Origin of the sequence: Rubinisphaera italica (assembly GCF_007859715.1) — a bacterium.
In the GTDB taxonomy this organism is placed as follows: domain Bacteria; phylum Planctomycetota; class Planctomycetia; order Planctomycetales; family Planctomycetaceae; genus Rubinisphaera; species Rubinisphaera italica.
Genome location: NZ_SJPG01000001.1, coordinates 4902728 through 4956802, shown reverse-complemented (window position 1 = coordinate 4956802; position 54075 = coordinate 4902728). Strand labels below are relative to the sequence as shown.

66 protein-coding genes, 1 tRNA gene and 2 pseudogenes (1 of these 69 running past the window's edge) are annotated in these 54075 nt (G+C 50.3%); 17 read left to right on the top strand and 52 right to left on the bottom strand.

The features are described from left to right. The 12 genes from Pan54_RS18910 to Pan54_RS18855 form a co-directional block, all read right to left on the bottom strand. Positions 1-232, bottom strand: the 5' end (the start) of a protein-coding gene (locus tag Pan54_RS18910; protein ID WP_146504967.1) for a major capsid protein. It extends 710 nt beyond the left edge of the window; the window shows 232 of its 942 coding nt (coding positions 1-232); its start codon is at positions 230-232; its stop codon lies off the left edge, out of view. A gap of 87 nt (positions 233-319) precedes the next feature. Then, positions 320-1354: a hypothetical protein gene (locus Pan54_RS18905; protein ID WP_146504966.1), complete on the bottom strand. Its 1035-nt coding sequence runs from the start codon at positions 1352-1354 to the stop codon at positions 320-322. After that, complete coding sequence (locus Pan54_RS18900; RefSeq protein WP_146504965.1) at positions 1332-2801, bottom strand: phage portal protein; 1470 nt, start codon at positions 2799-2801, stop codon at positions 1332-1334. Before Pan54_RS18900 ends, Pan54_RS18905 begins: the two co-directional genes overlap by 23 nt. A gap of 11 nt (positions 2802-2812) precedes the next feature. Beyond that, positions 2813-3001 (bottom strand): hypothetical protein, encoded by a 189-nt coding sequence (locus Pan54_RS18895; protein ID WP_146504964.1) that lies wholly within the window; start codon positions 2999-3001, stop codon positions 2813-2815. Between the two features lie 68 nt (positions 3002-3069). Then, positions 3070-3378 (bottom strand): hypothetical protein, encoded by a 309-nt coding sequence (locus Pan54_RS18890; protein WP_146504963.1) that lies wholly within the window; start codon positions 3376-3378, stop codon positions 3070-3072. Then, on the bottom strand, positions 3378-5435 hold the full coding sequence (locus tag Pan54_RS18885; RefSeq protein WP_146504962.1) for a terminase gpA endonuclease subunit: 2058 nt from the start codon (positions 5433-5435) through the stop codon (positions 3378-3380). Before Pan54_RS18885 ends, Pan54_RS18890 begins: the two co-directional genes overlap by 1 nt. A gap of 123 nt (positions 5436-5558) precedes the next feature. Further along, the gene (locus Pan54_RS18880; protein ID WP_146504961.1) at positions 5559-5840 is read right to left on the bottom strand and encodes a hypothetical protein; all 282 of its coding nucleotides are present in this window, start codon (positions 5838-5840) and stop codon (positions 5559-5561) included. Then, complete coding sequence (locus tag Pan54_RS18875; protein WP_146504960.1) at positions 5833-6429, bottom strand: thermonuclease family protein; 597 nt, start codon at positions 6427-6429, stop codon at positions 5833-5835. Before Pan54_RS18875 ends, Pan54_RS18880 begins: the two co-directional genes overlap by 8 nt. An 83-nt stretch (positions 6430-6512) precedes the next feature. Then, positions 6513-7187 (bottom strand): hypothetical protein, encoded by a 675-nt coding sequence (locus tag Pan54_RS18870; RefSeq protein ID WP_146504959.1) that lies wholly within the window; start codon positions 7185-7187, stop codon positions 6513-6515. Positions 7188-7345: 158 nt separating this feature from the next. Next, positions 7346-8080 (bottom strand): hypothetical protein, encoded by a 735-nt coding sequence (locus tag Pan54_RS18865; RefSeq protein WP_146504958.1) that lies wholly within the window; start codon positions 8078-8080, stop codon positions 7346-7348. Next, positions 8077-8739, bottom strand: a complete 663-nt coding sequence (locus tag Pan54_RS18860; RefSeq protein WP_146504957.1) for a hypothetical protein — start codon at positions 8737-8739, stop codon at positions 8077-8079. The genes Pan54_RS18865 and Pan54_RS18860 overlap by 4 nt, the downstream gene beginning before the upstream one ends. 39 nt (positions 8740-8778) lie before the next feature. Continuing rightward, positions 8779-9408 carry a host-nuclease inhibitor Gam family protein gene (locus Pan54_RS18855; protein ID WP_146504956.1) on the bottom strand — a complete coding sequence of 210 codons (630 nt, stop codon included), beginning with the start codon at positions 9406-9408 and terminating at the stop codon, positions 8779-8781. A gap of 230 nt (positions 9409-9638) precedes the next feature. Between Pan54_RS18855 and Pan54_RS18850 the strand changes: the two genes are divergently transcribed. Continuing rightward, entirely contained in the window at positions 9639-9920 is a 282-nt protein-coding gene (locus Pan54_RS18850; protein WP_146504955.1) for a hypothetical protein, read from the top strand. A gap of 6 nt (positions 9921-9926) precedes the next feature. On the opposite strand, the gene Pan54_RS18845 is transcribed toward Pan54_RS18850, so the two are convergent. From Pan54_RS18845 to Pan54_RS18755, 20 genes are all read right to left on the bottom strand, one after another. Beyond that, on the bottom strand, positions 9927-10295 hold the full coding sequence (locus Pan54_RS18845; protein ID WP_146504954.1) for a helix-turn-helix domain-containing protein: 369 nt from the start codon (positions 10293-10295) through the stop codon (positions 9927-9929). A gap of 11 nt (positions 10296-10306) precedes the next feature. After that, positions 10307-10540 carry a BrnT family toxin gene (locus Pan54_RS18840; RefSeq protein WP_146504953.1) on the bottom strand — a complete coding sequence of 78 codons (234 nt, stop codon included), beginning with the start codon at positions 10538-10540 and terminating at the stop codon, positions 10307-10309. Positions 10541-10725: 185 nt separating this feature from the next. Further along, positions 10726-11586, bottom strand: a complete 861-nt coding sequence (locus Pan54_RS18835) for a hypothetical protein (protein WP_146504952.1) — start codon at positions 11584-11586, stop codon at positions 10726-10728. 1 nt (position 11587) lies between these two features. Continuing rightward, complete coding sequence (locus tag Pan54_RS18830; RefSeq protein ID WP_146504951.1) at positions 11588-12901, bottom strand: sulfotransferase; 1314 nt, start codon at positions 12899-12901, stop codon at positions 11588-11590. 64 nt (positions 12902-12965) lie between these two features. Next, a complete protein-coding gene (locus Pan54_RS18825) occupies positions 12966-13292 on the bottom strand; it encodes a hypothetical protein (RefSeq protein ID WP_146504950.1) in 327 nt (108 codons plus the stop codon). Positions 13293-13472: 180 nt separating this feature from the next. Then, positions 13473-13673: a hypothetical protein gene (locus Pan54_RS18820; protein WP_146504949.1), complete on the bottom strand. Its 201-nt coding sequence runs from the start codon at positions 13671-13673 to the stop codon at positions 13473-13475. A gap of 22 nt (positions 13674-13695) precedes the next feature. Continuing rightward, a complete protein-coding gene (locus Pan54_RS18815; protein WP_146504948.1) occupies positions 13696-14043 on the bottom strand; it encodes a hypothetical protein in 348 nt (115 codons plus the stop codon). Beyond that, on the bottom strand, positions 14040-14288 hold the full coding sequence (locus Pan54_RS18810; RefSeq protein ID WP_165441858.1) for a hypothetical protein: 249 nt from the start codon (positions 14286-14288) through the stop codon (positions 14040-14042). The genes Pan54_RS18815 and Pan54_RS18810 overlap by 4 nt, the downstream gene beginning before the upstream one ends. Positions 14289-14380: 92 nt before the next feature. Beyond that, positions 14381-14923 carry a class I SAM-dependent methyltransferase gene (locus tag Pan54_RS18805; protein ID WP_165441857.1) on the bottom strand — a complete coding sequence of 181 codons (543 nt, stop codon included), beginning with the start codon at positions 14921-14923 and terminating at the stop codon, positions 14381-14383. A gap of 12 nt (positions 14924-14935) precedes the next feature. After that, entirely contained in the window at positions 14936-15070 is a 135-nt protein-coding gene (locus Pan54_RS26605; protein ID WP_261343184.1) for a hypothetical protein, read from the bottom strand. A 14-nt stretch (positions 15071-15084) separates the two neighbouring features. Then, entirely contained in the window at positions 15085-16008 is a 924-nt protein-coding gene (locus Pan54_RS18800; RefSeq protein ID WP_165441856.1) for a DNA adenine methylase, read from the bottom strand. Further along, positions 15998-16243, bottom strand: a complete 246-nt coding sequence (locus Pan54_RS18795; RefSeq protein ID WP_146504944.1) for a hypothetical protein — start codon at positions 16241-16243, stop codon at positions 15998-16000. The genes Pan54_RS18800 and Pan54_RS18795 overlap by 11 nt, the downstream gene beginning before the upstream one ends. Continuing rightward, a complete protein-coding gene (locus Pan54_RS18790) occupies positions 16240-16443 on the bottom strand; it encodes a hypothetical protein (RefSeq protein ID WP_146504943.1) in 204 nt (67 codons plus the stop codon). Before Pan54_RS18790 ends, Pan54_RS18795 begins: the two co-directional genes overlap by 4 nt. Further along, on the bottom strand, positions 16440-16664 hold the full coding sequence (locus Pan54_RS18785) for a hypothetical protein (protein WP_146504942.1): 225 nt from the start codon (positions 16662-16664) through the stop codon (positions 16440-16442). Before Pan54_RS18785 ends, Pan54_RS18790 begins: the two co-directional genes overlap by 4 nt. 27 nt (positions 16665-16691) lie before the next feature. Further along, positions 16692-17738 (bottom strand): hypothetical protein, encoded by a 1047-nt coding sequence (locus Pan54_RS18780; protein ID WP_146504941.1) that lies wholly within the window; start codon positions 17736-17738, stop codon positions 16692-16694. A 44-nt stretch (positions 17739-17782) separates the two neighbouring features. After that, positions 17783-18142: a hypothetical protein gene (locus Pan54_RS18775; RefSeq protein ID WP_146504940.1), complete on the bottom strand. Its 360-nt coding sequence runs from the start codon at positions 18140-18142 to the stop codon at positions 17783-17785. Continuing rightward, the gene (locus Pan54_RS18770) at positions 18139-18549 is read right to left on the bottom strand and encodes a hypothetical protein (RefSeq protein WP_146504939.1); all 411 of its coding nucleotides are present in this window, start codon (positions 18547-18549) and stop codon (positions 18139-18141) included. Before Pan54_RS18770 ends, Pan54_RS18775 begins: the two co-directional genes overlap by 4 nt. Before the next feature lie 42 nt (positions 18550-18591). After that, entirely contained in the window at positions 18592-18855 is a 264-nt protein-coding gene (locus Pan54_RS18765; RefSeq protein ID WP_146504938.1) for a hypothetical protein, read from the bottom strand. A 45-nt stretch (positions 18856-18900) separates the two neighbouring features. Continuing rightward, positions 18901-19224 (bottom strand): hypothetical protein, encoded by a 324-nt coding sequence (locus Pan54_RS18760; RefSeq protein ID WP_146504937.1) that lies wholly within the window; start codon positions 19222-19224, stop codon positions 18901-18903. A gap of 121 nt (positions 19225-19345) precedes the next feature. Then, on the bottom strand, positions 19346-20314 hold the full coding sequence (locus Pan54_RS18755) for a tyrosine-type recombinase/integrase (protein ID WP_165441855.1): 969 nt from the start codon (positions 20312-20314) through the stop codon (positions 19346-19348). Between the two features lie 702 nt (positions 20315-21016). On the opposite strand from Pan54_RS18755, the gene Pan54_RS18750 reads away from it, so the two are divergent. The 3 genes from Pan54_RS18750 to Pan54_RS18740 are packed head-to-tail and all read left to right on the top strand — an operon-like array spanning position 21017 to position 22190. Continuing rightward, positions 21017-21541, top strand: a complete 525-nt coding sequence (locus Pan54_RS18750) for an MJ0042-type zinc finger domain-containing protein (RefSeq protein ID WP_165441854.1) — start codon at positions 21017-21019, stop codon at positions 21539-21541. A 9-nt stretch (positions 21542-21550) separates the two neighbouring features. Beyond that, positions 21551-21817 (top strand): hypothetical protein, encoded by a 267-nt coding sequence (locus tag Pan54_RS18745; RefSeq protein ID WP_146504934.1) that lies wholly within the window; start codon positions 21551-21553, stop codon positions 21815-21817. A gap of 34 nt (positions 21818-21851) precedes the next feature. Next, positions 21852-22190: a hypothetical protein gene (locus Pan54_RS18740; protein WP_146504933.1), complete on the top strand. Its 339-nt coding sequence runs from the start codon at positions 21852-21854 to the stop codon at positions 22188-22190. A gap of 14 nt (positions 22191-22204) precedes the next feature. On the opposite strand, the gene Pan54_RS18735 is transcribed toward Pan54_RS18740, so the two are convergent. Further along, entirely contained in the window at positions 22205-22567 is a 363-nt protein-coding gene (locus tag Pan54_RS18735) for a hypothetical protein (protein WP_146504932.1), read from the bottom strand. Positions 22568-22597: 30 nt separating this feature from the next. On the opposite strand from Pan54_RS18735, the gene Pan54_RS18730 reads away from it, so the two are divergent. Next, complete coding sequence (locus Pan54_RS18730) at positions 22598-22879, top strand: hypothetical protein (RefSeq protein WP_146504931.1); 282 nt, start codon at positions 22598-22600, stop codon at positions 22877-22879. Here Pan54_RS18730 and Pan54_RS18725 read toward each other — a convergent pair. The 5 genes from Pan54_RS18725 to Pan54_RS18705 form a co-directional block, all read right to left on the bottom strand. Further along, positions 22850-23773 carry a hypothetical protein gene (locus Pan54_RS18725; RefSeq protein ID WP_146504930.1) on the bottom strand — a complete coding sequence of 308 codons (924 nt, stop codon included), beginning with the start codon at positions 23771-23773 and terminating at the stop codon, positions 22850-22852. The two genes, Pan54_RS18730 and Pan54_RS18725, sit on opposite strands and share 30 nt — an antisense overlap. Positions 23774-24057: 284 nt before the next feature. Beyond that, positions 24058-24132, bottom strand: a tRNA-Glu gene (locus Pan54_RS18720). 71 nt (positions 24133-24203) lie between these two features. After that, positions 24204-24401 carry a carbon storage regulator CsrA gene (csrA, locus tag Pan54_RS18715; RefSeq protein ID WP_146504929.1) on the bottom strand — a complete coding sequence of 66 codons (198 nt, stop codon included), beginning with the start codon at positions 24399-24401 and terminating at the stop codon, positions 24204-24206. A 310-nt stretch (positions 24402-24711) separates the two neighbouring features. After that, entirely contained in the window at positions 24712-25032 is a 321-nt protein-coding gene (locus Pan54_RS18710; protein WP_146504928.1) for an HU family DNA-binding protein, read from the bottom strand. A 288-nt stretch (positions 25033-25320) separates the two neighbouring features. Further along, the gene (locus Pan54_RS18705; RefSeq protein ID WP_146504927.1) at positions 25321-25677 is read right to left on the bottom strand and encodes a PilZ domain-containing protein; all 357 of its coding nucleotides are present in this window, start codon (positions 25675-25677) and stop codon (positions 25321-25323) included. 248 nt (positions 25678-25925) lie between these two features. Between Pan54_RS18705 and Pan54_RS18700 the strand changes: the two genes are divergently transcribed. Together Pan54_RS18700 and hemC are read left to right on the top strand one after the other, a co-directional pair. Continuing rightward, entirely contained in the window at positions 25926-27191 is a 1266-nt protein-coding gene (locus tag Pan54_RS18700) for an outer membrane protein assembly factor BamB family protein (RefSeq protein ID WP_146504926.1), read from the top strand. Positions 27192-27464: 273 nt separating this feature from the next. Then, positions 27465-28436, top strand: coding sequence for a hydroxymethylbilane synthase (gene hemC, locus Pan54_RS18695; RefSeq protein ID WP_146504925.1), 972 nt, complete (start codon positions 27465-27467; stop codon positions 28434-28436). A gap of 61 nt (positions 28437-28497) precedes the next feature. Here hemC and Pan54_RS18690 read toward each other — a convergent pair whose 3' ends face one another. Both Pan54_RS18690 and Pan54_RS18685 read right to left on the bottom strand, forming a co-directional pair. Beyond that, the gene (locus Pan54_RS18690) at positions 28498-28995 is read right to left on the bottom strand and encodes a DUF1877 family protein (protein ID WP_146504924.1); all 498 of its coding nucleotides are present in this window, start codon (positions 28993-28995) and stop codon (positions 28498-28500) included. A gap of 237 nt (positions 28996-29232) precedes the next feature. Further along, a complete protein-coding gene (locus Pan54_RS18685) occupies positions 29233-29916 on the bottom strand; it encodes a helix-turn-helix domain-containing protein (protein WP_146504923.1) in 684 nt (227 codons plus the stop codon). A 161-nt stretch (positions 29917-30077) separates the two neighbouring features. On the opposite strand from Pan54_RS18685, the gene Pan54_RS18680 reads away from it, so the two are divergent. The 3 genes from Pan54_RS18680 to Pan54_RS18670 all read left to right on the top strand — a co-directional run bounded on the left by Pan54_RS18680 (position 30078) and on the right by Pan54_RS18670 (position 31312). Further along, a complete protein-coding gene (locus Pan54_RS18680; RefSeq protein ID WP_146504922.1) occupies positions 30078-30290 on the top strand; it encodes a hypothetical protein in 213 nt (70 codons plus the stop codon). A gap of 235 nt (positions 30291-30525) precedes the next feature. Further along, positions 30526-30720, top strand: a complete 195-nt coding sequence (locus tag Pan54_RS18675) for a hypothetical protein (RefSeq protein ID WP_146504921.1) — start codon at positions 30526-30528, stop codon at positions 30718-30720. Positions 30721-30844: 124 nt separating this feature from the next. Then, positions 30845-31312, top strand: a complete 468-nt coding sequence (locus Pan54_RS18670; protein ID WP_165441853.1) for a transposase — start codon at positions 30845-30847, stop codon at positions 31310-31312. A gap of 101 nt (positions 31313-31413) precedes the next feature. Here the strand turns inward: Pan54_RS18670 and Pan54_RS18665 are convergent, their stop codons facing one another. The 7 genes from Pan54_RS18665 to Pan54_RS18640 all read right to left on the bottom strand — a co-directional run bounded on the left by Pan54_RS18665 (position 31414) and on the right by Pan54_RS18640 (position 38566). Next, on the bottom strand, positions 31414-32232 hold the full coding sequence (locus Pan54_RS18665) for a LysM peptidoglycan-binding domain-containing protein (RefSeq protein ID WP_146504919.1): 819 nt from the start codon (positions 32230-32232) through the stop codon (positions 31414-31416). Between the two features lie 330 nt (positions 32233-32562). Then, complete coding sequence (locus Pan54_RS18660) at positions 32563-33681, bottom strand: bifunctional lysylphosphatidylglycerol flippase/synthetase MprF (RefSeq protein WP_165441852.1); 1119 nt, start codon at positions 33679-33681, stop codon at positions 32563-32565. 447 nt (positions 33682-34128) lie between these two features. Then, positions 34129-34593, bottom strand: coding sequence for a ribosome biogenesis domain-containing protein (locus tag Pan54_RS18655; protein ID WP_146504917.1), 465 nt, complete (start codon positions 34591-34593; stop codon positions 34129-34131). Between the two features lie 18 nt (positions 34594-34611). Then, positions 34612-34788, bottom strand: a complete 177-nt coding sequence (locus Pan54_RS25930; RefSeq protein ID WP_165441851.1) for a hypothetical protein — start codon at positions 34786-34788, stop codon at positions 34612-34614. A 492-nt stretch (positions 34789-35280) separates the two neighbouring features. After that, the gene (locus Pan54_RS18650) at positions 35281-36126 is read right to left on the bottom strand and encodes a hypothetical protein (RefSeq protein ID WP_146504916.1); all 846 of its coding nucleotides are present in this window, start codon (positions 36124-36126) and stop codon (positions 35281-35283) included. Further along, on the bottom strand, positions 36123-36950 hold the full coding sequence (locus tag Pan54_RS18645) for a 7-carboxy-7-deazaguanine synthase QueE (RefSeq protein WP_146504915.1): 828 nt from the start codon (positions 36948-36950) through the stop codon (positions 36123-36125). Before Pan54_RS18645 ends, Pan54_RS18650 begins: the two co-directional genes overlap by 4 nt. A gap of 107 nt (positions 36951-37057) precedes the next feature. Then, the gene (locus tag Pan54_RS18640) at positions 37058-38566 is read right to left on the bottom strand and encodes a Gfo/Idh/MocA family protein (protein WP_146504914.1); all 1509 of its coding nucleotides are present in this window, start codon (positions 38564-38566) and stop codon (positions 37058-37060) included. A 239-nt stretch (positions 38567-38805) separates the two neighbouring features. Here Pan54_RS18640 and tadA point away from each other — a divergent pair, with 239 nt between their 5' ends. Further along, positions 38806-39294: a tRNA adenosine(34) deaminase TadA gene (tadA, locus tag Pan54_RS18635; RefSeq protein ID WP_146504913.1), complete on the top strand. Its 489-nt coding sequence runs from the start codon at positions 38806-38808 to the stop codon at positions 39292-39294. Continuing rightward, positions 39295-39711, top strand: a complete 417-nt coding sequence (locus Pan54_RS18630; protein ID WP_146504912.1) for a hypothetical protein — start codon at positions 39295-39297, stop codon at positions 39709-39711. Positions 39712-39760: 49 nt separating this feature from the next. On the opposite strand, the gene Pan54_RS18625 is transcribed toward Pan54_RS18630, so the two are convergent. Next, positions 39761-41701, bottom strand: coding sequence for a tetratricopeptide repeat protein (locus Pan54_RS18625; RefSeq protein WP_146504911.1), 1941 nt, complete (start codon positions 41699-41701; stop codon positions 39761-39763). A 1276-nt stretch (positions 41702-42977) separates the two neighbouring features. Between Pan54_RS18625 and rlmB the strand changes: the two genes are divergently transcribed. Beyond that, entirely contained in the window at positions 42978-43775 is a 798-nt protein-coding gene (gene rlmB, locus Pan54_RS18620; protein ID WP_146504910.1) for a 23S rRNA (guanosine(2251)-2'-O)-methyltransferase RlmB, read from the top strand. Between the two features lie 37 nt (positions 43776-43812). Here rlmB and Pan54_RS18615 read toward each other — a convergent pair whose 3' ends face one another. Next, positions 43813-45324, bottom strand: coding sequence for a hypothetical protein (locus Pan54_RS18615; RefSeq protein ID WP_146504909.1), 1512 nt, complete (start codon positions 45322-45324; stop codon positions 43813-43815). Between the two features lie 476 nt (positions 45325-45800). On the opposite strand from Pan54_RS18615, the pseudogene Pan54_RS18610 reads away from it, so the two are divergent. Next, positions 45801-46040: pseudogene (locus tag Pan54_RS18610) on the top strand (hypothetical protein); the annotation flags it as partial. An 18-nt stretch (positions 46041-46058) separates the two neighbouring features. Next, the gene (locus Pan54_RS18605; protein WP_146504907.1) at positions 46059-48200 is read left to right on the top strand and encodes an acetylxylan esterase; all 2142 of its coding nucleotides are present in this window, start codon (positions 46059-46061) and stop codon (positions 48198-48200) included. Positions 48201-48322: 122 nt separating this feature from the next. Here the strand turns inward: Pan54_RS18605 and Pan54_RS18600 are convergent. From Pan54_RS18600 to Pan54_RS18590, 3 genes and pseudogenes are all read right to left on the bottom strand, one after another. Beyond that, positions 48323-49878 (bottom strand): annotated as a pseudogene (locus tag Pan54_RS18600) (mercuric reductase). Between the two features lie 24 nt (positions 49879-49902). Continuing rightward, complete coding sequence (locus tag Pan54_RS18595; protein WP_146504906.1) at positions 49903-50670, bottom strand: TVP38/TMEM64 family protein; 768 nt, start codon at positions 50668-50670, stop codon at positions 49903-49905. Between the two features lie 184 nt (positions 50671-50854). After that, the gene (locus Pan54_RS18590; protein ID WP_146504905.1) at positions 50855-51274 is read right to left on the bottom strand and encodes an RrF2 family transcriptional regulator; all 420 of its coding nucleotides are present in this window, start codon (positions 51272-51274) and stop codon (positions 50855-50857) included. A 156-nt stretch (positions 51275-51430) separates the two neighbouring features. On the opposite strand from Pan54_RS18590, the gene hmpA reads away from it, so the two are divergent. Further along, complete coding sequence (gene hmpA / locus Pan54_RS18585; RefSeq protein WP_315852395.1) at positions 51431-52639, top strand: NO-inducible flavohemoprotein; 1209 nt, start codon at positions 51431-51433, stop codon at positions 52637-52639. A 590-nt stretch (positions 52640-53229) separates the two neighbouring features. After that, positions 53230-53823, top strand: coding sequence for a hypothetical protein (locus Pan54_RS18580; RefSeq protein ID WP_146504904.1), 594 nt, complete (start codon positions 53230-53232; stop codon positions 53821-53823). Positions 53824-54075 lie beyond the last annotated feature (252 nt).

Here is a 54075-nt window from a genome sequence, read left to right as displayed (position 1 = left end):
CCAGTTCATCAGTCGATTTGGAGATGTCGCGACCGGTGTTAGGTGCACGGAATCCGACTACTGGAGCACCGTTTTCTTTGGTGTATTTGTGAAGAGTTCCATCACTCGCCTCAGTTGCGGCCAGACGATTAAGGATCGCCGCGTCGTTGAGTAAATCGGAGACTTCGATGTCAGCCGCACCGGCTGTATTCACAACCAGAAGATCGGCCAAAGTTTTCAGATTGTCCGCCATGATATTCATCCTTGAAAATGATTAGAAATTTTGTGTGCCGGTGGGAACGCGCTCACAAGTTTTCACATTCGCGTTTGACAGCCGTAATCAACTGTCGTATTTACGACCTTGAATGCGGATGCCGGCCGACAATTGATCGGAAACACCCCGGCCTTTTTTCTTTTCTCCGCTCAGTTCTTCTTTGCCACTGGAAACCGGTTCGGCTTCGCCGGTGTCGATCGCTTTGAGCTTGCCTTGCAGCTCGGCAATCGTTTCATCCTTTTTGCTGAGCTCTGCTTCCAGCTGGCGGGCATGTTTGTCGAGGGCATCGGCATAGCTGAGGCCTTCAACGTACATTTCCGCCCCGGATCCACCGAACCGTTCCGTGAACTTTTTGAGTTCGGTTTTCACCTGGTCAACCGCAGACGTTTTGTCAGCTGGCTTTTCCAGTTCGGTTTTGGTTTCCGGAGTTTTCACTTTTGGAGTCGGCTCATTATTTTCGAGCTCGGTTTCCTTGGTTTTGACTTCCGGTGTGGTTTTGGCTTTTGTGCCTGGCATCGCGTGGTCTCCTTTCAGCGATTCAAAATACTGGTCGCGGCTCAGCTCCACGTTTGTGTTGCTGTCGTACCCATGCGGGCAGATCGCGACGCCAATGAGGTTCCATTTTCGAAAGACCGTGAGCGGCCCTTCCAAAGTGACTCCGTTAATCTCGACTTCCGCACCGTACGGCACGTATTCGATTTCCGCTTCCGCGTTGTCATAACGAAACGTGATCGACGCTTCGTACGGCACGCCTGCTTCAAACTTGCCAACGATTTCGGCAGCGCGATCCTGATCGTGCAGACTGGTCAGTTCGCCAACCAGCTCCAAGCCGTAATCGGTCTGCTCGAACTGATCGCAATAGCCGATGATCTGTTCGGAATCGTGGCAATAGTCGATCGCGATTTTGTTTTTGTGCGACATCCCCGCGAAATCATGCACCATCGGTCCCCACCACCAATGGTCGAGAACTTCTTTGGATCGTGCCTGCAGCCGAACCGGCGTGATGTTCTTTTCCCCGTCACCAGACATCAACATGGTGGCTGGTACGGAGAGAACTTCATCGGGAGGTTGCTGGCTTCTATTCTTCATCGTCGTCGGCATCGTCCTCGCCTTCCTTGGCTGGTTTGGGTTTGGCTTCTCCAGGAGCATCGAACGAAAGTTCCAGGCCGAGGTCCTCGGCTGCGTCCTTGGCTTTCTTGAGTTCTTCGAGGTTCTCGTAGAAATCACCCCGGCCGCGTTCCTTGCAGATTCTTTGCGGCGTATCGAGGCCGGCTTTGATGGCCATCAAATCACCCTTGATTTCTTTGGCGGGATCCCACCACGGAATTCCGACGGAGTTCCAATAGAATTCCAGATCGCCGATTGTCCAGCCTTTCGGCAATTCGAGATCGCCGTCAATGATCCAGATCTGCAATAACCAGATGGTGATTTGTCGCAGAATTTCCTGCAGCGTTTCCCGGCGATCGCTGCAGCTGCGTTCGTAGTGCATCAAAGCACCACGGCTGCCAAAGAAATTGGTGAAATCTTCCGAGTAAAAACTGAACGGAATATCCAGTGCTTTGAGGCTCATCTGGATCGCGTGCATCGTGAATGACTGGAATTGATCGCTCGGCTGAGCTGATTCCAGGAACGCGGCATCGTCTCCCGGATCGAGGTCGAGGAACGCGGGACCGCGTCCGAAATCGACTTCATACTTTTTGCTTTCGCCGGTTTCTTCATCCTCATCAGTCGCTGTTTTGAGTCCGTAACCACCGGCTTCCTCTTCGAGCTGCTCCATTTTGCGCGTGATCTTAAACGCAAACAGTTGCGCGATTTTCATGCGGGCCAGAGCGTAATCAAACCCTTCATAGGTGTCGCGCATCGTATTCAGACCAGGTGCCAGCGGACTGATGCCGCGAATCTGGTCGAAGTTCTCGACGTATCCGTTGTGCCACACCATCCGCGAAGCGGTGACAACCCGTTCAAGTTCCAGGCGACCATTGCGGGTTCGTCGTCCGATTCCGTACGCCTGATGCCGATAAGCCGAATCGACTTTGATCCCTTTTTCCCAACGGTCCGGATCCTTGGGTTTGTCCGGATTCATCAACCGGTCCCCTTCGATCCCCTGCAGTTTCGGGAAGCGTTTTCCGTTGCGGAATTGAGCAACTTTCATAAATCCGGCATCGCCATCGAGCACGGCTTTGGATTCGAGCAGCCGCAACATTTTGCGAAGCGTGAAGCGTCCGGAAACATCGCAGTTGGGTTTGCTCCACCGCTTCATCAGCTTCTCAACAGCGGCGTTGAATTTCTTGTTGGGAGTCTGCATCTGGAATTCGAATGAGGCCACATAATCGAGATGCTTCCGGATCACCCAGCCGGCCAGGGCAAAGTTGCGGCGAAGATCTCGCGAGTTGGAGATCAGACGTTTGCGAGCGGATGTTTTGAGAACATGATCTTCCGTGCGAAGATTCAGCGGCGGTGCCTGGCGGCGCGTACTTCCCTCGGCCGCTGCATATTGCAGCTCTGTCGATCCCGAAAAACATCCCAGTTGTTCTGCCGTTGCTATCATGGAATCAGTGCTTAATTGAGTCGAATTGTCGAAACACGTGCACGGCCATTGGAGCCAGCCTGCAGGCGTTTGAGTTCGCGGAGACGGGTTCTCAGTTTGTCGTGATCAAACTTTGTGACCTGCCCATCATTGGAATGTTCCGTCACCCCGGAATTGAGGATCTCTTCGATTTGAGCGATTTCGGTTGAGTAGTCTGGCATGATCAGTCCCCAAATAACTTTCTTCCTGGAACAGGGAAACATTGGATATTGGTAAAACCAATATCTGGTCAGGCGTTGTTCTCGTAAGTGCGGTCGATGCGAGCCTGTCCACAGCTCTTGCAGCCGGTCCACTGTAGACGCACGTGCGTGCAAGGCTGCCCATCCGGAGCGGTACCATGGTGGTCGAGCAGCTGCTGACGCGAGTACGGCAACCGGTCCGTGGATCCGCACTTCTCACAGCGAGTTTGAGTAGTCGCGGACGTTGTGTAGTCCTTGTTTTTGCTGCCCGGTTTTCTACCGGCTGCCGGCTTCCTGGAAGACGGTTTCGCGGACGCTTTTTTAACGGTCGCTTTTTTATTTGTGGTTTTCTTGGGCATCAGAAATTGACCTTCGATTTGTTGCGGGCTTTTTTCGGTTTTGCCGTGGGAGTCGGCATGAAGCCCGGCGGATAAATCCCCAGTGAATTCGCCATCACACAATTGCCGACGAACGTGTCGAGCCAGTGGTTCTCTGTGACGGTTGGCCGGATCGACCATTCCGCCGCTGTGCGGCCAGTCTTTTCGTCGGTGATGTCCCGCGACTGTTCAGCCGTCAAATGTTCGGCTAGAAAATCATGTCGCTGAGAGCGGCCACCATAGATCGAAACGCAACCGGCTTCACCGTGATCAGTCGAGAGGCGACGCAAGGCCTGCGACTTCCAGACGTTCGTATTGAACAGCAGATGCCGGCCGTCGCGTCCTTTGCCCTGGCGGACCAATGTTTCGAGGCCTCGCCATTCGCCTTCCTTTCTCGGCCAGGCAGACATCGGGGCATCCTTCGCCCGGATCCCGCGACCAAAACAGGTCATCAGCATCGGTCCTTGTCCCGAGGCCCTGATCACTTCGCGGATGATCGGTGTTGATTCTCCCCATCCGCCATCAATTCCCAGCCGATCAATGCGAGCAGCCGTGCCGTTGGTCCGTGTGAATTCGCGAGCCAGGAGCGGTTCAATCAGGTCCATCAATCCGGCTCGTAACGCGACTTCGATTTTTGCCTTGTAGACCCGCTCCAATGTGTTGCGGACTGAGCTGGCGGTGAAGGCTTTGGCCCGTTGATCCGGATACGTGCCGTAATCGACAATCCAGCCGTTCAACTGATCGCCCCAGGCCACCACCATCCAGTAGAGCAGACGACGTTGCACATCAATGAAGGCCGTCACCTTCTGGGATTCGCCGGGAATTTCGCTTCGTTTCAAACCGTTGGTTTTGCGAGCGATCTGATTTGAGTCCCAATACGGTTCGCTTTCTTCCTGCTGATCGATCGGTTCGTTCTGGTATTCCGAATAGAAGGCTTCCAGGTCCCGGAAGAAATGATTCATCGCATGTTGAATCGCCGACTGTTCGCTTTTGCTGTAGCGTTCCTCCCAGCTGACAACCGCCCCGGCATCCATCGCTTTGCGGTTCTTTTTGTAGAACTGGTTCGAGCCGCGATGCGTACGATCCTTTTCAATCATTTCGGTTTGTCGAAGTTCCCAGTACTGCTCCCACAGTTTCATGTTCGTGGGGAACTGTTCGAGCATCTTTGTGCGGATCCCGTACCAGTCGGGATGCACATCGGAATTCAACAGCCGGTCCGCCAGGTCGTTTTGATAGACCACCGTGCAAGTGACAAGCGCCGCGAGTGATTCTCCGGGCCCCGCCATGCCGAGCAAATCAGCGGACAGAATCTGTTCGCGTTCCTGGCATTGCGAAACTGACTTCGCCGACTTGCGGGTTTGCGGATCGTCGACCAGGACAATCGTCGGTCGAATGACTTCGCCGGTTTCCAGTGTGAGCTGACCACCACGAACAGCCGATGTGATTCCGCCGGTTTCCAAGATGGCACCGGAAGCTTTGCTCCCTTCGATCGTCGGGAAGATGATGATCTTCTTTTGATAGTCGATGCCGGTTGGTTTGCCATTGTGAGTCTGACCGACGGCTCGATTTGCAATTCCCTGCAACTTCCGAATTGCGTGAATGACTTCCGGAAAATCTTCGTAGAGCAGCTGGTTTTTCCCGAGCTCGGTTTTGATCGAGCGAAGCAGCTTTGATGATTTGCTGTCATCGGCAGCGATCAACATTGCGTACCGATGAAAACCATAAAGCAGTGGCCACATCACTGCGCGAATACAGATCGTCGATTTGCCCGAACCGCGTGGCATGGCCACGGCTTGTTGACCACCTTCGACGACGGTCTGTTCAATCAACTTGATAACCTGCAGATGATCCTTCGAAAACTTCTTGGGAAACGCTCTTGGAAAATAAGTCATCAAAAACTTATCGAGCGACTTCTCGCAGCGAGCTCGCCGACGCTTGTTTTTGATTTTCGGAATCGTACCGATCTCACGCCCCTCGGCGGATTGTTCCGCCTGGCGTCGTCGCATGTCTTCGCGATGATCGTCGTACGATTTTGGCATGGGCAAAATTTAAGAGAGTTGGAAATAAATAAAGTGTGTGTACTAATCCGGCTGTTCCCTACGGGCAGGGGGGGAGGAGCGATCAAAAGTAGTACCTAAGGGGGTGGTCGCTCAGCGACCAGTTCAGCTGAGCAGGCCGAGCAGCAGATCGAGCAGCTTCATGGCGACAGGCGTCAACAATGTGACCGCTGCAAATCCCACTTTGAGCAGCGTCTCAATCTTGATCAGCCGCCCATTGTTGGAGACCGACTGCTTGTCAGCCTTGCTGGCCAGCTTCTGAGCGTCACGTATTTTTTGATTGACGTGACCTTCAGAGTTACTGGCATAACCGAGCTCGGACTCCATGAATCGTTCCATCCCTGCCACCCGCTCTCCGATCGGCCGTGGTATTGCATGATCACTCATCAGTCCGCTCCTTGGTGGCGTGACCAGCTCGCACCATGCGGCGTGAGAGATCTTCTTCATCACCATCCAGCCAGACCCTGCCAACGATCCGTTCGAAACTGAATAGATCACCGGCACTATCAATCCGTTTTGGCGGTCTGATTTCCAGCCGAGCAGCTCGGCCGGCGGTGATCTCTCGCAAGTGATCACGAGCAGCGAATCCGCGTTGTTTTGTCTCGTCATCCACACCCCGTATTTCCGGAGCCCAGCAATCCATCAGACGGACCTTGAAAGGAATCGTCAGTTCGATCGTGATCGTGTCACCATCGTAGACATCGACAATCCGACACGGGACAACCATCCCGGTTTGCGGCGGTTCAGCAGCGGCCACCGAACCGGAGACGAATGCACTCACGCACAAAGCGAGAAAAAACGCCAGCACAAAACAGAAGATCCATCCGATCGCCACTTTGCAGCAGCTAAAAAGCTGTTCCAGGAACAGTGGCCGTAGCAGTGGTTTCGGATGCGATACGAAATGATCATCATTCCGAATCTGCTTCGGATCATAGAGCCTGGGAAACTCTTCACCCTTTTTGGGAAAATCTGACACTGACATCCTCCGTGAATTCAGAATGAAAACGTTGGCCGGCGGCGATCAATGAATGATCACCGCCGGCACTTTCAAAAATAGGTTTACGGTTTCGCGGCGACGTCCGCGATTTCTGGACCGACGACATCATTTGCCGTCGCTTGTGTGGTTCGCGTCCCCTGAGCAATCTCACGTCGATTCTGCTGGCCACCTTTGATCTGCAGCAGCGTGTACATCGAATCGAGGTAAGCAATCACAATCGCTGCCTGAGTGTCTGGGATCGTGTGTCCGGATCCCTGGCAGTCCAGCTTGGTAATTTCTGTGACCGTTCGATCGAGCTCGTGCACGAACGCCACCATGGCCGCGTTCTTGCGATCGTAAACTTGCGGAATGTTGGGATCGGCACCCGAGAAATCAAACGGCAATTCATTCGGCGTATCGACGGCATTCGGCATCAGTATGTCGTCGGCCGTGATTGGATTCCCGCTGTTGTAGCGGTCCAGCAATGAATTGGTTTCGTCGGACGCCTCGGCCCGACGTTTGGCGTTCAGTGTGGCCTGATCAACCATCGATTTCGCGGTTGTGAGGACGGCAGCCGATTCACGGACGCGACCGAGCTCGCCAGCCAACCAATGATTCAGCGGATCATCCCAGCCGCTGGCTTCGTTCATTTCGGCCCGTAGAACGACCTGTTCACGAACAGCCATCAATTCACTGATCAACGCACGACAGGCACGGTTGCCGACATTCTTTCGTAACCCGGTGAATGAATTATTCAATCTGCTCTCCTAAATCTGACGATCGAAATTGAGGTTCGCGAACCGTTTCGCGATGTATTCTAGTTGCTTCTCTCCAACCTTTTTGGCCCCGAGTACTCCGAGGCCCTGATCACCTTGGGCCGCCAGATGAACCGCTTCCCGATACAGGTCCAATTCGGCTACCAACTTTTTTTTTGCGGTTCCTCCGGATAACCCGTCGTCGAGCCGTCCCGTTGCACAACAACGCCCCGATAGGCATCCTGAATCTGCTCTCCATAAGATGGCCCTTGTGGCCGTCCTGGTACCGGCCGTGGAACATAAGTTTCTGTTCCCTTCTTGCGACCGAAAAACCAACCGACCCAACCGATTCCCCCGGCCGCGATCGCTCCCACCAATGGCCCCGCATAGACAGTCCCCACCACTCTGGCAACCGGTTGCAGAATCTCAGTCAACCAGTGTTGAGACGGCTTTTGAGCAGATGTCTGCCTGGTTGCCGGCGTCGCCTGCGATTGACCTGTACGCGGTTTAATGGCCAATAGCCGCGATTCAATTTCGCGGATTTTCTGTTGATAAGGAATCAGATTCGGCGTCACACCATCCCGCCCAGCTGGTCCAGGACTTCCCGCGGGACCGGGAGGCCCTGCAGGTCCCTGCAAGGATCCGGACGCGATGGCTTTTTTCAGATGGCTGAGCTCGGAATCCAGCCGCAACACATCGACCCGTAGACCGTGCCATTCACTGGGATTCACAACCATCACCTGCGCGGGAGGCTGTTGCGATTGCGGCGGAACATACGATTTCGGGACCGCACAGTTTGGTGGTCGCTGTGCAGTCTGGGAATCTTGAGCTGAAAGCTGTGACGCTGTGACCAGGATCATCAGCAGCGCCACAGCCGAGACGAGAGCATGCCTCATATTTTGATGTGCCTCTCATACAGACCGCGATTGACGAGGTAACGAAGCAGGCCCGCCGGCGTGAAATGATCCGGATCCGAAAGACCCATCAGGCCGATCCGCATTAGCAAACCGGCAATCATGTCCGAGCAAAACAGATGCTCGCGATCACAGCCCAGGCAATGCAGCAACCGAGACGTGACCCGCAAACCGGAAATGATCGCCCCGCACATGTCGTACGGGACTTGCTCGACCAGATAATCCGCCATCTTCAGGACGAAGTACTTCCGGTCTTCTTCGGTGATCAATGTCGGATCGGTCAGCCGAAAGATTTCGATGCGACCATTGTGATAGATATAATCACGCATCCGACCTGCGATCGCATGCACCTGCACGCCGCTCTGGTGCTTCTTGGCAACCAGGCACTCGCGAACACAATTCGTGGTCGATTCGTTCCACAGCATTTCGGTCTTGCCAGGAGCGTTGGCCATGATCGCCACGTGCGATGGTCCCAGGCGAAGCCCTGCAGGTGCCCATAACCGAGCCGTCCCGAGCGTGATAATTTTGGACTGCAGATCATCACCCCAACAGGCCGCAATGTCGCCGAACTGAGGCTCGTAATTCTGCATTTTAAGAACGCGAGCGGCGAAATCTTGATCGTAGAAAAATGATTGATTCATAATAGCCCCCCTGCAGATGCTGAATTAACCGTCCATGGATTAACCGTTGGTGACCTGATACTCAGTCAGATCAATCGAGAACTTTTCCTTGGCGGGAATCACGGCCAGACCGATGCCTTTGAGCTCCTTGGGAGTGATCTTCTTTTCGGCGAGGGCTTTGGCGATCGCGGTTTTGCTGACCGTCACTTTGATCGTGAACAGACAGGCGAGCGTTGCTCGAAACCACTTGATCGATTCGATGCACTTGAGCAGCTGCGCGAGGAAGCTCTTTTTGGAATCGACGATTTCAATCACCTTTTTCTCATTCCAGTTTTCGAGAAAATCGATGGACTGTTTTGACGTCGACCATTTGAGCGTGGCATGCGTCAGTTTGACGGATTTGGTTTTGCCACCGGCCAGCAATTGCTCGCGATTCTCTTTCGCGTAAACTTCGACGGCTTTTTCGAGCGTTTGCAAACGATCATTGAAAGCGGTATGAGTGCGTTCGACCGGAATCACACAATGCGACTCACAGCGATCCTTAACGAGCTGAATATCCTGCTCGCGAGCGGCTTCGAGAGCTTTGCGGCGGGTTTCAATGGCGGCCATTTCCGCCAGTGCGATTTCCAGTTGTTGACTGGTTTCGATCTGGGGTTCGGCGGCGAGGCGTTGTTTTGGATACCAGCTCATGAGTCTCGCTTTTTTGACAGAGTGTTGTAAAAAAAGCGGCGGGAATGAGAGGTATCAAGATTTTGCATCAATGCTTAGAATTCGCTGGGGGGCAGAACGCAGCATCAATAACAGAGCAGGGGAATCGCAAACGGCCATCCATGGCTTAGCGATTCCGATTGACGGTCCATCGTCAATTCCCACCGGCTCTACTTATAGAAATTCCGTTGCGCTTTTGGGGGGAGGCTGAGATGATTCAGTCAATAAATGGCGATAGGATTGTCGCCACAGAGCGGGATCCAGGAGACTGGATACGGTCGTTAATTCGTTGCAAACGAGACTCACCACGCGAACTTAACGAACTGGCATTGCTGTACTTAAACGAATCCGCCGGCTTCAGTACCGAAGACCTGGCCAAAGCTTTCGGCAAAAATCGCGGGCAAATCTTCAGAAAAATCCTGAAGGCCAAAAAACGGTTGCGCTTTGAGGCTGAACAGAGACTCGATATCGAGTCGAAATGCGATGGCAATTGAACCGCATTATTTCTTTTCAAGAAGCTCGATCGAGATGCGTTTGCCCAGGGCTTCAGCAACTCGTGAGAGCGTTTCAATCGTTGGATTCTCAGCCTTGCCGTTCAATAATCGACTCAGGGATGGACGATCGATTCCGGATCGATCGGACAGATCGGCCAATGAAAACTTATGCTCGCTCTTGACCTTGTCCAGCTGAGTGGCCAGCTGCTTGAGCAATCGTTTGTTGATTGCCATTTGTTTCATGCGTAAATCATGAGCCTTCACTGCCGGTTCAAATCGATGCAACTGCTCTGATTCTGCTGCTTGCTTCAATTCGGCCTGCTTGGCTGGAGTCAACTTGGGATGACTTTTGACTCGTTTGACTTTCTTCTTCATTTTGCGTTTCCTTACACTTCGTAGGCGGTAACCACATAGACGGTCAGTTCATCGAACTGTTCGTAAACAACTTTGAGGAACTTGTCCGTCTGCGAAAATCCGTAAGCATAGGTGCGGTTGTATCGCTGACTGGTTTCGGTTTCATCGGGATTCATGACCACGAATTCAGCTTCCTCGGGAGTGACACCATGCTCGGCAATATGAGCATCGTTTTCGCCGTCCCAGATGAATACAAAATAAGGCATGTCCCGAATTCCTCTTGTCTGTTCCTAGTTGTGTTATATCCTAATAATCGTTGTAATAAATTACAACACTTAATAAAGCAAATAATAAAGAGATTTGAAGAAAATCGAGCATTTCAGCCATTTGAATTTGCCGTTTTCAGCCTTCAGATGAGGTTAGAGCCGGATCGTAGGCCACTTGAGGAAAGCTAGGAATCCTCTTTTCGTCCGGCAAAGTTCGCGGCCACAGCCGTATGCAGTCCAGGCTTGGGTGTCGCCCACATCCACGCTCCATTAGGAGCGGTTTTGATGTCCGTTGCCGGATCAAATTTATGATCCCGCTGAATCAAAAACCGCTCCCAATACCCACGCGATTGATAAGAGCCGTGATACAGATGCAGCAGATCGCCGACAACATGACCAACGGTTCCGCCGGATCTCTGAAAGCGTTCACACCAGGCCAGCGCCGCCCGTCGCAAGCCAGGCGAAGCCTGTTGAGTCATCGGCGTGTCATACTCCCGAAAGAAACCGTGTGTCATCCAGGCATCGCCCGACCCCGTCACATCCTGATCGAACAGACCGCCCCAGCGTGCGATGTCTTCGCGCCGAGCTGCCCAGGCAAAGCCGGGATGCGATTTGTCAGAACCAGCTCCCAGATAACTTTCAATGGTCGCCGATCCCGGTCGAGATTTTTCAATCCGGCTAAACCGATCGAGCCAATGACAATTCGAAAACATCTGCACCACCGGCCATCGATCCAAAGCATCCTCGGTCACGCAATACCAATCCGGATCGAGAAACAGAATGTCATTATCGAGCCAGGCCACCCGGTCGTACTTTTCCGGCAATCGTTCAATCGCCAGATTGAGCAAGCGTTCTTTCTGCCACAGAATCTGATTTGCACGAACGCCATGCACGCGCATCGATCCCGGAATCACGAACGTCTCATTGTATGACAATTCGACCGTGACCAATGGAGCCGGTTCGACGGCCTGACGAAACCGCCAGTAATTCGCCAGGGGAGCTTCATAACCGCACGGGTTGAAGTAGCAGGTAATCAGAGCAAGCATTTCAGACTTTCAACGTTTCAAAGAGTGCACGATTAGCATGAGCCAGGAGATAAAATTCCTCCTGAAAAGTCGCCCCGAGACGCAATGCGGTTTCATGCATTTCGTGATCAGCCTTGGCCTTTCTGGCCAATGATATCAATTCGTCCTGGGAGCGGACTTTATTGAGGAATGAGCCCGCCGCGAATGTTCTCGGTGCAATCCCGAGAATCTGAGGCAATTCAACGACCGTCGCATCAGGCCGAGCTGCTGCCAGGTGACAATGCGCCGCGAGGCGATATTCTCGACCCTGGCACAAATCCCGGTACCGCGGAGCGAGTGCATAACCATTCGTCGCAAACCGATTCCGCTCACCATTCAACCAGGACGCATAATTCCCATTCCCGACCGTGGCAACTCGGTCAACTTGCCAGCACACCGCGTGTGTTGATTCGCTGAGGTTTTGCCGAACAATCGAAACGATTTCCGGAACCAGCCAGTCATCGTCATCAATGGGAATCACGATTGCATTGGCGAACCGCTCCACTTCCCAGGACTGAATACAGATTTGCGAATCGATGCCAGGACACTTCGACCAGTTCGTTCGAGCAATTTGAGCCAACCGAGCCCGATATTCCGTGAATGGCATTTCGAAATTTTTTGGCCACCATTCTTCAATGCGTTGCCGAATCTCCGGAGTGTCAACATTCTTGGGAATATTATTGATCCCGGTTTCCCAATGATTCATCGATCTTACGGCCAACACAACCGGCGTATCACTGATCGGTTTGCGGTCCAGATAGTGAGCTTCGATTCCGGCGATCCGATCAAGTGATCGATGATAATTCGGCAACTCACCCACCTGGTTGTAACCAAGTTTATTCATCGCTGCTCGCCAGCTCCTATTGTCTCCGAGCTGATATTCGGCGACGCGATCCGGTGCCAGAGAAAGCGCTTTCTGCGCCACAACCTGCGTACGGTGCCAATGTCTTTCGAGCTGATCAGTGTCCAGGCTCATCCAATGACCGTTTGGTTTATTCAAACGATTGTCAAGGATGTGCATCAGTGAGGAACAAATGAAGTCGTTAAGCGGACGCCACTGGTACAAAAGTTTTGCATCGGGCACCGCGTCGAGAATCAGATCGGCACAGTCGATGTAGGGACCATCGACAAAGATGTCATACTTCTCCAATGCGGCCGGAACCCGTCCGGCCTGTAGGTCATCGACAATGATTTGCCCTGCAGCCCAGTCATGCAGAACGCGCAGGCCAGCCGCCTCGAATGCATATTTCATCGAGACCGTTCCCGTTTTGTTGGTTCCAATTCCGAAGAGTTTCATTTTGAGTGTCCAGTGTCTAGGGTTGAGAGTTGAGGGATTTGTATCTATCTGTTAATCGCTGGATTTAATGGAGATGCACTCGCAGTGGTACAGACGATACTGCTCTCGCCTGTTTTATGAGGCATTGAGCTAACTCAACGGCCTGTTGCGGGCTCAGTGCCGTCCATGTCACCGGCTTACCGAAATCGATGCAGACCAATTCCTTTTCAGGATGTGCCCCAATCGCAAAGGCTAACTCGCCATCATCAGATGCACCAATACGACCTTCTGGCCATGCTCGCTGAGCAGTTCTGTTTTTCTGTTTATATAATCTCTCGGCAGAGCCTTTCTGACTCTCAAACAGTTTTCTAGTTTCGCCGCTCATCTCCTCGTTGTGATGTGAAAGACTCATAACGTCGTTTACCTTTCTAATCTTCATTTCAAAGTTTGGATTTGATTTTCTGAATCTCTTCAGATTTCACTTCCGGGAATAGCATTTCGCGTTGCTCTTTGAGAGCGGTTTCCAATTCCTTCAGGACTCGCTTCTCTCGGGCAGCCGCCAATTGCTCAGCAGTTTTGGGTTTGGTGACATTCAGAATTTGCCATCCCCATAATCAGCTGCAAAAAAATACTGAACCTCACCCGTGATTTTGTCAGTGAGCCACCATCGACCATATCGCTTTGCACCAACTCCACAGTGCTGAATAGCCTGGTCAAGAATCTCTTGTTCCTGATCAGCCATTTCACGACGCATTTTCGCCGCATCGATTTCCTGTTGAGTTGGTGAAACCATCAGCAACGAATTCCTTTCTGTTTTAGACGGCCGTTGTTTCAGTGATTCGTCGTTTGACTTCTTTCAGTGAACAGTGCGTATCGAACTGACTTCCATCCTTCATGCGGATATGCGTCTTAGTTCCACCTGAGTAGCAATTCGTTTCCGAGATCGAAGAGATTTCATCAATCGCGATCAACAGATCGCCAGTGGACGTTTCGCTGTGCGTGAATTCAATAAATTTCATTCTTCCTTTTCTGCTTTCCACCACAGACCGTCCGTCTATGGATCTGAGTAAGTTCACAATCTTGCGATACTTTTCAGCTACTGTTCCAACCGCCGCCGCCCCGGCAACTTCCAGCCAATCCGCCAGTTCATCAGCCTCATTCATGGTTGCGTCTCCTCCAACTTCAGTTGATCCTCTTGATTCTGAAAATCAAATGCTGTTGATTGACCAACCACATAAAGGCGACCGTTGATTTCCTTCTCCCACATCCAAAACGAACAGGGATTGCTGCAACTCCATTTCCAACCATTCTGACGCAGATGCTCGCGTTTCTTGTCGATGATGGTTTCATTTTCATAGTCCATCTCTTCGAGTGGAGTTGGCCTGTAATCGTCATTGCATTCACACATCATTCGCTCCTTAATTAGAAAACCCTTTACCAAACACGTCCGGAAAATCTCACTGATCATCCCGCGTTTTCCTTACCATTTGCTTCCATGCTTTAGACATGAGCCATCCAAATCGAGCCCGCTGGATTCGTAGTTTCCAAGGGCGTTTCATCGACGGCTTTGATCAGCCCTGGGAACAACGCATCGTTGAAATCGTGTCCGCAGATCATGCCGCCCGTCCGGATCTTCGGCAGCCAGGCATCAATGTCGGCGCGCACCGATTCGTAATCGTGGGCCGCGTCAATATAGACGACATCGAACCATTCATTGGGAAAAGTTTCAGCCGCTTGTACGGACGCTGAGCGAATCGCGTGCAGCTGCAGGCCGTGTCCGTTGGACAACTCCCGAAAAGCGGTATGCGCTGAGATTCCAGCCGCTTCCTGGCGACCCCAATTCAGATCGACCGACACGAGCGTTGCAGGCCGTGGTAACGAATGTCCGACCACAATCAGCGACTTACCAAAGAGTGTTCCGACCTCACACCACCGCGCGTCCTGGCGTTGCTGGCCGGCAGTCGCTGCGAGCCATTCCACTTCGCGAGGGAAACAATAACCGGGATAAAATTTCGCCCGTTCAACCAGAGCATTAAGATTCACGTTTGCCACCTTTCAATGTTGATGATTGTTCAATTCGAGTGCTTTCATTCCTTCATTGACGCCATCAGAAAAACCAATCTGATAGATCCACAGCCCGAGATAAACCGTCGCAATCGCGACAAACAGACCAGCGAGAATTCGTTTCATGAGTTGGCTTTCATTCAAAAATTGCAGATCAAAACTTCGGGCGCTTCTTTCTTTCGAGCCCCCCGACCGTTCTGAGCGTGCAGCTGTTTATTCATCTTGTGACAATGAAAGTTCCAACCTTCATACAGTTCGCGGATCTTTGGTGAGTCGTAATAAGAGACGACGATTCGAGCAGAGCGGTACCCGCGAAGAATCTCAGCCATGCAAGCATGATCATCACGATCGTAGAGACCTGATGTGTGTTCGAATTCGTGCAGATAATGACCGCCGCCACCATTCTTTGTGCGTCCCTTCGACCGCGTGTCGATCATGTAGGGTGGATCGCAATAAATGGCCGTCTGTGGAACATCCTCAAAGCGGTCGAGAATCTTAAAGGCATCCCGTCGGAGAATCACCACATTGAGTAAACGACGATGCCAGGCGGGCAGTGAGTCGACGGCATTCTGAAATCGGACCGTTGGTGAGCCGCCGTTCTTTGTCCATCGAACAGCAATCTGATAATCAACGCGGGCAGTTCCGGCCGTCCCGTTGCGTCCCATCCAGGACGCGATGAAATACCAATAGGCTCGATCGAGCATGGCAGCCGTGACACCGGATTCAGGAACGGCCGTCATTTCGGCCAGTTCATATTTTGCCTGCTCGAGCAGCTCCTCGGCCATTGGCGTGGCCATCAATCGCAAATAGAGTTTGGGTGCCTGATCTGGATCCGCGATGACGCGAGCCAGATTATTCAAGTCGCCGTGCAGATCATTGACGGTTTCCTTTTGCGATTTCTCCTTGGCAAGCAGGACGGCCATCGAACCACAGAACGGTTCGAAGTACTGCGTATGCTTACCGAGCAGCTCCACAATTTTCGGAGCCAGCGTTCGTTTGCCACCGAACCAGGGCGTGATCGCCCGGACCTTCATCACTGGATTTTCAATCAGTTCATTTGCCATTGGAATCGATTTCCTCATTGCAGTTTGGACAGGGCTTGATCAGAACGCTTTGTGGATCGTCGCGTGAGATCGAAACCCATTCGGTTTCGTATCCGCATTTCGGACAAGCAAATCGCACATCATGATCTGACCATTCACAACAGGAACCATCGACGTCGGTCACCTTCATCAATACGCGACGTTTCGCACGCGGCTTTTTGATCTCCGGAAATAACAGGCGAGAATCCCGCTTCACGATTTCACCTCCACAACTGATTTTGGTAGCGTTTTTTCTTCGAGCTCAAAGAGCTCGCTGTCATCTGCGAACAAGGGCAATCCCACGCGATGGACAAAGACCAGAATCTCCACGCCCTTTTCAGTGACACCATTCCAGACGCGACATTCAACGCCGTCGATGTTGACGGTTTCCTCGGTGGATTCGATTTGCACTTTCATCCTTCCACCTCCGAAAGTTCGATTTTGATAACTTGGGAATCAAAACCATTCATTTGCAGTTGCTGTTGAATCCGATCTGGAGCGAGGGAACCGTTTGGCCAAAGAGCAACGGATGGCCGGGATATGCCTTCGGTTTCTCTCACATATTCGTGATAGAGCCGGTTCTTCTCATTACTGGGAGTGATCAACAGAATTGCCTTAAATCTTTCAACGTATGCCATCTGCATTCCTTTCGCTTGGTAAATAACTCAACAAATTCCGGCACGTTCTTCTTCTTTGATTTTCATCAGCCTTTTGATCAGTTGACGAGCGGCTTCCTCATGAGTCGAGTTTGATCTCGAAAGCCAGGTCACTCCCTTTTTGCCGGGCTTGGTCCCTGGAATCATCCGAGTCCAGTAAGTCAGCATTCCACCGGGGCTCACTTCCTCTCGACAGGCAAGCATCAGAGCAAAGAAATTCAATCGATCCATTGAACTCCCGAGCAGAATTCCTGCTCGCAAGACATGATTGAAAACCTCATTCATCCGGACCGGATCCCGGAAGTCGCGATCCTCCAACGGAGGAAAAGAAAAATCATTCATAACACTATCGACCAATGGTTGGTTATTAGTTTTTTTAAGTTCTTTAGAGAAGTTAGTATTAGTGGTTTGGTTTATAGTGGCGCATTGTCCCACCTGGCTCACTTCCGTGTCTCGCCTTGGCTCACTTGATGTCCTACTTGTCCCGCCTCGTGTCCTACCTGGCTCGCCCCGTGGCTCACCTGTCTCACTCGGTGTCCTACTATGTGGCGAGTCAACAGGTGAGACACGGCTCGATAAGTGAGACATTTTCGATTTCAGAAACTGTTCACGGAGCTGAGCATGTCTCACTTCAAGCGAAATGTCCTGCTTCATAGAAATGTCCTGCATCTCATGTGAGTCATCAGGTGAGACACGCTCATCAATCTCAGCGGCAAATATCGCCTGCAGATTGATGTAGTAATAATGCTCACATTTTTGATCATGTTCGAAGTGCAGAAACTGACCACGCCCATTCAGCTCGGCCAGCCTGCGTTGGACCGTGCGAACACCGCGATTGATCTGCTGTCCAATCTCTTTTCGCTTTGCTGTCACTCCGACATCTTCCGGCGTGAATTTCACCAACTCAGACCGAGCCGAGTAGAGCTGATGAGCAATCGTCAGCAGGGCAATCAGCAACTCTCTCTCGGTTTCGTTGCATCGAATCCGACGCACGTGATCTATGAGTGCTGCGTGATTTCGTTCTGGCTTACTCCAGTCAATTTCTTTTTGCATCATGCTGCTTCCTTGAAAGTTCCGATATGGATCGGAACGGAAAAGTATTAAGGGGTGAGTAATTCCACTTCGGCAATCAGCCGCGTCTGTGTGTTGCGACGGCTGAACAGTCCGTTGATCGCTTCGATCAGATTGCCAGCCTGAAATGAGCTCGTTTCGTATCCCCTCTTGAGCAGCTGCTCAAAGGGATGCCATTCCAAGACGAAATCCCCATTTCGAAAGCGATAGGCTTTCACCGTGCCGGTCATCTGCAGCGATTTCAAATTGCGGTTATCGTGATCCTGCATTTCAGGAATAAAGATAATCTTGGGAACGCTGGTCTGAACGGCCGCATGTGACCGAGACAAACGCGGATCAGTCCCGGCCAGAACCATCGTCGAGGAAATGTATTGACGGCTGTTTCTCATGACTGACTCGCTTTCGTGGTCGGTTTCAACCCGTCAATAGCTTCCAGCAGGCCGAGCAGTGCTAATTCGTACGTGATATGGTTATGCCGATGATTGGCCGCTTTAGCCGTTCGTGAAGCATTCATCAGCTTTGCAACAGCACGTTGAATGACTTTGGTGCGAAACGTGGGAACTTTGGATTTGCATTCAATTTCCATGTCCACGCGATCGCAGACCGTCATGTCATCGACGTCGGGAACGGGCACGAAAATGAATTCCAAAACGACCTTCCGTTTGGCCTTATCATGAGGCCGGTTCATGCAGTCGGCCGCCACATTCTGCAGATGCCGTTTGAGCAGCATTGCAATGCGTCCATCCGACATGGCTTCGAGCGACTCGAATGTGAGGTCGCGTTCCTGTATGGGCATGGGGAATCCTTTCAGAGATTGAGAAATTGAAACGAAACGAAATCAGGACTCGCTACGAGTTGTCACTTCGCGAAGTGCGTCGAGAGCGGTTCCACAGTTCGGTCCGAACAAGTGCATCAACAGGTCAATGACGGCCACCTGGTTGAAGTGATCGAGCGACATCAGACCGGCCTCGTCAACGCCCTGGCGAAGCAGCTGCAGCGTCGCCAGCCCCCGATCAGACATCTGCAATCTCTGAATCGCATGATCACATTCGAGCTGAACTTTTTCTTCCTGAGCTTTTTCTTCAGCAGTTTCATAAAACATGACATTCACCTTTCAAAAACGAAAAAAACATCCCTGAATGAGGGCTTATCCGGTGATACTTTTGATCTCTTGAATTCTCAAATCGCAAGACGAATCGCAGAATCGACTTACAGCAATACGCGTATTGAAAAACAAGACTTCCACTACTGGCTTACTACGAGCCCATTGGACGAGGTCGATTTTCTCAACATCATCATGTTCCCGTTCTTCAAGCATCACGGCAGTGAGAACTTCTTCCGCCACTGCACGCTCGCAATCTTTGCGCCTGCACATAGCTTGTATGTATTCTTTCTCGGACACTTTGAGCTCAGCGAGACGACAACGAATTCGCTCCGTGCGGTCTTGTTTGGAAACTTCTACGGCAGACATGAAAAACCCTTTCGTAAAAAAGGCGAACGCCCTCAACAGTTGTTGAAGACGTCCGCCCCTATTGGATCCCCCGCGACCATCGCGAGGAGACATAAAAAACTAATAGTTAAAACGCAGTGATTCAGGCCCCCTGTTTGAACTCGGTTGGGACCGGCAGTTTGCGAATAGCTCGTAAGACCATTCGTGTTGGATTGACATAATTCTTTGCATTCACTCGGGAAAGCGAATGCCCGAGAATCCATTCGCCGACACCGGGGAAACGTTCCTCGTAAGCCGTGTTGCACGTCTTGCGAAAATCTTCGAGATGGCATGTGGTCGGCAGACCGGCGAGCGTCAGCAGTTTCTTCCAGTTGGCGTACAGGTGCCGATGATTGGATTTCTGAAATCCCGGAAACAGATAATCGGTCCGAGAATGTTCGCGAAGTTTGAGCAGATGCCGACGCGCAACATTCTTGAGCGGGATGCGTTGTCGCTTGCCAGTCTTGGCGGCAATGAACGAAATCGCCCCTCTGCCTCGACCATATTCGAAATCGACATTGCTCCACTTCAGCGACAAAAGATCGAATGTCCGTGGCCCGCACGTGTAGTGCATCACGAAAATCGTTCGCCAGGTCGTGGCTGGGAATCGTCTTGGCCAGTCCATTTCTGCAGCAGCTTTGTAGAGTGCATTCATCTGTTTTCCAGAATATACGAAGGGCACTTTGTTCTCCTCGGTCAAAGGTTTGGGAAGTTTGAAGTACTCGCAAAGCCCGAGCCCGCCTGGATTGTGAGAATCCTTGGGCCAGGCCAGCCGGATGAGCGGTCCGAGTGTTCGCAGTTTTTTGTTGATCGTCGCTGGCGAGCGTGGATTGCCTCGGATCAATTCGTTCGCAAGATGCCGTTGAAAATTCTTGACGGTTTTCCGAGAGAGATGCCGAACCGCAGAATTCTGCATGAGGCGTTCCCAATCGTTGATCACGGTCTGGTATTCGGAAAGCGTACCGACCGAAGGCGAGTCGAGTTCTTCGAGCAGATGCGTCTCGTAAAGATCTCGAAGAGTGAGGTCGGCATTGTCCGGATCCCCATTGTAGAGCTTGAGTGCGATCATCATGTGATTCCCAGGTTGGAGCCAACTGCCGAGCGAAATCATCCCTGGTCGCCAACGATCCCTTGTGCGCATCCCTGTTGACAGCGGCGCGGTGAAATTCTTGGTTGCTTATTGACTCCATCGACCAGTTCTCCTGTTCCAGGACAGGCCAACAAGGTGGCCACCTGGAAAACATCGCCGCGCAGGACAGCCTGCGAAAGCAGCGATAAATATTCGGATCAATGGAGAAGAGAATTTCCCTGCAGAGATGCAGGCAGCAACAGGAGCAACCCGCCGACGCGTGTAGGTGAAACACGCGTCGGCGAGGCTCGGAAGATCGACCGGGGTGGCTCAGCCTGAGTTCAGGCGAGAAATTAATTCAGATCGAAACCGAAAGCAGCTCCCATGCAAAATGACCAGTCGTTAGAAGCATCCCGGACAGAGATGGAAAAACGGGACTGGCCGCGAAATCTTTTCAACCATTGTTGAGAAGCATCGCGGCCCGACTGATCAGCATGTGATCGGTAGCAAAGTCGTGAGTACTTCTCTGTCAACTCACACCCCTTCTAAAGGGTGGCCAGCAGATGCCGACGTCCAGAAGATAAACATCACGAATCAGAAATTGCAAGCGTTCACTCAAAATAATTTTCCAAACGATGGAATCTGACTGAACAGCTTGGTAGGTTGACCGGACTGAAATAAGTCCACCATCAGGGAGAAATGAGAATGCCGATCAAAGCTGAATGCCCCAATTGCAAAGCCCGATTTAGCGCCGAATCCCACTATGTCGGAAAGCGGGGGAAGTGTCCGAAATGTGAGCAATCTTTTATCGTCGAATCGATCAAAGAAGACTTTCCACCGGAACCGGCCATCACTCGCGAGTCACCTGCAGTGGACTCTGAAAAGTGGGCCCGAAATTTTCAGGATGATCAGAAATTCATTCCGCCAATTCCCGTTGAATCACCCAAAACAATGGCTTTGAGCAGTTATCCCACACCGAGTTTTTCCGGACTGAAATTTCTCTGCTGGGGATTGATCACCATGTTCAGCCTGGGGTTTTTCGCAGGGGTTTTACTACTTGCCATGGGATTCATTAACGCTGAACCCGAAGTTGCCGTTGCAGGGGCTACAATTCTTTATGGTTCATTGCCGTTCCTGCTGGTGAAAGAAGTGATTACACTCCTGCTGCATTTGGAACGGAACACTCGCCGAGCGGCCGAGGGAATTGAGCAGCTCACCCAAGCTCATTGAGGAGACGAAATGCAACTCACCTTGGAATATGATGGCAACCCAAAAAACGGGAAAATCATCAATGCTGAAACTGGTGAAGAGCTGGAATGCGTTCGCAGTTTTAGTTTGAACTGTCAGGGCTTGAGAAAAAACTTTGACGAACTCACAGTCACGGTCTATATTCCGATCGGCAAAAAATTCAAAGGCCGAGCTGCAACAGAGCCAAAATCGGACGCCCCTCCACCACCGCCTCCACAAGGGCCAGCAATGGAAACATCTGCTCCAATGAGTCGATGAACTTCAAACCTTTCATTGAAAAAAGGAATTTTCGATGTCCAGTTTAGAGAACGAACAAGAATGGAATCATCGCGGGATTGGAAAATCATGCGCTCGGATTTTGATCTCACTTGCCGAAGCGATGCTCTGTCCGGATGCCTGGTTCGCAGTTGTCGATCATCGGCACACAACCAAACCTTCTGCAATCGAGTTCAGTCTACGAGATAAAGCAGGTGCGCTGGACCTCAAGATCGAAACGAAGATCGTAGACAACATTGTTTATGTTCGATCACCCATGACTCGACTTCGCGCAGAACATGCCATCAGGCAACAGGAAGCAAGTAGAGCCATGGCTGAGCGCAGAGCAAAAAGGAATAACTCAGAAACTGAGTGACTCGAAATGCTTGGTTATTTTTCCATGGCTTTCGATTTCCAATATCGATCCCAGTATTTGTCTCGCAATTTGTCGAGATCATCATCGTGATGATAATCGTAGGCGCCGTATGCTTGTGCCAGTGTGTGCTTCACTTCTTCAGGAGGACCGGTCGGAATGATGGCTTCCAGAAATGCCACTGCAACATGCTCGAACTCGGGATCTTCAATCAGATGTTCCGCGAAATCGATCACTTCCAGATCATAAAGTTTATGACTCTTGCGGAATTCAGCTTGAAATTCGTCAGCAGGAAAATAGTGATCTGGGGAAAGTTCTTCTTCATAGGCTTTGAAGATGGGGCGAGCGGCTTCAATTGTCTCCACAGAGAATTCACTCACGCGATGGTTCCTTGAGAAAGGGGAATTTTTATGATCACAAGTGAAGATTATGAACAAAACTGGGAACTGATTTCTTCAGGACCGGAAGATCGAATTGTTTATTCGGATGCAGAACGAGAAGAAATTTCAGTTCCGATCGAAATGAGTGATGAAATCAAAATGACGGGACCGCTCAAAATTGCCATCCTCAAAGAATGGATTGCAAAACACGATCTAGGGCTAATCGATGACTTTCTGAAGCTCGAACTCGAAGACATTCGGGAACTAAAAACACCTTGGCCGTTACGACCACGTAGCAAATCCTCCAATTGAATCATTCATGCGCTCAGTCATGAAGAAGTTAGAATTCTCTTCTTGGTTTATGTTTGAATTCCTACGAGACATCCAACCAGGAGCAAGCTTGATTGAGTCATTTAAATTCTCAGGAAGATGACAGGTTAGTTCCTTACGCAGTAAATCAAGATTCAGCTTGAATTTGTGATGTCCGCTTTTTTCGGATGTAATATCAAAAAAATGCAAACGGGACTGCTTCTTCAGGTCGCGAATTCTTTTTCTGACTGTTTCAATTGAAGAAGTCCCGATTAGCCCAAGCTTTTTAGTGCTGGCCTCTACAGTGACTTTGTTGACATTACCAATGGCGACATCACCGAATGAATCTTCCAGCCAGATACGTGCGACCCACTTCAGAATATCACGTTCTGCATTGCAATTGAAATTGATGTTATTGATCCCATGAAGCAGTGCAAAGAATAATGTTTCTTGCTCTGTCAGTTCACCAGTGCGTACTGGAATAACAGGTTTTTCTTCATACTCTCGTAATCGTATTCCATTTTGTATCAATCCGAGGATTTGAGCATCCTTCCCGTAAGCACTTTGCACGCATTCAAAGAAACGATCTTCTCGAAAAATCAATCGATTTCCGCCCATTACGTGAATGACTTTGCTGTTATCTGGAACGCTCTTAAGAATGCTCCATGCATTCGGTTTGGATACACCAAGAAAATTTGCGATTTGATCCTGGAGTGGTGTAATAACAAAGATTCGAAAGTATGCTGGCGGAATAAGCTGGGACCGACTCTCAAGCCCCCAGTAGTAAAGAGAGAAGAAAGCTTTGAGAACAGCTCTCTCAGGTGCACTTAAGTTGATCAGATTATCTGCAGTCTGATGTGCACAATACAACTCCCGTGTGAACAGGATGACTTTCATGTCTTACCCCTCATCACCAATCAAAGGTGCCTGAGTCAGCATCCTGCTCGTCTTTTAATATCACACTGCATCTTGCAATATGAAAACGGCCAACTGCAAAAAAGGAACACGGAGTGATAGTCCGTGTTCCTTTGTGGTAGTTTACGAAAAAGAAACAGGTGAAAGAGGTTAGAAGGTCAACAAGGAAGGGGACAGAGAAGCCAGTGTTGCCACTGATTTTTAAACCCTATTGTCAACTCCGCTACCCTTACGGTAGCGGCCTCATTTCACTCTGTTTCTAAATTTGACCCCAGGGGGATTTGAACCCCCGTTATCGGACTGAAAATCCGGTGTCCTAGGCCTGACTAGACGATGGGGCCAAGTATTAGGCTTGCAAGGTAGATTTCGGCAATTGAGCCTCTTCTACTTTAAGAAGACTGGCGGGAATCATTCAGGAGACAGGTTCGTCAACGTCTTCAATTTTCGCCTGAGCTTTAATCGCCTCGTAAACCTCGCTGCGGTGAATCGAAATGTCTTTGGGGGCTTCGATTCCCAATCTTACCTTATCGCCTCGTATATCAACAATCGTGATCACAATCCGATCGTCGATCACGATGCTTTCATTTTTTTTTCGTGATAGGACCAGCATCTTGCCAATTCCTCCGTCGAATAATTTCGTATAAACCCGAAGTGAGAAACTTTTACATTTTAGAATCTCAGCTTGGACGCAGAAATTATACTGGCACGGTGATTGCTGGCAAGTCTGGTAATCAAAAAAATTCTCTAATCACCCAAAGAGAAGAAAACTCCCAATCAAACTGGAAGTCTGCCTTCTCTGGATATTTAGAGGCTGAACGACACCATTTTGCATCAAAATATGCCAATGTGATCTTCAGCAGCTACGCGAAATTGGCCTTTTTAAGTCGTTCAGGGGAATTATTTCTCCTGAAATGATCGACTTAGACCATATCTTTGAGACCTTTGAGAGGTCGAACTTTCACAACGTTTCGTGCGGGTTTCGCCTTAACTTCCATCATTTCGCCTGGTTTGAATGGATTTGCACGAGTTGTGGCTTTAGTCGCAGGTTTACGAGTGACCTGAATCTTGAACAAACCTGGCAGGTTGAAAACGCCAGGGCCTTTTTTGCCGAGACTCTGCTGAATCAGGTCGTTCATACCGTCCAGAACAGAACTGACTTCCTTGCGGCTCAATCCTGTTGATTCAGCAAGAGAGTTCAGAATTTCAGTTTTTGACATCGGCTTTTCTTGTTTCGCAGCCATGCGGGCCTCCGATTTGGGGTGCTATACTAAAGTTGAATTTGACTATGCGGTCAGGATCGCCCTGAGCAGGAAGATCGTAGTAAAGTACGATTCGATCGACTTGTCAATCAAAACAGCCTTAGAATTAAGGGAAAAACGCTATAATTCCCCTATTCGGCACCTTTTGAACATCTTCAGGCCACATTGATGACAGACTGGAATTTGGCCAATAATGTCGAGAACATGTTCATAACTACCCTGGTTTCACTCACTTGTCAGTGCGTAAAGACTGGGAAATCTTCCAGGGGCTCAGGCCTCTGGGGTCTCTTTGGGGAGGAATTCTCCTCCACTCAGAAACATTCCTTTTTCACAGGGAATGCACCATTTAATTTGTACGCGATAGTCAAACTGTCGGCTTTCACTTGCCATTTTCACAGTGACTTCCCCAGGCTGAATCGCTCCCCGATGCAGCATCCCCAGACCGAATCGACTGATTTCACGCGTGACGGCTGAAACCGTGTTTCCTCGTGAGGTCACAATTTCTGCAGGGACAGAAAGTTCCAGGCGTTCAACCGTACGTGAGTTTTCTGTGCCTGGTTTGCCGATGCTTTCGAGGATTTCTTTGAGATCCTGCATACTGGGACGACTCCATGGATCTGCGGACATACGATGACTCCTGATAGTTTTCAGACGGGATTTCTTCAAGTGTGATTTCTCAAGAGTAGTCCAAAATTACTGGCCGATTTGAGGAAGTTGTGAAACAAGCCAGACAGACACTTTGACTTCTGATGACAATGACGAATCTAACGATTGTCAGTTTCCCTGGTTGATGTCGGACCAGTGGGATATTTGATATAAGTGATCTGGCATGAGACCTGAAGTACTAACCGTTTGACCATCGAACGAGTTCAAAAATGAAGCACTTAACAATTCTGACCGTCGCGATATTCGCCCTATTCCTTAACGCCATCTCAATCGCAAATGCTCAGGCGCAACTCGAATTGCATTGGCCTCGATTTCGTGGTGATGCAGGGGCTGGTCTAACCGAGCAGTCTGATTGGTCGGGACAACTTGGAGACAAAGATCGTCTGTGGAAAATTGAATTGCAAGGCACGGGGATTTCTTCTCCTGTGATTGCTGGAGCTCAGTTATATGTGACCAGTGCCGACGAGGACCAACAGGAACGGTTCCTGCATTGTGTGAGTGTGAAGAGTGGTGAGGTTTTATGGTCGAAGTCATTTTCGTTTTCGAAATATAAAAAGCATAAGAACAACAGTTTTGCATCGAGCTCACCTGCGGTGGATGCCGAGCGAGTTTATCTCGTCTGGCAAAGTCAGGAAGGCTCTTCATTGATCGCATTCACTCACGAAGGTGAAAGCGTATGGGAGTATGATCTTGGCCCTTATGGGCATGGACAAGGGGCGGCTGCCTCTCCCATAGTGCATGACGGAGTTGTGTACGTGGCGAATGACCAGAAAGAGCCAAGTTTTCTGGTCGCCATTGAGTCGCAGACCGGAAAGGAACTCTGGAAGATTCCACGTCTTGGTCAACGAGCCTGCTATGCCACACCGGGAGTCTGGCAAGGACCGCAGGGGCAAACCGAAATTGTGTTTTCTCACTGTGAAGAAGGCGTGATTGGTGTAGAGCCGAAAACTGGCAAAATGCTATGGAAGCTCTCTCCGTTTGGAGATTTCTCTCAGAGAGCGATCTGCTCTCCGTTCACAACACCCGAAGGTTTGATTATTACAGGGAGCGGCGCCCAGGGAGGGGAACGGAATATCGTGATTTTGAAACGCAATTCCGACTCTGTCGAACAACCAATCCAGGAAGTCTATCGCGTAACCCGTGGAGCCCCGCATGTGCCAACGCCTGTGGTGAAAGATGGTCTGTTTTATCTGTGGGGTGACCTGGGGATTGTCACCTGTGTGGAGATGATGACAGGGAAGAAAGTCTGGCAACATCGTGTTGGAGGAAACTATTTCTCTTCGCCGATCTGTATCGGCGAGAATCTCATCAATATCGATACGGATGGCAATGTGATAGTCTTGGCGACCGGAGCCACACCTGTGGAGAAATCGCGATTGGCATTGAATGATGAATCCCGTTCGACCATTGCATTTGCAGAGGATCGGCTATTTGTCAGAACGCAACATTTTTTGTCTGCATTTCAATTGAAGTAAAGATTTCCCAAACAGTAGGGTGCGTCCTGACGCACCGGAATAGGGATGCGGATTCAATTCGGATATGATCAGCGAATCGAACTGACGGCACAGAGTAAAAGAGAACCAATTACAAAACCAACTCGGGAGCACGGTGCGTCAGGACGCACCCTACAACTTTATCTACCACTAAATGTCGTTTAAGTTCAATATCGGGGAGCAGTCAAACTGACTGCGGAATTGCGATTTGAGGACGACATTTAAAGCTCGACAGAGCACCTTACGGAAATTATTATGAAGCTAATTCGAATTGCGACTCGAGCCAGTCAACTTGCGTTGTGGCAGGCCCATCATGTTTCACATTTGCTGCGCATCGGGCAGGACGATCTCGAAGTCCAACTGGTCGATGTGACGACAACGGGGGATGTCGATCAAACACAACCGCTCAGTCAGCTGGGGGGAACGGGAGTTTTCACCCGGGAAGTGCAACGAGCCGTGCTCGATGGACGGGCAGATATCGCAGTGCACAGCCTGAAGGATTTGCCAACGGAGATCCTGGAACCGGAATTAACGCTGGCAGCCGTACCGGCTCGAGAGCAGAAATGGGATGCGATTGTACTGCCAACCAACTCAGAGATCGTAATCGATCCTGAGGCTCCCTTTGCAAATTTCCCGGAGCAGGCTCGCATTGGCACGGGGAGTTTACGGAGGCAGGCTCAACTGCTGCGACTCCGTAAGGATTTCCAGCTCGGAGAGATTCGCGGCAACTTGAACACCCGCCTCAAGAAGCTTGATAGCGGTGAATACGATGCGATCATTCTGGCAACGGCTGGCTTGATTCGACTCGACTGGGAAGAGCGATTGTCGTGTGCGTTACAGCCGCCGCATATGTACCCGGCTGTCGGGCAGGGCGCTTTGGGATTGGAGTGCCGCCGTGATAACGAAGATGTAATCGAACTGCTTACGCATCTCAATGATCCCGAAACTGTACTGGCGACACTGGCCGAACGGGCGATGCTGGCAACTTTGCGAGCCGGTTGTCACGCGCCGGTGGGAGTCGATTGCCGTCTGGATTCTGATCGCATGGAATTGTTGCTGACCGGCGTAGTGCTGAGCAAAGATGGTCGCGAGCTAATCGAAGCCGAGGCTGGGTTGCCTCTCAGTGCAGACATTGAAGAAGAACACAAGGAGGGGGCGGTGAATCTGGGGAAATCAGTGGCTCAGCAATTGCTGGATCAGGGAGCCGAGGAGATGATGGGGCGGTGAGGGATGTTTGGATCTTGGGGGCTTCGCTGCGCTACCCCCCAGCTACTCGTGTATTTTATATTTATTGATCAACCGTGAAAATTACGTGACGACCAGACTTCTCGGCACGGTCAAAGAACGCTGGAAGTTCCGAAAACCAGTCCCAAGTATTTTGACAGTCCTCCTGGCTCTTCTCCATGTCATAATTGTCCGGTAATTCTACGTAGCGTTGTCCAATGAATTCTGGAGTGATTTTTGCCAATGCATCGGCTAGCGAACGTAATTTCTCACGAGTCACAAGAGCTACGATATAATCATCTCCTGAATAGAGCTGCTCTCCACCCAGGATGCAAAGCTTCAATGGTTCTGTTCCGTTGTTGAACTCAAGGTTGCCGTCAGTCAGGCATCGATGGATGGCATCCCACGCTTTATCAGTCTCACATACGAATCCTTCAGTTTTCTCCCATCGCTCCTCGATCTCCTCTTGAATGAACTCGATAATCGCATAATCGGAGTGAGCTCCGCGTAACGCTTTCAGATCTTCGTCAGTGATTGCGAAATGGACTCCGCGACATGCCATTGTGGTAGTTTTCTTCTAAAAATTGATCTCAAGGACAGTTAACAGCGTACGCTATGTGTCAGAACATGACTTACTCCTCAGAACCAAAAAGAATATGGGAGAGTAACCGTAGTAGGCAAGTGCACTATATTTAGTTTCGCCCCCAGTCACCCTTTGAGTAGTACACGCTGTCAAACTGATGGCCTCTTGTTGGCTTCGTCCACCCAGAGAACTCTGCGAGATTCTCTTGGTTACTCGTTACTCATTTTTCAGGTCGCTCTTGTCTCCACTCTGGTGAACCTGCTCTTTGGTCATCTCGATACTCGCACATTGGACAGAATCGTAAAGTGAGCGGATGACATTGCGGGCGGCATCCGCCAGATGGGTTTCGAGGACGACCTGCAACTGATAAATCGTTTCCCGTTTCGCATTAATCGCCTCGGCTTGTTGCAGCACGCCGGTTTCATTGAGTTCGCCGCCGACGCCGAAGGTGCTGAAGAGTTCGTCCCATTGCTCGTCCGACCAGTCGGCAAATAGTTCGGGATGATTCTGACAGACTTCCTGAATCGCCCAGTTGGATTGACGGTCAAAGAGTCTGCGGGAATCCGCATCATCTTCGACCCAAGGCGAGCTTTCCGGTCGAAAGTGTGAGGTCTCAAAAGAGGAAATCGGAGAGGTCTCGCCCGAGAGCTCTCCGTTTCGCGATTCACTTTTTAAGACGGAAGGAGAAACCGAGAGTGCACTGGCCAGTTTGTGCAGTGTGTCATGCCTTGGCTTGCAGGCTCCGTGCTTTTGCCATTGATAGAGTGTCGCCCGCGAAACTCCCGAAGCCTCTGCCAGTCTGCTGATTGTCCAGCCATGCTTCAGGCAGTAATGCTCGATTCGTTCCCAGAGCAGAGAGTCTGAAGTTGTCTCATTCTGTCCAGCTTCGTCTGATTTCATGCTAATTTTCCCCGCTTGATCAGGCTTCTGAAAGAGATTTGTCACATTATTGCCAATTATGTGTACTAATGTCAATTTACTATTGACTGAGGAATCGCAGTAGAGCTAATATATGTACACTTGTGTTCATTATGGTTCAAGAGCAATCCTGAAGGGGCAGAATGATGGTTATGTATGGTCGGCTGGCGAGTGGCGATGAAGAAATGGGACTATGGCGGGACGTGCAACCAATGGAGCGTGATGTCGAGGATTGGGACGTGAGTGATTTGTGGCCAGTTAAGAAGCCAGGGCCACCTCTGGCAGAGAAGCGAGCTGACAAATTGAATCCTCGATCAGGCAAGTCAAAACGCACTCCCAAAGGATTTTCCAGATAACAAGGAAATGGGTGGCTGGGGACGGAGCGAAGCGCAGCCCCCAGATGATTCGAATCGTACATGTTTATCGGCCAATGTCTGTTCCGTAAAAATCAGGATGGCATTGGCTCTACCAGTGCCTTGTCACTTCGATGCGACTATCTGTTTTGCGCTGGCAAAGCCAGTCGCGAACACCCCAACAATCAGTTGGTAAAAATTTCTTGTTTTCCTGAACATTTTTTTAATGAGAACTTTTATGAACCAGCGAATCGAGCGGAATGAAATGCGGAAACAAATTTCGATTTTTGTGCCGATGTCGGATTGGAAAAAAATCCGTCACGAGGCCGCGCGAAATCGAATCCCAATGACAGAACTATGTCGCCGGTGGATGCGACCGGAAATCGAACGACTGCAGGAGGGACAGCACACATCAAACAGTATTTTGCACTAAACAGACGTTAATTAAGCGACAATAAGTTCGCAGTAATGTTGAATACATCCATTTCAAACCGGCTGGGATGCCAGGTTTTATTTTCTTCAGGATTCGTTTTCTTCAGCTCGCGGAGCAGCATCAGATGTCAGTACGACGACCGTATCCCAGCGATCTTTCCAATGCACGATGGCAGTTTATTTCTGAGTTGATCGACGATTCCTCACCACGTGGCCGAAAGCGATCGACCGAACTTCGTGAAGTCGTCAATGCGATCAACTATCGCTGGAGCACCGGCTGCACGTGGCGAATGCTGCCGCACGACTATCCGAAATGGGAAACAGTCTACACCTATTTTGATCGCTGGCGTCGTGAAGGAACATTACGGGAAATTCGGGAAATCATTCTGCGGAAATCCCCTTATGTGCCCGTTGTTTCAGAGAAGAGGAAACCGGGAACGAGTTTGCGGAAGTCAGATCGTCTCCACAATTCAGCTCATGAATGGGATTGTGATCCCGACTCCACCCGAGTAGAGCGCTCCCGAACATCGAATCCCCATCGGTTCGGCTTGTCCAGCAAGACATCAGGACACAAAGAAATAGTTAGTTCCTGAATGCCTGGTGGCACATTCTTAGCGAAGCGAAGAGCGTGGAATTTGTAATCTCCACGCCCATCACTGAGTTCTGGGTCGTGCCACCCATTGTCTATCAATACTCAGCGATTTTGCGAATGGCCGTCGTAGGGATTCGTGGAATCTGCAGTCGAGTGTTGAAACGGGTTTTGCCGAGCGGGAGTAAAGAGCAGATGAGAAGACGAATCGTCCCCTGAAGATCTGCTCGACTGTTCTGAGAATCGCGAAGGAGCGATTGCAGAGACTTCAGGATTTGAGTTCGCATTCGCTTCCCGAACTTCCTCTTGTGTTTCAGGGGCGGCTTTGCCGGGGATTTTCAGAGTGATACCCGGTCGCAAATCGTTCGGGCTGGAAAGTTGATCTCGGTTGGCTTCAAACAAATCGAGATATTTGCTGGCCGAGCCGAAGTATCGATAGGCAATTCCGCTGAGTGTTTCACCCGGTTGAACGACGTGTGTCGTGACAGTCGATTTCTCTTCGGGAACAGGATTATTCCGATGGCTGACTTCGGCAGTCTGATTTGTCGGTCTGGTCTCCTGTCGAGAACGCGGCCGTTGTTGTTCATAGAACGGAGAATCGGCTGGAGTTTCCAGGGGCGTCAACATGCCGATGGGCGCAGGAACTTCTCCTGGGGGATTTTGAGGTCCATCCGTATTCCAGGCTGCCAGTTGATCGCGCAGAGGATTGTAAGCGGACGCCGATTCAGAATCGGAAGGATGCCGTTTTCCGTCAGGCAAATAGGGCCGCATGCGTAACTCTGCGATTTGCTGATTGATCAGCTCTTCCTGTTTCAAATCGGGCAGCGCATTGCGATTCGGGTCGGGCTTGCGGAAGCAGAACGCTCCGGCAAAGCCGACGATCATGATCAGGATCGTGAACCCGATTTTTTGTTCGCGTTGCATGGGACAAACTACTGCGGTTTGCAGTTAACTGTAGCGGCTTTTTGTGGGTTTGAAGCCTATTTTTCAGGCGACCACACGCTACACTTTCGTGGAAACGGCTCTAATGTATGACTGGGCTGCAGAAACTCTCTGTGGCTATTTCGTTCTGAAATGGAAAAGCATGTATCCAGAACATCGTCCAACTCGGATTGGGAGTTCATACGGACCTGATGAGTCTTCAGTTGCAAATCGAATTCACGGCGAATGAATCGAATAGACCTGTTCTTCGGTTCGGGCTGTATCAATTGTACGAAGTCGAACAGTCGCAATCATAAGATCGAAATGAATCAATCAGGAGTCCGTTTTTTTGCCCGGCCAGCAGAGCCGAAAAAGATTTTTCCAACTCAATTGAAATACCCCAACGCATTTCACGAACGAGAAGGTCGACAAGTTTGTAATTTTCGGTTTGACGCACAAAAAGACAGACTCAAACCGGGGACGAAATCGGCTTTTAAAATGATAGAGCCCTTGCACACTGAACAGAAAGTTCATTCGCTTTTCCCACAGGCTCAGGAAGAAGCGTGTGGTGGCTGAATCGCCCGGGTATTTTTTGTCACAATGGATCGCGGGGACCATGCAGAGCGAAACTTCCTCGATCCCTTCAGCCTGCATTTTGTCGATCAAATGCACAAACAGAAACGGGATGACACCCCGGACGCTATCATCAGTACTGCGATACATTTCGGTCGCCCAACCGCGTCCCCCCTGCATCGGAGTGCAGGCCACAAACGCCTGCCAGTTGTCCGGCTCATTTTCAGGATGAGCGACGAACAGGCGACGGCGATAGAAGTAATCGGGATACAGTTTTCCTTCGAGTAATCCGATTTCATGATTGAGCACGCGACCGGATAACTGAGCCTCGTTCATTTTCTGTAATCGCTCGAACGCATGTGTCCGTTCGTCAATGGTCAATTCATCGAGTAGAATTTCTCGACCGACAATCCCCTGACGGGAAACAAAACTGACCTGACGTCGGACCCACGAATAAGGCTTACCCTGCCAGTTGTGCCCCTTCAATTCCAGAATGGCATTCTCGCCAAACTTGGTCGCCTGAAAACCGAACTTTTTGAAGAGAGGCAGATCGTGTTCGGGAATCGAAAAGAAGTTGGTGTGCAGTTTGTTTTGTGCGACGAATTCACAAATTTGCCGGAGTAACTCCTCTTTGTCCTCTTCAGGAGCGATCAGCCCCCCCACTATATGAATGTAGCGTCCATCCTGAACATAACCGATGTATCCGGTTCGTTGTTCATTCCAGAAATGCAGATACTCGGGTTCAGTGGTCAAATAGGAATCTGGGAATTGACCATTATTAAAGGCGCAGCGTTCTACTTCCAGACGTTCCTCAGGAGGGTCCGGAGAAGAAAGGTCATTCCGTTTCTGAGAATTCTGAATGGTGCAGGTATCTGTCAAAAGTGAGCTCAAATTGATGGAATACGGACTGCTTCTGCATAACATGGCCAGATACAGGAGATCTAATTACAAGACTCAGTATAGTCATCGGCAAACAGAGGAAGTGTACTTTCTTTAGTAAAGCATTGTCTCATTCAAATGCAAGAGGGGATATTTTCCGAATTTAGCAGTCGTGCCGATTCGGGGAACGGTCGTTATTATCCTCCCTCACCATCGAAGACCTATAGGCGATAGCGATATCACGGTCCACAACTATTAGACACTCGTACGACAGACCATGTCCGATCTCCAGGACAGAACCCAAATTTGGTACCAGAGTGATACGCATTGTGTCAATGACTTCCTGGGTGGCACGTCCCAGAACGAAGAAGTGATGGGCGTGGGAATTGCACACGACCACCGCTCCCTAAGGAGAAGGAAAGATCCTTTGCCTCTCAGGGGAGAGCTTCAAATCGCATTCAGTACGTCTTCATTAATGCGAAGGAATTCATCCTGCCAGCGATATTCATCGAGCAAGCCATCCAGGGAATAGCCGAGGATTTTGTAAGCCACGTAAATTGCTTCGATGGTCGCCAATCCAGCAGACGGATCTTCAAAGAGTTTTGAATTTCTGGGATAGGCCGTCTGGCAAACTGGCAGAGAGCGAATGGGAACGTCTTCAAATTCCGCTTCCATTTTGGAAGCGAGTTTCCAGGTCGCATCAAGGACGAGCAAACCGTGCTTCCGGTCTTCGCGAGAAAGAGGTGGGCCATCGATGCCGAGCCGAATGTAGTTGGGAAGTGCCTGCGGTTCTTTGAGCGGAAATTTCCAGAACTCGAATCCCGGCTGATGACGGAGTGGTTCGACAGTGCACTTGCTGCGTCGCTCTTTGTAGTGGACGACAATGATTGTCGGATGACTGGGAAGGCTCATAAGGATTCGTGAAATGGATTACTCGGATTTGATCTTTTCGATAGTCGCTTCATGGTCTGCAATTTCTTTTTGAAGTTGCTCGACCTCAGCTGGGTCATCGGTTTGCTGTTTTGCGGCTGATAAAAGTTGACGCTGCTTCTGAATTTTCTGCCGGAGAACGTCGATCTGTTTTTTCTGCTTTTTATTGAGTGCCATATACGCTTTCTGATCCAGAATAATTGCTGAGTCGAATCACTGAAGGTTACTGCGACAGTGATTCCTGGAAACATCTGCATTTGTAATCGCTGAACGCAGCGAACTCCAGAAACTCATCATACACTATTGGAATGTTTGAATAAAACACAGTATCACAAAGAGATCAAGTCAGGATTTCTCAGTCCTCACTCTGAATCCAAGATTTTCCTTTTGCCTGTATCCTTCAGGCATGCGATAAAGGCGTTTCAACCCACGTTGGCCGTTCGGTACAACAAATGTGTTCTTCACCCCAAAATAATAGACTTGGACAATACCAACTCTGATCTCATTTGTAATTTCAAAGGATAATACTTCGATCCCCGGTTTCACTTTCGCAATATCCGTTCAGACGTGGTGATTGCAGCAACCCCGCCCTTGCAGATGCTCAGTGTGTGTCCCCCAGTTCGAGTTCCTGAAATTCATGCACTCACTCGCTTGCGATTCATGCTTGTTTCAGGGCTCTATACTTTCATGGTCTTTGCCCAATGGATCTTCCGGTAAATGCAATTGATCGCGATGCAGATGCAATTCTGGATTCGCTTTCAATAAGGCGCGTAAACCATCATCAGTCACTTTTGAGCCATCCAGATAAAACGACTGCAGATCGTGACGATCATGAAAGGGAATCAATCCCGCATCCGTGATCGGCACTTCGAGCAGATGCAGATATTTCAGTTTCGGCAGATTGGCAATCTGCTTCATTCCCGCGTCGGTCACATTCGGACTGTGAAATCGGAATAATTCCAGACGTTTCAGTTTAGAAATCGCTTCAAGTGGTTGATCAGTAAATTGCCCCTGAGGCAGATTTAAGATTCTCAATGATTGGCATTGGGCGATTGAAGATAAGGCGGTGTCGTCAATTGGGAGATCAAGACGTAACCAGTTCAAATTGCTGAATGTCGCCAGTAAATCGAAGTCTGATTGATCGAGTTCTGCGCGAATGATTTCGATCTTTTCAATTCGTTCTGCATGAGGCTGCAACTGTTGAAACTGTTCGCTGGTGACCAGCTCTTTTGTGACGACAATCGAGCCAGAGGTTCCATCTGTGATTGCCTGCAACTGCTCTGCAAATGCAGATTCGGTACTGAGCTGTGCAGAAGTGTTTGATGGTTCCGTATTTTCTAGACCTTCCTCTTCTGTATTTTGACAGCCGAGAAGAATCAACAGAGTCAAACTCAATAAAATGAATGCCGGGTGGCGGGGGCGCTCCGCTTGAGCGGAAGCCCCCGAGTGATCGACGCTTCGGGGGCTTCTCTTCGAGAGCGCCCCCGCCACCCATGTCCAATAATTTTTCATCATGTCCCCCGCCGATTGCCGAATTGTTGAATCTGGAGTCGTGACGAGAGATGGAACCCGTGATCCATCGCCAATGGTTGCAGCCAGTGCAGTTTTTCGTTCAACACATTCGCTTCAATCGCCTGTGGCATCAGCCAGACTTTTTCGTGATCGATTTCCGGAAACTCGGAAAGATATTCGAGCACGTCGTCAATATCCTCTGCTCGGTCAATCACGAATTTGAACTGACATTCGTACGATTCGAGCAGGCTGCGAATCACATCAGGCCGATGCCGACGTTCATTGTGCCGTTCTTTCCAGCCTGTGCTGGCATCGGGAGTCGAGTTGCTCCGTTTGGGACTGATCGACATCAAATCGGCCTCGACATCCATTAGAGCGGTGCCCGCTGTTTCAATGGTGATGGTGCGATCGTTCCGCTTGAGGGCAGTCGTGAGCTCGGGCATCTGCTTGAAGATCATCGGCTCCCCTCCTGTAATCACCACATGCGGATGCCACCACTCGGAAGCCGCTTTGACCACTTCCGCCACCGACATCTCAACCCCTTCCGGGTTCCACGACGCATAAGGAGTATCACAGAAATGACAGCGCAGGTTGCAACCCGACGCCCGAATGAAAACACTCGGCGTCCCCGTAAACTGACCTTCCCCCTGAATGGAGGCAAATATTTCTGAAATTAACACATCAATCCAACACAAACTCAATGAAACATCATAACCCGAAGCGTCAACGAGGGGACGGCGTTCCCTGAAAACAACGGGAAAATACAAGCACGAAGCGCAAGCGAGTGTGTAAAATCGTAATTGTGGACACACTCGCTTGCGCTTCATGCTTGTAAGTCCACAATATTTTTAACGAAAGTTCTCAACAAACAGACAAAGCCTGCAGATAGTACTCTGCAGGCTTTGTGATGTCGAACAGGATTCAGCGAAAACAATTACACGTTTTCGCTGGTTGGGCAGACGAATTCGGGACGGTATTCGCGTCCCAGAAGCTCGTTGGCTGCTTCTGAATTCGTGAAGACTTCTTTTTCAGGATCGAATTCGAGGTATGGACCCAATGCCAATGGGTACTTCTCGAGATCGACGCCGTTGTCCTGCAGATGTTTGACGGTTCGCTCGACAGTTTCCACATTATTGTCGAGACCCTTCGCGCGTCCCATTTCCGATTTCAATGAGTCGACAGAAACTTTGTTTTCTTCTCCAACATAGTAGGAGATATTTCCCAGGTGACTCATCCCGGCTGAAAGATGTCCTTCGCGAACATCGGCGTTCAGGTCTTTCATATTTCGGCTCACGCAGGCATCAATGAAGTTGCCGAAGTGATTTTCACCACCTTTGAACTCCTTGATCTGCTGCATGTCTTTGTCGTAAGCGATGCAGTGACCGTAGGTCAATTGGACCAGATAGCCATCGCTGCCGTAGAACACGACGCCGATTTTGTTTCCGGAAGTGCTTTGGAAGAGTTTGTTCAACTCTTCGTCAGCGGAATCGTTGACACTCAAACCACGAGTTTCGAAAGTGATGGACTTATCGCCGTAATCGTAAAGAGATACGATCGTGTTCGGCGTATCGCCGGCGTCGACGTAATTCGGATCTTTGCGTTCGGCTTGATATCCGAGACGTCCGCCGTAACTGACGATCGCTTTCGGATGAGTATCGATTCCCAGTCCCCAGCGAGCAACATCGGTCTGGTGAGGACCCTGGTTACCCAGGTCGCCGTTACCGTAGTGACGCTGCCAGTGCCAGTCGTAATGGAATCTTGGACGGGTGACTTTGGGATCCGTATAAGTGGCTGGACCACTCCAGAGGCTGAAGTCACAGCTGTCTGGATAACCGTAATCGCCCAGAGCACCGATTGATTTACGACGTTTGTAGCACAAGCCTCGGGCGAAATTCACTTCGCCAATTCCACCTTCATTCATGAAGGCGAAGGCCTCCTTAATGGCCGTGCTGGAACGACACTGGGTTCCCACCTGACACATTCTGTCGTACTTGCGAGCAGCCGTGATTAACGATCGACCTTCCTGAATGGTCTGACAAACCGGTTTTTCGACATAGGCATCTTTTCCAGCCTGCATCGCCCAGATACCAGCCAGTGCATGCCAGTGATTTGGAGTGGCGGTTGACATGATATCGACGCTATTATCATCAAACGCTTCACGCATATCGCGGACGAACGTCGGACGGAAGCCCTGTTTTTTCTCGATTGCGTCGCACTTGGACTGGCCGTTTTTCTCGTCAGCATCGACGACATACAGGATTTCGGTGCGGCTATCGCCCAGATAAGCCGAGACGTGTGAACTGCCCCGACCGCCTGCTCCGACAACCGCGACTGCGATTTTATCGTTTGGTGATTTTGCACGAGCAATATATGGAGCGGCAAAAACCCCGAGGCCAGCAGCCGCCGAAGTTTTTACGAATCCGCGACGAGAGAGTTGAGTCATAGCTGATTTCCCATTAGCTTTGGTGGAGGTCGATTCGTTTTGAGGACAACTCTGAAAGAGGCCTTCAGAGTTGAGCGAACCGGCGGGCAAATGAACATATCGGTCAATATTAATCATTACCGAGGTCAAATTTCAAATGGTTAATCGATTTGTGCCTGAAAATTACTTATTTATCCGTAGGAACGAATGGCGAGTCCAGTTAGAAAATTTCGCCATCAATTCACCGAATTGAGTCACTGATGTTTGATGAAACCCCGAATCCGCTGCAGATCCACGAGCATTTTATGCGGCTCGCTCTCGATGAAGCTCGGGCGGCGTTCGAGGAAAATGAAGTTCCTGTGGGTGCGATTATTATCCACGAAGGCCACGTAATCGCCTCGGCTCATAATCAAAAGGAAATGCTAAAAGACCCGACCGCTCATGCCGAAATGATCGCAATCACTCAGGCTTCCGAAGCCCGAGGCGACTGGCGGCTCGAAGGTTGCGTGATGTATGTCAGCCTCGAACCTTGCCCCATGTGTGCCGGAGCGCTCATCCAGGCACGTGTGCCGACCATTATTTACGGTGCCAGCGATCCCAAAGCCGGGGCCTGCCACAGTTTATATTCGCTCACTTCCGATGAACGACTCAACCATCAGTCGACCGTTTTGGGAGGTGTTCTGGCCGAAGAGTCGAAACAGTTGTTGCAGGATTTTTTCCGACAACAACGAAAGCTGGGGAAGAAGTAAATGAGCCAATCAACTCTCACGGCTGATGAACGAGCCTTATTGATTTATCTCGTTCTCGCGGAAGCGGCTCAGCGAAAAAAACAGCAGCCGGGACGAGATCGTTTTCTGGTTTTGTCAGTGCATTACGCTCTCAGAGCAGGACTACTGGAGACCGCTGAAGCGTGCAGTCAGATTGTTAAACGGAATTCTCCACAGCACCTTCTCTCGAAACATCCGAAAATTACAGAAGCGGCCAAGTCCGATCTGTTTTCGCCACTGGTGAAGCAATTGCAACGGCATTGCAATCTGGAACGAGCCGAGCAATTAGCGGCTGCTCAGGATGTGCAGATCAGTTCTGTGCGTCTCAAAAGTGATCCCGCCACTTTTCGACAGGACCTCAACGATTTGATTTCCCGATTGCAATCTGGCTCCGCTTAAAACAAATTCATTGACAGAATCATTTTGCTCAATGAAGAATTCGGCAGCGTTATCTGTTTGGAGTACTCGGTGAGTATGGCCACTGCTCAGGCTGCACGAGAGTCTGTTGTTTACTGGGTTCTGGAGTTGGCTTTTGAGAAGGCGCATCCATCCAGGGCAGGCTCTCCTCCTGAGAGGACTGGCTGCCCCGAGTTTGTGCTGGTGTCTGAGATTGTTCGTCAAAGTGATTGTGTGGCCAGTTCGGAATGGTGTTGTTTTCTGTCGCTGGCGGATCGTTATTCACATTCGGATTTTGACCACCGACCTGCTGATAAGGTTTTTCCATCCTTGCATCGGCAGGTGTCTGTTGATAGTTGCCCAATTGAACTTCGGGAGTCGAAGAAGGAGTGACAGCATTGGGGTTATTATTGGCAAAATCCATCAGTACTGAATTCGGATCAGGTGTCGTTTGGATATTCAGCCGCTGATGTCCCGGTTGATAAGCAGGTTTGCTGGCAACGGGTCCCAGGGACGACGCTTTTCCGGAAGGCATCGGAAACATCTGACCGGGGCCAGCATTCATGCCCATCTGCAATGCCAGTTGCATGGCATTTTGCTCCGGCGAATTGGGGATGTTTCTCGATATTGTTGCGGACTGATAAATGTTTCCCTGAGAATCACCAGAGGGCAGACTCGACGGGGGCGACATCGCAGGGGGTTCCGCAAATGCGGTCTGCGATGGCGTTGGGGCTGAATTCGGAAACGGTGACGGAGATTCCATTTTAGGAGCAGAAGTTTCCTCGGTCATCCCGACGACTGCATATTCGCTCATATCGATCGGAGCAGCCGCTGGTTTTTGCGGTGGCACGGGATTTCGCGGCGTCTCCAGATTCATTGGTGGCAAGGACGAATTGCTGGCGTATTGATTTTGTCCATTCATCGGTTGCTGCGGTGGAGTCTGTGCAGGTGGCGTTGAATCCATATAAGGATGCGGGGCGACGACGGCTCGGTTGTCTGGCACTCGATTTTCGGAATTCCCCACCACAAAAGGACGCGTATCATCGATCAGAGCAGGATTCGAATTTGTAGAATCGTGATTCCGCAGCCGTTGGTGTTCGTATTCCTCATCAATTTGAGCGAAGGCATCGTTTATTGATCCCGAGGGGATTTCCCGGGGATTCATCTTTGAAAAATCCGGTGGCGTATTTTCTTTTTGTCGTGGGATTCGCTTGGGATTTTGAGCAACCGGCAATTCCTGAAACGCCTGCAAACCTTCTGCACGTTCATTATTGCGAGCCTGTGCAATTTTTCGTTGCAGTTCCAGTGTTGCTTCGCTTGGCGGTTGTCGATTTTCATTACTCGCCATTTGAATATCGTTCCCGCCCGCAGGAGGACCTCCCGGGAACAATCGTGCGATATTCGCCTGCGCTTCCTGTTCGGAACCTGCCTGTCGAAACAGTGCCAGCGATCCCTGATAATCTCCCTCACTGGCCTTTAATGTTGCCAGATTGAGCAAACTGGATTGATGACGGGGATCAATCTGCAATGCCTTCTCGAGATACCTTCGGCCATCCTTTTCACGGTTCTGGAGCATATAGGAATAGCCCAGATCGCAGACAATATCAGGATTATCAGGTTCCAGACGCATCGCCGTCAAATAGTGAATTTCAGCCGATGCGTAATCTTTTGTTTTATCATCAATATAAGCTAGCCGATGATGAGCTTTTGCATTGTCCGGTTCTGCAACAACCACAGCCATAAAGTGCTTCCTGGCCTGTTTCAGATTTCCACTTTGAAGATCCGCTTCCCCTTTGCGAAAGTCATCCCCGGCCAGCAGTTGAGAGGAGGGGGAGGCAGACTTGGAATCCCTCTGCGCATTGGTCGACTGAGCCAGCGTATGTTGGGAATCTTTGGGACCAAACAAATTGGCCCATCGAGACGACATCGAACCGGACTGGCAGCCTGTTGTGAGCAGGCAGCAGATACTGAATAAAATGAGAGTGTATTTCATAGTCGTTCCGCGAACCGTGGAACAGTTGGCCTGTATTCTCAGGCAACCAAATGCCACATACAGGCAGGAAAATAACAAAAATCAAACAGATTGGAGTCTGTCAACCCGGTGGTATAACGCAATTCCGACAATCGTGTCGAGAGGATTTGAAAATCGCTCAAACCGACCAGCAACTTGTAAAATTTACCAGAAGAGCAGGAGATCTGAGGCAAAACAGTGTGTTCTTGACACGAATTACGAGATGACCATCGGGTGTCTTCGATAAAATCATCCAGAAATCGCATTTGGCTGAATGGTACCCTTTGTTCAGATCCCATGTTCAGTCTCCAGCCGCACTGCCAAAAGTATCCTGATAAAACCCAAGTCAAAACTGACTCGGCTCGCCCGACCAGTCATTTCCATCCCCAGTTCAATCCATTGGATTACAGCGGATTCTCAGGGAATTGGCCCGGATTTTAAAAATTTTCAAAAAAACCAGGGAAGATTTTGTCCCCGTTCACGTTCCTCTTTCGCTGTAAGAGTATGAGACATCACTGAATGTCAAAACAAACTCACTATTTTAGTCCACCACGAAAGCGAGAGAACGATGAAAACTTTCACAAAAACAACAGGTACGAAACTGGTCAAAGAAGTCAGCAAATTGCGATCTGACAAGCAAGCCCCACAAGGCCGCTGCTGCAGTTCATGTCGTAGTTGCCGAAGCTGTCGCTCATGTCGCAGCTGTAACAGCTGCCGCAGTTGCCGAAGCTGCCGCGGATGCGGTTGCCACTAAGAAGCATTTTGCTTGACCGAGGGCCGTCGCATGGGCATCTGGAGACTCAGCTTACAAAGCTCGCTCCTGCAGAAATCTGCCCATTAAAATCAATGACGTACTTTTTCGCCTGCGTGCGAAGACGAATCGAGTGATGTTTTGTAACCCTGCCGTCGTATGCGGCAGGGTTTTTTTATTGCTGAAACCGCGGTCCGGGGTGGCGGGGGCGCTCCGTTTTAGCGGAAGCCCCCGGACGTTCAAAGATTCGGGAGCTTCTCTTAGAAAGCGCCCCCGCCACCCGGGTTTGATTGTTTTTCACCGTTCATCCGGTCTGAACCAGTGCTCCTGCAGATTGATGGATTTCTCCGGTTTTCATTTGGAACGCGGTAGAGGAATGAATTTTAACGGAACTTCTGGCAAACACTCGTGAGAAAGCGAACGATTGCCGTGGATCACGGCTTTCAATGACCGATTCAAATCGCTAACTTGAAATGAATTTCCAAGTGTTACATCGGTCAAACTTTAATGGCTCGCCCTCGACATAATTCCGCTCAACCGTTGCTCTCCAACCATCAGAAAAGCTGGTTGTGGGGTTCGCTTTGCGTCGCGGAAACCCTCGAAGGGGGGCGCTGGCCGATTTATGAACTGATTCTGGCCGAGAATGCGAATCAGCCGATTCATCAACAAATTGAACAAGCAGCGATTTCTGCAAACATTCCGCTTGAACGGCAATCTTCCAAGCGAATCGAACAGCTCTGCAAATCGCGAGACCATCAAGGTGTCCTCGCATTGATGGGACCGTTTCCGTATGCAAACTTTGAACAACTGTTGACACAGATCTCGCCGCAAAGTCGATTTGTTATTCTCGATTGCATCCAGGATCCCTACAACTTCGGAGCGATCGTCCGCTCCGCAGCAGCATTCGGCATGACGGGGATCCTGATCGGACAAAACAATCAGGTTGGTGTGACCAGCCATGTGGCTCGTAGTTCGGTTGGCATGGTCAATCGTATCCCGATTTGTCAGCTCGAAAATCTGACGCAAGCCATTCAAGCCCTGCTCTTAAAAAACTCCGCTCTGTTCTCAGCCGAACAAAACGGCTCCCTCGAGATCCGTCAAATCTTTCAACAATCGGAACACCGCCAGCAACCTCTGGCAATCATCATGGGAAACGAAGCCGAAGGCATCGCAAGAGAGCTGAAAACCCTCTGCACGAACTCTGTCAGAATCCCAATGGCACCTGGAGTCGAATCCTTGAACGCGGCTGTCTCAGCCGGCATTCTGATGTATGAGCTTTCGTCTTTGCGGAACTCTTTGCCCTGATCTATTCCCCGATGCATCAGGACGAACCTTTTGAGGCTTACTTGTTGAACTGCGGAATCACGACACCTTTGCGAGGTTTGGCTGCGGGCTGAGGATCTTCCGGTGTCGGTTGGACTGTTGGGGGATCGCCATAGTTGAGGGCAAGTTTCAGTTCGGTCAGAGGTTCTTCATCCAGAAAGCGATTGATCAGAGCTTCGGACGCTTCCGCCATTTTACGGACCTGATTGGCAGCCACTCGATTTCCCAGTTCGAGTAATTCTGTTTCATTACTGACGCGGATAAGATTGGATTGCGTGAGAAACTGCTCACGGCTGGGCAATTCTTCGATTTGACTGAAGAACTGCTCAGGATCGATTTCGCGTGGGTCATCAATCAATTGCTTCAAAGCAGCAATTAAAGTCGCCCGCTTGGCTGTGACACGCAGGAGTTCTGTCTTGAGTTGCTCAAAACGGATCGACGCGGCTACGCGGGCTGAATCATCGGGCACCGTCAATGTCAACTCGCGTTGAGTTCCCAGCAGATAAGGAACTCGAGCGACCACGACGTCTTCGCTCATCACTTCAAGTTTCAGAAATGGAGAGCCGAGTTCCTCTGTGAGTACAGCCGTATTCAGAGTCAGATCACCATTTCGATCCGCAACCTGTAATCGGACTGGTTTTTCAGCCCCGTCTTCTTCTGCTGCTGCAGTCACGTGCCAGTTTGTCAGATAGACTCGCCCCAATTGAAAATCCCGAACATAAGAACCGCGTCTGCTCAAGTGCAGTGAAGTTTCTTCGATTTGAGGCGAAACGCGATAGGCCATCACTTCTACTCGCCTGCGGGTACGAGAGATAGGATTCCGGAAAGCCGAATGAATTTCACAAATCACGCGTCCTCGATCGCGCTGCCGTACCTGCAGATAGGTCCAGGAGAGTTTCTGTCGGGTGACAAGTTGCCCATCGCGATCGTAATACAACAGCAGGACCTCAAGATAATCGCCTGTTTTCAGCAGTGGCAATGAAGCATCGTTCACATTGTATTCACCCGCCATCAATAATCCGTCGACTGTGTCGACATCGACGGTTTCAATTTGAACAACAGCCGCATAGGCTTCAACAATGGCCAATGCCAGATGCATCGGCAACAGTTCGCCAGAGCGAACAGTGCGATTGACTCCGGTCGTCCATTCGTTTGTAAGCGCCAGCCAGCGACGCGAAGAAATTTCCCAACGTCCTGAAGCGTATCCGACTTGCAAGTCAATCATGGTCGCTCCCATTGTTTCCGGGCGACCTGGGGCGTTCAACGGAATTCTCATCTCGGGAACCTGTGGCCACAGCACTTCCTTCAGGAATTCAAACCGCCAGTCGAGCGAATCCCCCCATGTATTCACAAGATTTCGTTCCAGTTCCTGAATGAGGTCGAGCTCGTGGACATCCTCAATCGCTGCAGGATGCATGTACAACAAGATGTCAACATGAGGTCGAATAAGTGATAGCGGTTCTCGTTTGGATTCTGCGGGTTGCTGTTTGCTCGAGCTCTCCTGCGCCTGAATTGAAGTCTGAGGAACCATAACAGACATCAGAATTAGGCATGCAATCAGCACGCGCAGCCGTGAAACAACTCCAGGACCAACGAAGAATTCAAGATCAGACAGTCTGAGTAAATACATTTGGAATTGGGGATCGTGTTAAGAAAAGATACAGAACCGATGATATCCCGAAAATTGTTGTGATGAGGCTTTCCAGGCCTTGGCTTCAATTTTGAAATGCACAGGTTGATGGAAAAACATTGGCAACCGTGAGTTGGTTTGTTTTGATCTGACAACCATCAATCCGACAAGAGGAAATCACAAATGTTATACTCATATCTTACTACTGAGGAACGCGAATCCATAGCGCATATGCATACCCTGGGACACTCCCGGGTAGAAATTGATCGAGATCTGTCCCGAGACCCCTGCACGATTTCCCCAAACTGCGTCGGAATTCGGATGCAGCTGGGAAGGATTTCGCCGGATAGGATTTTGCCGTGAAAGCCGCCCGTCAGTCGTGGCAACCCGTTCAGAATGAGAACACCAATGGGCAACTGCGGCAATACTTTCCGAAAGGGAACGATTTCCGTAAACTGAAAGTCGAGGAAGTTCAAGCTGCCGTGGTGGAGTTGAACCAACGTCCTCGCAAACAGTACCAATTCAAATCACCACACGAACTGTTCGAACCCAAAACCCGCGCATTTCAAAACGGAATCCACCAATCAGTCAGGCAACAGTTCCGGGTCACTGCTTGAAAGTACAGGAATATCTTCATGAAACACTTCATCGTTCTAGTCGCTCTGCTGTGCATTACTGTGACGACTTCCGCCGAAGACGTCCGCCATCAGCCGCTCAAGGATTTGAACGGCTATTTCCCCTTCAATCCGCCGGAATCGATCGAACAATGGGAACAACGCAGGGAGTACGTACGGCGGCAGATTCTGGTCGCGACCGGCCTCTGGCCGATGCCAACCAAGACACCTCTCAATCCCGTAATTCACGGCAAGATCGAGGGCGATGGATACACCGTCGAGAAAGTTTATTTCGAGAGTGCACCCGGTTTCTTCGTGACGGGCAATCTGTACCGCCCGACTAACATCCAGGGCAAGGCGCCGGGTGTCATGCTCGCACACGGACACCACAAGGATGCGCGTTTGGATCTGACAGCCGATAATACATTGCGAAACCTAATCGCCGATGGAGCCGAGCGGTTTGAACGAGCCGGTCGCAGCACCTACCAGTCGCAGTGTCGTCAACTGGCCCGCATGGGCTGTGTGGTTTGGCAGTGGGATATGCTCGGCGATTCAGATTCGATACAGCTCTCGCGTGAGCTTGTGCACGGTTTTGCGAAACAAAGGCCGGAGATGAACACGACTAAGGACTGGGGTCTGTTTAGCCCTCAAGCCGAGTCGCATTGCCAGAATGTCATGGGCCTGCAAACACTCAACGCCGTCCGCGGGCTGGACTTTCTGCTCAGCCTGCCGGAGGTCGATCCGGAACGAGTCGCTGTCACCGGTGCCAGCGGCGGCGGGACTCAAACGATGATCCTGGCGGCAATCGATGACCGCATCAAACTCTCCTTCCCCGTCGTCATGGTCAGCACCTCCATGCAGGGGGGCTGCACCTGCGAGAACGCCAGCTTGTTACGTGTGAATACCGGCAATGTCGAGTTTGCCGCTTTGTTTGCACCAAAGCCTCAAGGCATGAACACCGCAAACGACTGGACTAAGGAGATGGCGACCAAAGGCTTCCCCGATCTGCAAAAACTCTACATGGCCTACGGCAAGCAGGATAACGTCTTCCTGAAACGTGGCGAACACTTCCCGCATAACTACAACGCGGTCACACGCTCTGCTTTCTACACGTTCCTCAACAAGCATTTTAAACTCGGTTTCCAGGCCCCTGTGGTCGAAGACGATTTCGATCCACTCTCACCCGACCAACTCAGCGTCTGGGACGAAAAGCATCCCGCACCAAAGGCCGCCGATCCAGATTTCGAACGCAACTTACTGGCATGGTTTACTGAAGATGCCGAACAGCAACTCCAGGATATCGCAGCCACACCTGAAGGCTTGCGAGACGTGATCCGCCCTGCCGCTGAGGTACTCATCGGTCGCAGCTACGCCAATGCCGGGGACGTGCAATGGGCACCGCAAGACAAGCAGGATCGAGCCGACTACGTTCAACAAACCGGGACGCTACTCAACAAAACCTACGGCGAGGAAGTGAACGTCGTTTGGCTCAGTCCAAAACAATGGAATGGCCGCGTTGTCATTTGGCTCGATGAGACAGGCAAAGCCGCGGTTTGCACTGACGACGGCAGCGTGAACCCCGCAGTGATGAAGCTGGTTCAAGCGGGCTCCGCCGTATTGGGTGCCGACTTGTTCGATCAAGATGGCGAAGCAGTCAAGCAGACTCGCGTCGTTGCTAATCCCCGCGAATTCGCAGGCTACACCTTTGGCTACAACCATTCCTTATTCGCGAAACGCACGCACGATGTATTAAGCATCGTAAGTTTCCTGCGTAATACAGACTCCAGCCTCGGTCCGAACATCGAGTATAAAAACGTTGCTGTTGCCGGATGGCACGGCACCGGCCCCATCGTTGCCGTTGCCAGCGGGCTCGCTGACGATGCGATTGACCGCACAGCCATCGACACCAATGGGTTTCGTTTTGGCAAAGTGCTCGATTATCGGAATCCAATGTTCTTACCCGGTGGAGCAAAGTATCTCGATCTCCCCGGCTTGATCGCTCTGCAGGCTCCGCGCCCCCTGTGGCTGGCCGGCGAAACCCAGACACCTGCGACAATCACCGCCGCCTATCAGGCCACATCCCAGGCTGATAAGCTGGTGACGTTCACCGGCGAATCCGCCCAAGAGCAAGCAGCGGCCAGCGAGTGGCTCTCGAGTAATTGAAACCCCCCAGCCCAGCCGACGAGAGCATAATCAAAAATGACCTGCAGCCTTCAGCAGGAGCAAACACGGTGTTTTAGGACATATGGTGTCCATGCGACTGCAGAGGCCATTTGAAAATGGGTCTAACCGCCCACGTTCAACCACCGCAGTAAATCCAGAATCTTCTTGTTGAAATCCGTCAACTTCGTACGATTAAATTGATCGCCTCAGCCTGAGTCGGGTACGGATGAATCGCACTGGCAATTTTTGAAAGGCCGATATGATTGTTCATCGCCAGGGTGATTTCCGAAATCAAATCGCCCGCATTGTTGGCGACAATTGTTGCTCCGAGAATCTGATCCGATCCTTTTTTCGTATGCACTTTTACGAAACCCGCATCCTGATCTTCCAGAATCGCCCGATCGACCTCCGCCAATTCCTGAGTGTAAGTATCAATTTCGATCCCAGCTTTCTCGGCATCCGTTTCCGACAATCCCACATGAGCCACTTCAGGTGAAGTGTAAGTCGCCCACGGGACGATAAGATCACTCGCTTTCTTCTTGCCAAATGGACCGAGTGCGAACAATGCATTCTGTATCACGATTCGCGCCTGAAAGTCGGCGATGTGAGTGAATTTATATTTCGAGCAGATATCACCAGCCGCAAATATTTTTGGATTCGTCGTTTGCAAATGGTCGTTCACTTTTACGCCAGACTTGTCAAATTCCACTCCGACAGATCCCAGATTCAGATCCTCAACATTGGGAGCCCGACCAACAGCGACCAACAATTGTTCCACGATCTCAGTACGAACCTTCCCCGCCTGGGTAACCTGCACGCGAATTTTCTCGTCAGACGTTTTTTCAATCTGCATTTCCTGACTGTTGAAGATCATCTCAATCCCATCTTTGACGAATTGCTGCTCAAGAATTTCCGCAGCACAAGGATCTTCTTTCGATAATAATCGAGAAGACCGCTCAAACACAAAGACCTGACTGCCGAGACGGGCGAACGCCTGTGCCATTTCACACCCGACTGGTCCACTGCCGATGACTCCGAACGTTGCTGGTGATTTCGTCAGTGAATAAAGAGTTTCGTTTGTCAAATAATGGACCCTGTCCAAACCCGGTATTTCAGGAGCAGTTGCCCGGGCGCCCGTCGCAATCACCGCTTTTCGATAATTCAGTCTCTGTGCTTGTCCATCGCTTCGAGTCACCTGTATCGAGGCCTCATCGACAAAACTGGCCTGACCAAAAAAAACATCGACTCCCAGTTTCTGAAACCGTTCTGCCGAATCATTAGGACTGATCTCCGCCCGCAGCCGACGCATCCGCTGCATGACCAGTTCAAAATCTAACGGAGCGTTTTTGTTCTCAGTGAATCCGAACGCTCTGGCTTCTTTCAAACTGGCAGCCACCCGAGCGGCATGAATCATTCCTTTGGAGGGGACACAACCAACATTCAGGCAGTCCCCACCCATCAACTCACGTTCGATAAGTGCCACTCTCGCCCCCAGACCGGCAGCCGCTGCCGCAGTCACTAATCCGGACGTGCCAGCTCCAAGCACAACCAGATGATAGGGTTTCCTCGGCTCAGGATTGACCCAATCGGCTGGATGAACGTTCTGCTCCAGTTTTTGATTGTACTCGTCAAAAGGAAGCAGGGGAGCAAAAGGAGCTTGTGAGGGAGAGTCGTTCATAGTATTGCACGATCATCGTTGATGTTAGTTTTCAGTCGGTTTCAATGAAGCAGGATCTTTGATGAAAAACTTCATAAGATAACGCACCAGTAGCGGAAACAGACCAAGTAACACAAAGGCAATCAGAATTTGGGTCAATTGCCCCGGAGTAAAAATCGCCTTAACTCCATCCTTGGCCAGTTGTTGAAGTGAGGGCACACTTGAGCCTGCATAAACATAAATGAAGGTCCCGGGCAACATCCCAATTTGACTGACCCACCAGAAGGTCCAGGTTTTGATCGGCGTGAGTCCCATAACGGCATTGATCACAAAGAAGGGAACCGCAGGAATGAGTCGCAGAGTAAACAGAAAGAACGGACCTTCCTTTTCCAGCGACTCATTAAAGCTCTTGAGCCGCTTCCCAAATTGCTTCTGAATGGTATCCCGGAAGAAAAAACGACTGATGAGAAAAGCAATCGTCGCACCCGTCGTTGAAGCAAAACTGACAAGGATCACGCCCGGCAACAGTCCGAAATACCAGCCATAAGCCAGTGTCAGCCCAGCCGCTCCAGGTAGCGAAAGTCCTGTCACCATCACATAAATCGCAAACGCGATTCCGTAAATCAGAACAGGATGTTGCTGCTGATATTCCCGTAACTGAGACTCACGCTCCGCCAGAGAACTCAGCGAAAACAAATCACCAAACTGCACATAAAGTCCACCCACTGCAACGACAAACACAGCCAGCAGAATCCACTTCCAGTAAGAAGTCCTCCGAGATACGTTCTCCTCCAGCGGAGTGGGATCACTCATTGATGTTCCTCATAAAATCCTAAAGGCTTGCCTGCTCAATTTATAACAGGATTTTGAGTGGCCTTGAATATTCTTTCAGTCGTAGGTCAGGCCGGAACTCAAGCTATGCCTGACCGACAGATGCCTTTAGAGAGTTTCAAATTCGAAATGAATAGAGGAGATCACAGCTCCCCGAAAATCCCTATCAAATATCACAAAATGACACAATCGGATTTGTCGATTTCAGAAGTTGCTCCAGTGTGACATTCTTAAAGGCAGACTCCGTCGCAGCATAGGCTTTATCCAGCTCGGCATGTAGCGGACACAAATCGGTGTGCGACTTCAATCCCAACGGGCATGATCGAATTCTTTCGAGAGGGGAAACGGCATTCACGACATCCAGAATCGTTAAGTCAGAAGCAGGGATCGCCAGTTCATAGCCACCTCCAGGACCCGACCGCGAATTCACCAGCCCGGCTGCCGACAGATCCTGGAGAACACGTGTCAGATACCTCCGTGGCACCTTCGTCTTTTCCGCCATCACATCAGCCGAAATAGGCTGATTCTCATGACTACTCATTAGTACAACGGCCCTCAGCGCATATTCTGCAGTTTTTGAAAGCATTTATTCGCCTTAATCTTCCAGGGAACTAAATACTGCACCTTGGTGTGCATTATTAGAATCTATATGTTTTCGTGAAGTATTAAAGCCATTGAAGTTGTCCACTTGAAATTCAATGAGTCGGAACCCGCTCTTATGCTCAGTTTAAATACGATTTGAATCGTCAAGCAAATCACCCCCGTAGTTGCTGTCAATGCTGAAACGATCACACGTTGCTATTATGAGCGAATGTTTGCGGCAAATCCAGAAGTGAAAGCGTACTTCAATCAGGCTCATCAGCACTCTGGCGGCCAGCAAAAAGCACTGGCTGGGGCTATATGTGCTTACTTCACTCATATTGACAACCTTGAAGTCTTATTACCAGCCATAGAGTTGATTGCTCAAAAACATTGCTCGCTGGGTATTATACCTGAACACTACCCGATCGTAGGTCGGCATCTGCTCGATGCAATTCAAGAAGTCATGGGCGATGCTGCGACAGACGAAATCATTGCAGCTGTCGCCGAAGCTTATGGTGTCTTGGCGGATGTCTGTATCAGTCGAGAAGAAGCAATCTATCTTGAGCAAAGCACAAAGCCAGGCGGCTGGAACGGTTACCGCGAATTCATCGTCGACCGCAAAATCCCCGAAAGCGACATCGTCACATCCTTCTACCTGAAACCAGCCGACGGCAAAGAAATCCCCAATTACCTGCCTGGTCAATACCTCACCATCAAGTTTGATGAACTCGAAACGCCAACCTCAGCCCGAAATTACAGCCTCTCGGATTCCCCCGGCCAGGATCATTTTCGCATCAGCGTAAAAAAAGAATCCGCATTAAATGCAGATGCCCCCAGTGGAATCATTTCCAATCACCTCCATAACCGCATCAATCCCGGCAACACAATTCAAGTCGGCCCCCCTTGCGGCGAATTCACTTTGGATCCCACGACCACAAAAAATCAGCCCATCGTCTTCATCGCTGGCGGAATCGGTGTCACACCACTACTCGCGATGGCAAAATCGCTCGTGAAATCAAACTTCGATTCTCCAATCCACTTCATCCAGGCCGCCCGCAACAGCCGCCTCCACGCATTTGCCGAGGAAGTTCAACAACTCAAATCCAGCGGAAAAGATGTCACAACACATACGATCTACGATCAGCCATTGCCAGAGGACCTGTCGCACAACAAGTGCGATCTCGAAGGTCTTCTCACTACACAAAAACTACAGGAGTGGACTCCAATCGAAACCGCAGACTATTACATCTGCGGCCCCAAACCCTTCATGGAAGGTGCCGTCAACTCACTCCTCCAACTCGGAGTCGACAACCAGAAAATCCACCTGGAATTCTTCGGCCCCAAACAGAACATCCACTCTTCAAACTGAGAGATGTAGCTCAGACTGTACCGGACCACGGACGACGGGTGGCGGGGGCGCTCTCGAAGAGAAGCCCCCGAATCAAAAAACGCTCGGAAAAACTTACAAGCACAAAACGCAAGCCACATAGGGCAGGCTCCTGCCTGCCTTCCTACTTTTCCAGAAAGACAGAAAATCAGTAAAAGCTCGTTTTTGAGTTGATAAATCGCTTTTTCACTCCCGCTGACCAAATATCATATTGCTCGACATCCACCTTTCCTCATTTCAAAAACGTCACCAATCTCCGTAACAACCAACTCGAAAATCACTAAGAATTTTTTCCACCCCCCCCGGCCATAAACTTCCATCACTGAATAAATCATGAAGGGCAATTTTTTTAAACCCAGCTCAGCGAATCATTTAAGGAACGTAGTGAGTGAGGCACCAGCGATCGGAACCGCAGCCAAAGAAGTTCCGATGAGCTTTCTCCTGGTTGACAGGTCTCGATTCCTCAGTGAATAATGACGAGATGTGATATTCAGAATTTCAAACTTCATTAAACAGAAGTCAATTTTGTTTATCAATTTGTTCTGCCAATTATCCGAGAGGCCTTAGAACTTATGAAAGCAACCATCTCCCTGATCTGTTTTTGTACGTTGATGCCCTCTTGCAGTCAGAGTAATGCCGGGGCATCGGGACTTTCCTACAAGTGTGACACGGTGATGTTTGTCCCAGTAGCCCCCATTCCACCTGCCGCGGGGCCGCAACCGAATATCCATATCGATACCAACGTGAAGATGAGCAGCATGTTTGGTGGAACCATCAAAACCAGTCCGCCCTACTCCATCGGTATCGACTACTCAGATGAGACTTTCACGTATGCCGAGGCAGAGTTCACCAAACTCGTCGTAACATACAACGATGGAACGGACGATCCTGGAGCCGCCGCGCAAAAACTACCGCTGCGTTTTGCCGCCCGACCCTATGAAGCCACAAACAGTGTGGCAGGTGGACGCATTGAGAAAACCAGACTCCTGGTCATCTCCGGGAAGATCTCCGGTGTTATCTCCCAAGACAAGCCGTTCACGCTCCAGCTGGAGGGCAACTTCATTACAAACGATGGCTCCAAGATTCCGTTCGCCATCAAGCACAAATACGAGGTGCAAAGGGATAAAAGTATCAAGTCATGGAGCGAAGTTATGTCAGGCTGCTGATGTGACAATGCATCTTGAGTCAGATGCGTGTTGACTGTTTTAGATGCCGAGCGCCGGGTGCCACTGCTGGCTTAATACTACAGTTGTAATTCCCTAATTCTCGTCAGATTGTTATCCTCATTGATGAAATTCAAGGAGGATCAGTTTCGTAGGGTGCGTCTCGACGCACCTTTCACGGACTCCGAACTTGACGACCTATTATTTATTCGCAGGGTGGCCCGACCGACTTTGTCGGTCGTGTGCTGAAAGCAC

Bases quoted from the DNA above. Each gene is read 5' to 3' on its own strand.
- Pan54_RS18825 (WP_146504950.1), bottom strand. From the start codon at position 13,292: ATGAGTCTTTCACATCACAACGAGGAGATGAGCGGCGAAACTAGAAAA.
- Pan54_RS18840 (WP_146504953.1), bottom strand. From the start codon at position 10,540: ATGCCTTATTTTGTATTCATCTGGGACGGCGAAAACGATGCTCATATT.
- Pan54_RS18730 (WP_146504931.1), top strand. From the start codon at position 22,598: ATGATCACAAGTGAAGATTATGAACAAAACTGGGAACTGATTTCTTCA.
- Pan54_RS18710 (WP_146504928.1), bottom strand. From the start codon at position 25,032: ATGGCTGCGAAACAAGAAAAGCCGATGTCAAAAACTGAAATTCTGAAC.
- Pan54_RS18645 (WP_146504915.1), bottom strand. From the start codon at position 36,950: ATGAAGCGCAAGCGAGTGTGTCCACAATTACGATTTTACACACTCGCT.
- tadA (WP_146504913.1), top strand. From the start codon at position 38,806: ATGTTTGATGAAACCCCGAATCCGCTGCAGATCCACGAGCATTTTATG.
- Pan54_RS18580 (WP_146504904.1), top strand. From the start codon at position 53,230: ATGAAAGCAACCATCTCCCTGATCTGTTTTTGTACGTTGATGCCCTCT.
- Pan54_RS18740 (WP_146504933.1), top strand. From the start codon at position 21,852: ATGTCCAGTTTAGAGAACGAACAAGAATGGAATCATCGCGGGATTGGA.
- Pan54_RS18830 (WP_146504951.1), bottom strand. From the start codon at position 12,901: ATGAAACTCTTCGGAATTGGAACCAACAAAACGGGAACGGTCTCGATG.
- Pan54_RS18815 (WP_146504948.1), bottom strand. From the start codon at position 14,043: ATGAATGAGGCTGATGAACTGGCGGATTGGCTGGAAGTTGCCGGGGCG.
- Pan54_RS26605 (WP_261343184.1), bottom strand. From the start codon at position 15,070: ATGAAACGAATTCTCGCTGGTCTGTTTGTCGCGATTGCGACGGTTTAT.
- Pan54_RS18590 (WP_146504905.1), bottom strand. From the start codon at position 51,274: ATGCTTTCAAAAACTGCAGAATATGCGCTGAGGGCCGTTGTACTAATG.
- Pan54_RS18905 (WP_146504966.1), bottom strand. From the start codon at position 1,354: ATGCCGACGACGATGAAGAATAGAAGCCAGCAACCTCCCGATGAAGTT.
- Pan54_RS18630 (WP_146504912.1), top strand. From the start codon at position 39,295: ATGAGCCAATCAACTCTCACGGCTGATGAACGAGCCTTATTGATTTAT.
- Pan54_RS18790 (WP_146504943.1), bottom strand. From the start codon at position 16,443: ATGAAAGTGCAAATCGAATCCACCGAGGAAACCGTCAACATCGACGGC.
- Pan54_RS18655 (WP_146504917.1), bottom strand. From the start codon at position 34,593: ATGAGCCTTCCCAGTCATCCGACAATCATTGTCGTCCACTACAAAGAG.
- Pan54_RS18625 (WP_146504911.1), bottom strand. From the start codon at position 41,701: ATGAAATACACTCTCATTTTATTCAGTATCTGCTGCCTGCTCACAACA.
- Pan54_RS18665 (WP_146504919.1), bottom strand. From the start codon at position 32,232: ATGCAACGCGAACAAAAAATCGGGTTCACGATCCTGATCATGATCGTC.
- Pan54_RS18845 (WP_146504954.1), bottom strand. From the start codon at position 10,295: ATGAAGAAGAAAGTCAAACGAGTCAAAAGTCATCCCAAGTTGACTCCA.
- Pan54_RS18885 (WP_146504962.1), bottom strand. From the start codon at position 5,435: ATGCCAAAATCGTACGACGATCATCGCGAAGACATGCGACGACGCCAG.
- Pan54_RS18705 (WP_146504927.1), bottom strand. From the start codon at position 25,677: ATGTCCGCAGATCCATGGAGTCGTCCCAGTATGCAGGATCTCAAAGAA.
- Pan54_RS18685 (WP_146504923.1), bottom strand. From the start codon at position 29,916: ATGAAATCAGACGAAGCTGGACAGAATGAGACAACTTCAGACTCTCTG.
- Pan54_RS18895 (WP_146504964.1), bottom strand. From the start codon at position 3,001: ATGCCAGACTACTCAACCGAAATCGCTCAAATCGAAGAGATCCTCAAT.
- csrA (WP_146504929.1), bottom strand. From the start codon at position 24,401: ATGCTGGTCCTATCACGAAAAAAAAATGAAAGCATCGTGATCGACGAT.
- Pan54_RS18675 (WP_146504921.1), top strand. From the start codon at position 30,526: ATGAACCAGCGAATCGAGCGGAATGAAATGCGGAAACAAATTTCGATT.
- Pan54_RS18890 (WP_146504963.1), bottom strand. From the start codon at position 3,378: ATGCCCAAGAAAACCACAAATAAAAAAGCGACCGTTAAAAAAGCGTCC.
- rlmB (WP_146504910.1), top strand. From the start codon at position 42,978: ATGGCTCGCCCTCGACATAATTCCGCTCAACCGTTGCTCTCCAACCAT.
- Pan54_RS18810 (WP_165441858.1), bottom strand. From the start codon at position 14,288: ATGTGTGAATGCAATGACGATTACAGGCCAACTCCACTCGAAGAGATG.
- Pan54_RS18785 (WP_146504942.1), bottom strand. From the start codon at position 16,664: ATGGCATACGTTGAAAGATTTAAGGCAATTCTGTTGATCACTCCCAGT.
- Pan54_RS18750 (WP_165441854.1), top strand. From the start codon at position 21,017: ATGCCGATCAAAGCTGAATGCCCCAATTGCAAAGCCCGATTTAGCGCC.
- Pan54_RS18780 (WP_146504941.1), bottom strand. From the start codon at position 17,738: ATGATGCAAAAAGAAATTGACTGGAGTAAGCCAGAACGAAATCACGCA.
- Pan54_RS18680 (WP_146504922.1), top strand. From the start codon at position 30,078: ATGATGGTTATGTATGGTCGGCTGGCGAGTGGCGATGAAGAAATGGGA.
- Pan54_RS18640 (WP_146504914.1), bottom strand. From the start codon at position 38,566: ATGACTCAACTCTCTCGTCGCGGATTCGTAAAAACTTCGGCGGCTGCT.
- Pan54_RS18865 (WP_146504958.1), bottom strand. From the start codon at position 8,080: ATGAGGCATGCTCTCGTCTCGGCTGTGGCGCTGCTGATGATCCTGGTC.
- Pan54_RS18650 (WP_146504916.1), bottom strand. From the start codon at position 36,126: ATGATGAAAAATTATTGGACATGGGTGGCGGGGGCGCTCTCGAAGAGA.
- Pan54_RS18760 (WP_146504937.1), bottom strand. From the start codon at position 19,224: ATGTCTGCCGTAGAAGTTTCCAAACAAGACCGCACGGAGCGAATTCGT.
- Pan54_RS18615 (WP_146504909.1), bottom strand. From the start codon at position 45,324: ATGGTTCCTCAGACTTCAATTCAGGCGCAGGAGAGCTCGAGCAAACAG.
- Pan54_RS18835 (WP_146504952.1), bottom strand. From the start codon at position 11,586: ATGCTTGCTCTGATTACCTGCTACTTCAACCCGTGCGGTTATGAAGCT.
- Pan54_RS18860 (WP_146504957.1), bottom strand. From the start codon at position 8,739: ATGAATCAATCATTTTTCTACGATCAAGATTTCGCCGCTCGCGTTCTT.
- Pan54_RS18900 (WP_146504965.1), bottom strand. From the start codon at position 2,801: ATGATAGCAACGGCAGAACAACTGGGATGTTTTTCGGGATCGACAGAG.
- Pan54_RS18670 (WP_165441853.1), top strand. From the start codon at position 30,845: ATGTCAGTACGACGACCGTATCCCAGCGATCTTTCCAATGCACGATGG.
- Pan54_RS18765 (WP_146504938.1), bottom strand. From the start codon at position 18,855: ATGTTTTATGAAACTGCTGAAGAAAAAGCTCAGGAAGAAAAAGTTCAG.
- Pan54_RS18745 (WP_146504934.1), top strand. From the start codon at position 21,551: ATGCAACTCACCTTGGAATATGATGGCAACCCAAAAAACGGGAAAATC.
- Pan54_RS18880 (WP_146504961.1), bottom strand. From the start codon at position 5,840: ATGAGTGATCATGCAATACCACGGCCGATCGGAGAGCGGGTGGCAGGG.
- Pan54_RS18690 (WP_146504924.1), bottom strand. From the start codon at position 28,995: ATGGCATGTCGCGGAGTCCATTTCGCAATCACTGACGAAGATCTGAAA.
- Pan54_RS18770 (WP_146504939.1), bottom strand. From the start codon at position 18,549: ATGCCCATACAGGAACGCGACCTCACATTCGAGTCGCTCGAAGCCATG.
- Pan54_RS18850 (WP_146504955.1), top strand. From the start codon at position 9,639: ATGATTCAGTCAATAAATGGCGATAGGATTGTCGCCACAGAGCGGGAT.
- Pan54_RS18855 (WP_146504956.1), bottom strand. From the start codon at position 9,408: ATGAGCTGGTATCCAAAACAACGCCTCGCCGCCGAACCCCAGATCGAA.
- Pan54_RS18700 (WP_146504926.1), top strand. From the start codon at position 25,926: ATGAAGCACTTAACAATTCTGACCGTCGCGATATTCGCCCTATTCCTT.
- hemC (WP_146504925.1), top strand. From the start codon at position 27,465: ATGAAGCTAATTCGAATTGCGACTCGAGCCAGTCAACTTGCGTTGTGG.
- Pan54_RS25930 (WP_165441851.1), bottom strand. From the start codon at position 34,788: ATGGCACTCAATAAAAAGCAGAAAAAACAGATCGACGTTCTCCGGCAG.
- Pan54_RS18820 (WP_146504949.1), bottom strand. From the start codon at position 13,673: ATGGTTTCACCAACTCAACAGGAAATCGATGCGGCGAAAATGCGTCGT.
- Pan54_RS18755 (WP_165441855.1), bottom strand. From the start codon at position 20,314: ATGATGATCGCACTCAAGCTCTACAATGGGGATCCGGACAATGCCGAC.
- Pan54_RS18725 (WP_146504930.1), bottom strand. From the start codon at position 23,773: ATGAAAGTCATCCTGTTCACACGGGAGTTGTATTGTGCACATCAGACT.
- Pan54_RS18595 (WP_146504906.1), bottom strand. From the start codon at position 50,670: ATGAGTGATCCCACTCCGCTGGAGGAGAACGTATCTCGGAGGACTTCT.
- Pan54_RS18800 (WP_165441856.1), bottom strand. From the start codon at position 16,008: ATGGCAAATGAACTGATTGAAAATCCAGTGATGAAGGTCCGGGCGATC.
- Pan54_RS18775 (WP_146504940.1), bottom strand. From the start codon at position 18,142: ATGAGAAACAGCCGTCAATACATTTCCTCGACGATGGTTCTGGCCGGG.
- Pan54_RS18605 (WP_146504907.1), top strand. From the start codon at position 46,059: ATGAAACACTTCATCGTTCTAGTCGCTCTGCTGTGCATTACTGTGACG.